This window comes from Streptomyces sp. NPDC028991 (assembly GCF_055564775.1).
Window position 1 is genome coordinate 1 of sequence record NZ_JBVHVP010000026.1, and the last position, 54,493, is coordinate 54,493.

55 protein-coding genes and 1 pseudogene (1 of these 56 cut by a window edge) are annotated in these 54,493 nt (G+C 73.1%); 21 read left to right on the top strand and 35 right to left on the bottom strand.

Going from position 1 to position 54,493, the window contains the following annotated elements; translation table 11 throughout:
• The first annotated feature begins 163 nt into the window (after positions 1-163).
• Entirely contained in the window at positions 164-568 is a 405-nt protein-coding gene (locus tag ACZ4V1_RS31220) for a VOC family protein (protein ID WP_468342897.1), read from the top strand.
• 48 nt (positions 569-616) lie between these two features.
• Complete coding sequence (locus ACZ4V1_RS31225; RefSeq protein WP_468342900.1) at positions 617-1,696, top strand: adenosine deaminase; 1,080 nt, start codon at positions 617-619, stop codon at positions 1,694-1,696.
• Here the strand turns inward: ACZ4V1_RS31225 and ACZ4V1_RS31230 are convergent.
• Together ACZ4V1_RS31230 and ACZ4V1_RS31235 are read right to left on the bottom strand one after the other, a co-directional pair.
• Positions 1,678-2,193: a mycothiol transferase gene (locus ACZ4V1_RS31230; RefSeq protein ID WP_468342903.1), complete on the bottom strand. Its 516-nt coding sequence runs from the start codon at positions 2,191-2,193 to the stop codon at positions 1,678-1,680. The genes ACZ4V1_RS31225 and ACZ4V1_RS31230 overlap by 19 nt on opposite strands.
• A gap of 49 nt (positions 2,194-2,242) precedes the next feature.
• The gene (locus tag ACZ4V1_RS31235; RefSeq protein WP_468342906.1) at positions 2,243-3,127 is read right to left on the bottom strand and encodes a LysR family transcriptional regulator; all 885 of its coding nucleotides are present in this window, start codon (positions 3,125-3,127) and stop codon (positions 2,243-2,245) included.
• Between the two features lie 129 nt (positions 3,128-3,256).
• Here ACZ4V1_RS31235 and mgrA point away from each other — a divergent pair, with 129 nt between their 5' ends.
• On the top strand, positions 3,257-4,249 hold the full coding sequence (gene mgrA / locus ACZ4V1_RS31240; protein ID WP_468342909.1) for an L-glyceraldehyde 3-phosphate reductase: 993 nt from the start codon (positions 3,257-3,259) through the stop codon (positions 4,247-4,249).
• 131 nt (positions 4,250-4,380) lie between these two features.
• Here the strand turns inward: mgrA and ACZ4V1_RS31245 are convergent, their stop codons facing one another.
• Positions 4,381-4,761 carry a nuclear transport factor 2 family protein gene (locus ACZ4V1_RS31245; protein WP_468342912.1) on the bottom strand — a complete coding sequence of 127 codons (381 nt, stop codon included), beginning with the start codon at positions 4,759-4,761 and terminating at the stop codon, positions 4,381-4,383.
• A 357-nt stretch (positions 4,762-5,118) separates the two neighbouring features.
• On the opposite strand from ACZ4V1_RS31245, the gene ACZ4V1_RS31250 reads away from it, so the two are divergent.
• Positions 5,119-5,529: a hypothetical protein gene (locus ACZ4V1_RS31250; RefSeq protein ID WP_468342915.1), complete on the top strand. Its 411-nt coding sequence runs from the start codon at positions 5,119-5,121 to the stop codon at positions 5,527-5,529.
• Between the two features lie 100 nt (positions 5,530-5,629).
• Here the strand turns inward: ACZ4V1_RS31250 and ACZ4V1_RS31255 are convergent, their stop codons facing one another.
• The 3 genes from ACZ4V1_RS31255 to ACZ4V1_RS31265 all read right to left on the bottom strand — a co-directional run bounded on the left by ACZ4V1_RS31255 (position 5,630) and on the right by ACZ4V1_RS31265 (position 8,151).
• Positions 5,630-6,916 carry a streptophobe family protein gene (locus tag ACZ4V1_RS31255; RefSeq protein ID WP_468342917.1) on the bottom strand — a complete coding sequence of 429 codons (1,287 nt, stop codon included), beginning with the start codon at positions 6,914-6,916 and terminating at the stop codon, positions 5,630-5,632.
• A gap of 207 nt (positions 6,917-7,123) precedes the next feature.
• Positions 7,124-7,570 (bottom strand): PRC-barrel domain-containing protein, encoded by a 447-nt coding sequence (locus ACZ4V1_RS31260; protein ID WP_468342920.1) that lies wholly within the window; start codon positions 7,568-7,570, stop codon positions 7,124-7,126.
• Entirely contained in the window at positions 7,567-8,151 is a 585-nt protein-coding gene (locus ACZ4V1_RS31265; RefSeq protein WP_468342923.1) for a PRC-barrel domain-containing protein, read from the bottom strand. The genes ACZ4V1_RS31260 and ACZ4V1_RS31265 overlap by 4 nt, the downstream gene beginning before the upstream one ends.
• Positions 8,152-8,308: 157 nt before the next feature.
• On the opposite strand from ACZ4V1_RS31265, the gene ACZ4V1_RS31270 reads away from it, so the two are divergent.
• A complete protein-coding gene (locus ACZ4V1_RS31270; RefSeq protein ID WP_468343062.1) occupies positions 8,309-8,764 on the top strand; it encodes an ATP-binding protein in 456 nt (151 codons plus the stop codon).
• 49 nt (positions 8,765-8,813) lie between these two features.
• Here ACZ4V1_RS31270 and ACZ4V1_RS31275 read toward each other — a convergent pair whose 3' ends face one another.
• Positions 8,814-9,701, bottom strand: a complete 888-nt coding sequence (locus ACZ4V1_RS31275; RefSeq protein ID WP_468343065.1) for an RNA polymerase sigma factor SigF — start codon at positions 9,699-9,701, stop codon at positions 8,814-8,816.
• A gap of 255 nt (positions 9,702-9,956) precedes the next feature.
• On the opposite strand from ACZ4V1_RS31275, the gene ACZ4V1_RS31280 reads away from it, so the two are divergent.
• On the top strand, positions 9,957-10,409 hold the full coding sequence (locus ACZ4V1_RS31280; protein WP_468342926.1) for a helix-turn-helix domain-containing protein: 453 nt from the start codon (positions 9,957-9,959) through the stop codon (positions 10,407-10,409).
• Between the two features lie 51 nt (positions 10,410-10,460).
• Here the strand turns inward: ACZ4V1_RS31280 and ACZ4V1_RS31285 are convergent, their stop codons facing one another.
• The gene (locus ACZ4V1_RS31285) at positions 10,461-11,063 is read right to left on the bottom strand and encodes a ClpP family protease (protein ID WP_468342928.1); all 603 of its coding nucleotides are present in this window, start codon (positions 11,061-11,063) and stop codon (positions 10,461-10,463) included.
• Position 11,064: 1 nt separating this feature from the next.
• Positions 11,065-11,718: an ATP-dependent Clp protease proteolytic subunit gene (locus tag ACZ4V1_RS31290; RefSeq protein WP_468342930.1), complete on the bottom strand. Its 654-nt coding sequence runs from the start codon at positions 11,716-11,718 to the stop codon at positions 11,065-11,067.
• A 288-nt stretch (positions 11,719-12,006) separates the two neighbouring features.
• Between ACZ4V1_RS31290 and ACZ4V1_RS31295 the strand changes: the two genes are divergently transcribed.
• From ACZ4V1_RS31295 to ACZ4V1_RS31315, 5 genes are all read left to right on the top strand, one after another.
• On the top strand, positions 12,007-12,489 hold the full coding sequence (locus ACZ4V1_RS31295) for a VOC family protein (RefSeq protein ID WP_468342932.1): 483 nt from the start codon (positions 12,007-12,009) through the stop codon (positions 12,487-12,489).
• Between the two features lie 141 nt (positions 12,490-12,630).
• Entirely contained in the window at positions 12,631-13,428 is a 798-nt protein-coding gene (locus ACZ4V1_RS31300; RefSeq protein ID WP_468342934.1) for a VOC family protein, read from the top strand.
• A 30-nt stretch (positions 13,429-13,458) separates the two neighbouring features.
• Complete coding sequence (locus tag ACZ4V1_RS31305; RefSeq protein ID WP_468342936.1) at positions 13,459-14,160, top strand: ribonuclease H family protein; 702 nt, start codon at positions 13,459-13,461, stop codon at positions 14,158-14,160.
• Positions 14,161-14,329: 169 nt separating this feature from the next.
• Positions 14,330-15,550: an FAD-dependent monooxygenase gene (locus ACZ4V1_RS31310; RefSeq protein ID WP_468343069.1), complete on the top strand. Its 1,221-nt coding sequence runs from the start codon at positions 14,330-14,332 to the stop codon at positions 15,548-15,550.
• A 56-nt stretch (positions 15,551-15,606) separates the two neighbouring features.
• Positions 15,607-16,590 (top strand): aldo/keto reductase, encoded by a 984-nt coding sequence (locus ACZ4V1_RS31315; protein WP_468342938.1) that lies wholly within the window; start codon positions 15,607-15,609, stop codon positions 16,588-16,590.
• A gap of 24 nt (positions 16,591-16,614) precedes the next feature.
• On the opposite strand, the gene ACZ4V1_RS31320 is transcribed toward ACZ4V1_RS31315, so the two are convergent.
• Positions 16,615-16,962, bottom strand: coding sequence for a hypothetical protein (locus ACZ4V1_RS31320; protein WP_468342940.1), 348 nt, complete (start codon positions 16,960-16,962; stop codon positions 16,615-16,617).
• Between the two features lie 152 nt (positions 16,963-17,114).
• Here ACZ4V1_RS31320 and ACZ4V1_RS31325 point away from each other — a divergent pair, with 152 nt between their 5' ends.
• Positions 17,115-17,618, top strand: a complete 504-nt coding sequence (locus ACZ4V1_RS31325; RefSeq protein ID WP_468342942.1) for a DUF6328 family protein — start codon at positions 17,115-17,117, stop codon at positions 17,616-17,618.
• Positions 17,619-17,626: 8 nt separating this feature from the next.
• Here ACZ4V1_RS31325 and ACZ4V1_RS31330 read toward each other — a convergent pair.
• From ACZ4V1_RS31330 to ACZ4V1_RS31375, 10 genes and pseudogenes are all read right to left on the bottom strand, one after another.
• Positions 17,627-18,051, bottom strand: a pseudogene (locus tag ACZ4V1_RS31330) (SsgA family sporulation/cell division regulator).
• Positions 18,052-18,193: 142 nt separating this feature from the next.
• A complete protein-coding gene (locus ACZ4V1_RS31335) occupies positions 18,194-19,171 on the bottom strand; it encodes an LLM class F420-dependent oxidoreductase (protein WP_468342944.1) in 978 nt (325 codons plus the stop codon).
• A gap of 47 nt (positions 19,172-19,218) precedes the next feature.
• A complete protein-coding gene (locus ACZ4V1_RS31340; protein WP_468342946.1) occupies positions 19,219-20,826 on the bottom strand; it encodes a serine/threonine protein kinase in 1,608 nt (535 codons plus the stop codon).
• Between the two features lie 303 nt (positions 20,827-21,129).
• Positions 21,130-22,089, bottom strand: coding sequence for a threonine/serine dehydratase (locus tag ACZ4V1_RS31345; RefSeq protein ID WP_468342949.1), 960 nt, complete (start codon positions 22,087-22,089; stop codon positions 21,130-21,132).
• A 212-nt stretch (positions 22,090-22,301) separates the two neighbouring features.
• The gene (locus tag ACZ4V1_RS31350) at positions 22,302-22,979 is read right to left on the bottom strand and encodes an AIM24 family protein (RefSeq protein WP_468342952.1); all 678 of its coding nucleotides are present in this window, start codon (positions 22,977-22,979) and stop codon (positions 22,302-22,304) included.
• A gap of 58 nt (positions 22,980-23,037) precedes the next feature.
• Positions 23,038-24,366: a CAP domain-containing protein gene (locus ACZ4V1_RS31355; protein WP_468342955.1), complete on the bottom strand. Its 1,329-nt coding sequence runs from the start codon at positions 24,364-24,366 to the stop codon at positions 23,038-23,040.
• Between the two features lie 216 nt (positions 24,367-24,582).
• Positions 24,583-27,564, bottom strand: a complete 2,982-nt coding sequence (locus ACZ4V1_RS31360) for a helix-turn-helix transcriptional regulator (RefSeq protein WP_468343072.1) — start codon at positions 27,562-27,564, stop codon at positions 24,583-24,585.
• A gap of 309 nt (positions 27,565-27,873) precedes the next feature.
• Positions 27,874-28,122, bottom strand: coding sequence for a UBP-type zinc finger domain-containing protein (locus ACZ4V1_RS31365; protein ID WP_468342958.1), 249 nt, complete (start codon positions 28,120-28,122; stop codon positions 27,874-27,876).
• On the bottom strand, positions 28,119-29,576 hold the full coding sequence (locus ACZ4V1_RS31370; protein ID WP_468342961.1) for an ATP-binding protein: 1,458 nt from the start codon (positions 29,574-29,576) through the stop codon (positions 28,119-28,121). The genes ACZ4V1_RS31365 and ACZ4V1_RS31370 overlap by 4 nt, the downstream gene beginning before the upstream one ends.
• Positions 29,573-31,249: an NAD(P)/FAD-dependent oxidoreductase gene (locus tag ACZ4V1_RS31375; RefSeq protein WP_468342964.1), complete on the bottom strand. Its 1,677-nt coding sequence runs from the start codon at positions 31,247-31,249 to the stop codon at positions 29,573-29,575. Before ACZ4V1_RS31375 ends, ACZ4V1_RS31370 begins: the two co-directional genes overlap by 4 nt.
• 378 nt (positions 31,250-31,627) lie before the next feature.
• Between ACZ4V1_RS31375 and ACZ4V1_RS31380 the strand changes: the two genes are divergently transcribed.
• Entirely contained in the window at positions 31,628-32,509 is an 882-nt protein-coding gene (locus tag ACZ4V1_RS31380; protein ID WP_468342967.1) for a universal stress protein, read from the top strand.
• Between the two features lie 16 nt (positions 32,510-32,525).
• Here ACZ4V1_RS31380 and ACZ4V1_RS31385 read toward each other — a convergent pair whose 3' ends face one another.
• Complete coding sequence (locus tag ACZ4V1_RS31385; RefSeq protein ID WP_468342970.1) at positions 32,526-33,758, bottom strand: DUF4032 domain-containing protein; 1,233 nt, start codon at positions 33,756-33,758, stop codon at positions 32,526-32,528.
• Between the two features lie 312 nt (positions 33,759-34,070).
• A complete protein-coding gene (locus ACZ4V1_RS31390) occupies positions 34,071-34,700 on the bottom strand; it encodes an alpha-ketoglutarate-dependent dioxygenase AlkB (RefSeq protein WP_468342973.1) in 630 nt (209 codons plus the stop codon).
• Positions 34,701-34,808: 108 nt separating this feature from the next.
• Here ACZ4V1_RS31390 and ACZ4V1_RS31395 point away from each other — a divergent pair, with 108 nt between their 5' ends.
• A complete protein-coding gene (locus ACZ4V1_RS31395) occupies positions 34,809-35,432 on the top strand; it encodes a TetR/AcrR family transcriptional regulator (RefSeq protein ID WP_468342976.1) in 624 nt (207 codons plus the stop codon).
• A gap of 85 nt (positions 35,433-35,517) precedes the next feature.
• Positions 35,518-37,191, top strand: coding sequence for an FAD-binding dehydrogenase (locus ACZ4V1_RS31400; RefSeq protein ID WP_468342979.1), 1,674 nt, complete (start codon positions 35,518-35,520; stop codon positions 37,189-37,191).
• 34 nt (positions 37,192-37,225) lie between these two features.
• On the opposite strand, the gene ACZ4V1_RS31405 is transcribed toward ACZ4V1_RS31400, so the two are convergent.
• The 3 genes from ACZ4V1_RS31405 to ACZ4V1_RS31415 form a co-directional block, all read right to left on the bottom strand.
• A complete protein-coding gene (locus tag ACZ4V1_RS31405; protein ID WP_468342982.1) occupies positions 37,226-37,579 on the bottom strand; it encodes a DUF488 domain-containing protein in 354 nt (117 codons plus the stop codon).
• 118 nt (positions 37,580-37,697) lie between these two features.
• On the bottom strand, positions 37,698-37,949 hold the full coding sequence (locus tag ACZ4V1_RS31410) for a WhiB family transcriptional regulator (RefSeq protein ID WP_468342985.1): 252 nt from the start codon (positions 37,947-37,949) through the stop codon (positions 37,698-37,700).
• 113 nt (positions 37,950-38,062) lie between these two features.
• Positions 38,063-39,031: a LysR family transcriptional regulator ArgP gene (locus tag ACZ4V1_RS31415; RefSeq protein ID WP_468342988.1), complete on the bottom strand. Its 969-nt coding sequence runs from the start codon at positions 39,029-39,031 to the stop codon at positions 38,063-38,065.
• A 69-nt stretch (positions 39,032-39,100) separates the two neighbouring features.
• Between ACZ4V1_RS31415 and ACZ4V1_RS31420 the strand changes: the two genes are divergently transcribed.
• Positions 39,101-39,715 (top strand): LysE/ArgO family amino acid transporter, encoded by a 615-nt coding sequence (locus ACZ4V1_RS31420; protein ID WP_468342991.1) that lies wholly within the window; start codon positions 39,101-39,103, stop codon positions 39,713-39,715.
• A gap of 150 nt (positions 39,716-39,865) precedes the next feature.
• On the opposite strand, the gene ACZ4V1_RS31425 is transcribed toward ACZ4V1_RS31420, so the two are convergent.
• The 3 genes from ACZ4V1_RS31425 to ACZ4V1_RS31435 all read right to left on the bottom strand — a co-directional run bounded on the left by ACZ4V1_RS31425 (position 39,866) and on the right by ACZ4V1_RS31435 (position 42,406).
• The gene (locus ACZ4V1_RS31425; protein WP_468342994.1) at positions 39,866-40,321 is read right to left on the bottom strand and encodes a cyclic nucleotide-binding domain-containing protein; all 456 of its coding nucleotides are present in this window, start codon (positions 40,319-40,321) and stop codon (positions 39,866-39,868) included.
• Between the two features lie 332 nt (positions 40,322-40,653).
• Entirely contained in the window at positions 40,654-42,132 is a 1,479-nt protein-coding gene (locus ACZ4V1_RS31430; protein WP_468342997.1) for an aminotransferase class I/II-fold pyridoxal phosphate-dependent enzyme, read from the bottom strand.
• A gap of 58 nt (positions 42,133-42,190) precedes the next feature.
• Positions 42,191-42,406, bottom strand: a complete 216-nt coding sequence (locus ACZ4V1_RS31435; RefSeq protein ID WP_468343000.1) for a hypothetical protein — start codon at positions 42,404-42,406, stop codon at positions 42,191-42,193.
• A 169-nt stretch (positions 42,407-42,575) separates the two neighbouring features.
• Between ACZ4V1_RS31435 and ACZ4V1_RS31440 the strand changes: the two genes are divergently transcribed.
• The 5 genes from ACZ4V1_RS31440 to ACZ4V1_RS31460 all read left to right on the top strand — a co-directional run bounded on the left by ACZ4V1_RS31440 (position 42,576) and on the right by ACZ4V1_RS31460 (position 45,846).
• The gene (locus ACZ4V1_RS31440; RefSeq protein ID WP_468343003.1) at positions 42,576-43,022 is read left to right on the top strand and encodes an ATP-binding protein; all 447 of its coding nucleotides are present in this window, start codon (positions 42,576-42,578) and stop codon (positions 43,020-43,022) included.
• A gap of 178 nt (positions 43,023-43,200) precedes the next feature.
• A complete protein-coding gene (locus ACZ4V1_RS31445) occupies positions 43,201-44,070 on the top strand; it encodes a SigB/SigF/SigG family RNA polymerase sigma factor (protein ID WP_468343006.1) in 870 nt (289 codons plus the stop codon).
• Between the two features lie 36 nt (positions 44,071-44,106).
• Complete coding sequence (locus ACZ4V1_RS31450; protein WP_468343009.1) at positions 44,107-44,346, top strand: DUF5133 domain-containing protein; 240 nt, start codon at positions 44,107-44,109, stop codon at positions 44,344-44,346.
• Positions 44,347-44,549: 203 nt separating this feature from the next.
• On the top strand, positions 44,550-45,383 hold the full coding sequence (locus ACZ4V1_RS31455) for a DUF1206 domain-containing protein (protein ID WP_468343012.1): 834 nt from the start codon (positions 44,550-44,552) through the stop codon (positions 45,381-45,383).
• A 28-nt stretch (positions 45,384-45,411) separates the two neighbouring features.
• Positions 45,412-45,846, top strand: coding sequence for a hypothetical protein (locus ACZ4V1_RS31460; protein ID WP_468343014.1), 435 nt, complete (start codon positions 45,412-45,414; stop codon positions 45,844-45,846).
• Between the two features lie 43 nt (positions 45,847-45,889).
• On the opposite strand, the gene ACZ4V1_RS31465 is transcribed toward ACZ4V1_RS31460, so the two are convergent.
• The 7 genes from ACZ4V1_RS31465 to ACZ4V1_RS31495 all read right to left on the bottom strand — a co-directional run.
• Positions 45,890-48,136 (bottom strand): FUSC family protein, encoded by a 2,247-nt coding sequence (locus tag ACZ4V1_RS31465; RefSeq protein ID WP_468343017.1) that lies wholly within the window; start codon positions 48,134-48,136, stop codon positions 45,890-45,892.
• A gap of 124 nt (positions 48,137-48,260) precedes the next feature.
• Entirely contained in the window at positions 48,261-49,637 is a 1,377-nt protein-coding gene (locus tag ACZ4V1_RS31470; RefSeq protein WP_468343020.1) for an NAD(P)/FAD-dependent oxidoreductase, read from the bottom strand.
• Between the two features lie 241 nt (positions 49,638-49,878).
• Positions 49,879-51,612, bottom strand: a complete 1,734-nt coding sequence (locus tag ACZ4V1_RS31475; RefSeq protein ID WP_468343024.1) for a PP2C family protein-serine/threonine phosphatase — start codon at positions 51,610-51,612, stop codon at positions 49,879-49,881.
• Between the two features lie 181 nt (positions 51,613-51,793).
• Positions 51,794-52,858, bottom strand: coding sequence for an anti-sigma regulatory factor (locus ACZ4V1_RS31480; RefSeq protein WP_468343027.1), 1,065 nt, complete (start codon positions 52,856-52,858; stop codon positions 51,794-51,796).
• Positions 52,858-53,298, bottom strand: a complete 441-nt coding sequence (locus ACZ4V1_RS31485) for an anti-sigma regulatory factor (RefSeq protein ID WP_468343075.1) — start codon at positions 53,296-53,298, stop codon at positions 52,858-52,860. The genes ACZ4V1_RS31480 and ACZ4V1_RS31485 overlap by 1 nt, the downstream gene beginning before the upstream one ends.
• Positions 53,298-53,729 (bottom strand): STAS domain-containing protein, encoded by a 432-nt coding sequence (locus tag ACZ4V1_RS31490; RefSeq protein WP_468343030.1) that lies wholly within the window; start codon positions 53,727-53,729, stop codon positions 53,298-53,300. Before ACZ4V1_RS31490 ends, ACZ4V1_RS31485 begins: the two co-directional genes overlap by 1 nt.
• Positions 53,726-54,493, bottom strand: partial view of an STAS domain-containing protein gene (locus ACZ4V1_RS31495; RefSeq protein ID WP_468343033.1) — the 3' portion only. The gene runs 129 nt beyond the window's last position; 768 of the gene's 897 nt are visible here — the last part of the coding sequence; its start codon lies beyond the right edge, outside the window; it ends in the stop codon at positions 53,726-53,728. The genes ACZ4V1_RS31490 and ACZ4V1_RS31495 overlap by 4 nt, the downstream gene beginning before the upstream one ends.

The window sequence follows — 54,493 nt, forward strand, 5'->3', positions numbered from 1 at the left end:
CACAGCCCACTCAGCATCCGAAAGCTCATGACGACGCACCACGACAAGCATGATCCCTCATCACTTGAGCACCTTTGAAGACGACTCCTAGGACCCGAGACTGGCGCCGCGATGGGTTTTACGTATAACCTCTCCCGTCAATCGCCCGTCCCGAAAGGTCACGATGACACGCATCGCCCTGGTCACCCTCGTCGTCGACGACTACGACGAGGCGATCCGCTTCTACACCGAGGCTCTCGGATTCCGCCTCGCCGAGGACGCGCCGCGGCCCGACGGCTCCCGCTGGGTCGTCGTCGAACCCGGCGGCGCGGCGGGCGCGGCTCAGGGCACCGCCCTGCTGCTGGCCCGCGCCAAGGGGGCGGACCAGCGCTCCCGGATCGGCGACCAGACGGGAGGGCGCGTCGGCTTCTTCCTGTACACCGACGACTTCGCCCGCGACCACGCCCGCATGGCGGCCGCGGGTGTGACCTTCCTGGAGGAGCCCCGGCACGAGCCCTACGGCTCCGTCGCCGTCTTCCGGGACCTGTACGGCAACCGCTGGGACCTGCTTCAGCCCGCCGCCTCCTGACCGCCTCGTCCCCCATCCCCGTACCGACCCGCCGAGGAACGACCGCACATGACATCTACGCGCATAGACGCCGACACCCTCCGCCGCCTCCCCAAGGCGGTCCTGCACGACCACCTCGACGGCGGCCTGCGCCCCGCGACGGTCGTGGAGCTGGCGGAGACCGTCGGCCACACGCTGCCCACCACCGACCCCGACGAGCTGGCCGCCTGGTACTACGAGGCCGCCAACTCCGGCGACCTGGTGCGCTACATCGCCACCTTCGAGCACACCCTCGCCGTGATGCAGAACCGCGAGGGCCTGCTGCGCACCGCCGAGGAGTACGTTCTCGACCTCGCCGCCGACGGAGTCGTCTACGGCGAGGTCCGCTACGCCCCCGAGCTGATGACGGGCGGCGGTCTGGCCCTCGCCGAGGTCGTCGAGACCGTCCAGGAGGGGCTGGCCGCCGGTATGGCCAAGGCGGCGGCAGCGGGCACCCCGGTGCGCGTCGGCACCCTGCTGTGCGGGATGCGGATGTTCGACCGCACCCGCGAGACCGCCGACCTCACGGTCGCCTTCCGGGACGCCGGTGTCGTCGGCTTCGACATCGCGGGCGCCGAGGACGGCTTCCCGCCCGCCGACCACCTCGACGCCTTCGAGTACCTGCGCCGCGAGAACGTGCCCTTCACCATCCACGCCGGCGAGGCGCACGGGCTGCCCAGCATCCACCAGGCCCTCCAGGTGTGCGGGGCCCAGCGCATCGGCCACGGCGTGCGCATCACCGACGACATCCCGGACCTCGCGGCGGGCAAGCTCGGCCGCCTCGCCGGCTGGGTCCGCGACCGCCGGATCGCCCTGGAGATGTGCCCGACCTCCAACCTCCAGACCGGCGCCGCCACCTCGATCGCCGAACACCCCATCACCGCGCTCAAGGACCTCGGCTTCCGCGTCACCCTCAACACCGACAACCGACTCGTCTCGGGTACGACGATGACCCGTGAGATGTCCCTGCTGGTCGAGCAGGCGGGCTGGTCGGCTGAGGACCTGCGCACGGTCACGGTGAACGCGGTGAAGAGCGCCTTCCTCCCCTTCGACGAGCGCAGGGCCCTGATCGAGGACGTGGTCCTGCCGGGCTACGCCTCGGCGCTCTGAACGAGCCCGCGCACATAGGCGGCCTGTCCGACGTGCTGGAGATCGTCGGACAGGACGCTGACCAGCCGGGCGCCGAGGGTGACCGGCGGATCCCAGTTCTCGTCCACGATCCGCTCCAGGTCCCCCGCGGTCAGGGAGCGCAGGGCACCGAGCGTCCGCTCGTGCACGGCGTCGTAGTACCCGGTCAGCAGGCCGGCCGAGTCGACCCGCACCTTCGCGACCTTCGCGGGGCTGTGGCCGTACCCGGTGTCGTGGCGGGGCAGGCCGAGGCCGAAGCGTTTCTCCCACTCGTCGGTCAGCCACACCTGGTCCAGCCCGAAGGCGTCCGCGACGTGGTCGTCCTGGACCCGGGTGAGGTGCCAGACCAGCCAGGCGACGGGGTTGGCGTCGTCGGCGGGGCGGGCGTTCAGGCCGTCGGGACGCAGGCCCTCGACGGCGGCGTGGACTTCTTCCTGGATGCGGCCGTAGCCCTCGATGAGGATGTCCTTCGCATGCATGCGTCCACCATCGCGCACTCCGCCGTCACCCGCTTCCCGTTTCCAGCCGTCACCCGCTTCCCGTTTCCAGCAGACCCATCAGTGCCCGCGCCGCCGGGCTGGTGGCCTGGGCCGGCGGCAGCAGCGCGATGGTCTCGTACGCCGTGTCGTCGGAGTCCTTCAGCGGCAGCGAGGCGAGGGAGGCCCGCTTGTGCCGGAAATGGCGCGGCACCACCGCGATGCCGAGGTTCTCGTCGAGCAGGTCCAGCAGGCCGTGCACGTCGTTCACCTCCAGCGCGACGGTCCGCCGTACGCCCGCCTCGGCGAAGGCGGTGTCGGTGACGCGGCGCGGGCCCCAGTCCGGGTGGAAGTCGACGAAGACCTCGTCGGCGAGATCGCGCGGGGTCAGCACCGCGCCCACCGTCGCCAGACGGTGGGCGGGATGGCACAGCACCGTCATCGGCTCACCGGCCAGCGAGACCGACCGCAGCTGGTCCGTGTCCGCCTGCGTCCGGTAGGCGAAGGCCAGGTCGAGCCGCCCGGCCGCGACCTCCTCCGCCAGCTCGCCCGAGCCCGCCTGCCGCAGCCGGATCTCCACGTCCGGATGCTCCCGGCGGAACGCGGCCAGCAGCCCCGCCACCGGCACCCCGGCGATGCACTGCTCGGTGCCCAGCGACAGCGTGCCGCGCAGCACGCCCTGCACCGCGGCGACCGCCTCGTGCGCCGACCGCACCTGCGCGAGGATCCGCTGCGCCTCGCCCAGCAGCGCCCGCCCGGCCTCCGTCAGCGTCACCCGGCGGGTCGTGCGCACGAACAGGGGCGCCCGCAGCTCCCGCTCCAGGGCCCGGATGGACGCCGACAGGCCGGACTGCGAGACCATCAGCCGTTCGGCCGCCCGGGTGAAGTGCTGGTCCTCGGCGACCGCCACGAAGTGCTGGAGATGACGCAGTTCCATGCCTGAGAAGCGTAGCCGCACAATTCCATCGGATTCTTCTGTTGGACCACTGCCCGCAGGTCACGACAGAGTGGGACGCGGTTCCGCACAAGCCCCGTACCCCCGGGTGCCAACCCCTCTGGAGTCGCGTTGTACACCGCACACCCCGACCGCTACGCGGACATGCCCTACCGGCGCACCGGACGCAGCGGCCTGAAACTCCCCGCGCTCTCGCTCGGCCTGTGGCACAACTTCGGCCCGGACCGTCCCGTCGAGACCCAGCGCGCCATCCTGCGCCGCGCCTTCGACCTCGGCGTCACCCACTTCGACCTCGCCAACAACTACGGCCCGCCGCCCGGCTCCGCCGAGTCCGCGCTCGGCGAGGCGCTCAAGGCCGACTTCGCGCCGTACCGCGACGAGCTGGTCGTCTCCACCAAGGCCGGCTACCTGATGTGGCCCGGCCCGTACGGCGAGTGGGGCTCGCGCAAGTACCTGCTGTCCTCCCTCGACCAGAGCCTGACCCGGATGGGCCTGGACTACGTCGACGTCTTCTACTCGCACCGCCCCGACCCGGAGACTCCGCTGGAGGAGACGATGGGTGCCCTGCACACGGCGGTGCGGCAGGGCAAGGCGCTCTACGTCGGTGTCTCCAACTACTCCCCGGAGCAGACCCGCGAGGCCGCCCGCATCCTCGCCGAGCTGGGCACCCCGCTGCTGATCCACCAGCCGCGCTACTCCATGCTCGACCGACGCCCCGAGACCAGCGGCCTCCTGGCCGCCCTCGACGAGCTCCAGGTCGGCTCCATCGCCTACTCCCCGCTGGAGCAGGGCCTGCTGACCGGCCGCTACCTCGACGGCATCCCGGAGGACTCGCGCGCCGCGAGCGACAGCCCCTTCCTGAACTCCGACGCGGTCACCGAGGAACTGGTCGGCAAGCTGCGCGCCCTGGACGAGATCGCGAAGTCCCGCGGTCAGTCGCTGGCCCAGATGGCCCTGGCGTGGGTGCTGCGCGAGGGCCGGGTGACCTCCGCCCTGGTCGGCGCGAGCAGCCCGCGGCAGCTGGAGGACAGCGTCTCGGCCATCGGGAACCTCGATTTCGCTGCCGACGAACTGGCCGGGATCGACAAGATCGTCACCCGGTAGGACGCACACCGACGATCCCGGAGGCGGGCCACCGCCCCCGGGATCGTCGGCGTACGCGGGCGTTAGGCGTACGCGGGCGCCGGGGACGACGCGGAGGGTGGGTGGAACGCGGGACGGAATCCCGGCTGGCGTCACGCCCCCTCGGGCACCCGGTCCAGGAAGCCGAACACGGCCCGGATCCGGTCCTCGCCGTCCAGCGTGACCACGTCGGACCCGGCCACGGGCGCCGACCCGTCGGCCTCGCTCACCAGTTCCCAGGAGAAGCGGGCCGTGTCGTGGTGGCCGTCCACGGCACCTGACAGCCGGAAGGCGAAACCGGGGAACTGCTCGTGCGCCGCCGCGATGACGGCCGCGATCTGCTCGTGGCCACGGACGTCGGCGAGGGGGTCGGTGTAGCCGCCGTCATTGGTCCAGGCCGCCGCAACCGCCTTGGCGCGGGCGTCCGGCCCCGCGTTCCAGGCCTCGAAGTAGCGGGCGACGGCGTCCTCGTAGCGGCGAGTGGGTGCGGACATGGCGATCGGGCCTCCATGGGAGTGGTATGTGCTGGTCAGGTACCGGATGCCGGTTGCGGCGACCCGGTACCGCAACCATGCCCGCGCCCGTCGGCCCCGTCGATTACCCCTGGGGTCATGTGTACGGCGCGCCTCGGGTCGCGAGGGCCGGGGCGAGCGTCGCAGCGTTTCAGCCATCAACTGCCGTGAATATGCCAGGAGACTGGCCGGAAATTCATGGTGACAGTGATTCAGCACTGAACATACTCACCACTAGGGCGCCTCACACCATGCGACAGCGCCCTCACGCACAGCACGCGAACCACACGGACGCCATGTCCGACCGGCAGGCGGGCCGGGCGATGGGGGAGGGGAGCAGTGCACGACGAGTTTCTGTGCCATGTCACCGCCTACGGTGTCTGTGACGGCCGACGCATCGGTGTACCCCTGGGAACCTACCGGGCTCCCACCCTCGCCCTGGCCCTGTGGTGGCTGCGTGACCGCGCGTCCTGGATCGCGGAGCGGCTGGATCCGCAGCCCGACCACCCTCACTTACCGCGCGGCGCCCTGACTCCGGTCGCCGACGACGCCCCCGACGTGCCGCGCGTCCTGCGCACCTGGTGCGCCGACGACGTACAACAGGAGCTGGTCGCCGACGAGTTGGCAGCGGGACGCCTGGTGCGCGTCGCCACCAGCGACGACACCACCGAGTACGAGCTGATGGCCGAGTCCGTGGACGCGCTGCGGATGCAGCGGGCCTCGCCGCCCCTCGTCGTCCCCGTCGCCTGAGCAGCGCCAGCGCCTCCGGCGGCCCCCTGGTGCCTGTCCGGCGGATCACGCCGCGGACGAGGTGCCGTCGCTTTCCCGCGCCCCGCTCCGCCGGGCAGCCCTAGGACCGGGCAGGGGCCCGGCCGGCGCCCCGTCGGCCCACCCACCGCGCGAGCAACGCGCCGAGGAACCCGGTGACCAGCCCCCACAGCAGCGCGAGACCGACCGCGCCCCACAGACGCGGCCGCAGGAAGAGCCGCCCGGACAGCCCGCCGTCGAGGTCGCCGATGCCCAGCACCGACAGGCCGTAGTGCGCGGAGATCCGGCCGACGAGACCGATCATGAGGACCGTGAGGGCCAGCGCCACGGCCATGTGCACGGCGTGCAGCCACACCGGCATCCCGGCCGGAGAGCGGTACGCGAGGAGGAAACCGGCCGCCAGGAGCAGGACCGCCGCGACGGCCAGGAGCCACCACCACCGTCCGTCGTGCTCGGTGAGGGTGCCCAGGTTGAGGGCCGAGACGTCCGGCGTGCGCAGTACCTCGTCGAGAACGTGCGGCATCGGCAGCCCGAACGGCCCCTCCACGCGCCCGTCCCAGGTGGCACCGAGGCCGATCGTGAGCGCGAGCCACGCCAGGTTCGGCAGACCGAGCAGCAGGACGGCGAAGGTGTCCGCCGGATGTCCTCGCGTCGCGGCGACCACCAGCCCGACCACGACGCCGAGGACGACGTACGCCAGCAGCAGGCAGACCATCGTGTACGCCGCCGGCCGCACCGACGCCCGCCGGCGCAGCAGCCGTCCGGGCAGCGGTGCCCCGCGCGAGACCAGCAGGGCCAGCACCAGCACACCCGCCAGCCACAGCAGCCCGAAGAGGACGGTCAGCGGCACGTCCGTGGTGAAACCGACCCTCGGGGTGACGCCGAACAGGTCGCCGAGGTCGTCCAGGACGCCTTCCCCGAGGGAAACCTCGAAGGTCTGCCGCGCGGCGAACGCCAGCCCCAGCAGGGCGAGCAGCCACAGGACGGCGATCCGCCCGGCCCAGCCGGCCAGCTCCGGTACACCGGTCACGGCCCGGCGACGCAGCGGCCGCAGGAAGCCCCGGGCGACCACCAGCGCGCCGGTCAGCGTGACGGACAGTGGGAGCACGGTCAGCCCCGCGTCGGTGTCGGCGAACCCGCCGGCGTTTCCGGACAGCTCCAGCGCGCCGCCGACGGCGGTGACGACGGTCGCCGTGACGACCCGGGGGAAGGCGTTGTCGGGCAGGTCGGTCGCACCGGCCGCCCACAGGCCGAGCGCGGCCACGACACCCATGGCGACCAGCCCGGCCAGCACCGTGCCCAGGGCCTGGACCCAGCCGTGCGAGGCGACTGCCCGGCCCGCCGGGCCGGAGGGGGTTCGCGAGCTCACGCTGCCACGCTAAGCAGCCCGCACCGGGCGCGCCCGCCGACAGGGCCGTCCGCGCCAACCGGCGCGCACGACCGGACTCGGGCGGTACGGCCCGCGGCGGTGTCCGGCCGGGCGGTGAGGCCTCCGGCTCCACCCGGCCCGGGCGGTTCGGTCTGTGGTCGTGGTAGGCCGGGGCGGGGGCCGCTCGTCGTTCGGTGGGCTCGTCGCTCAGGTCGGCCGGATGACGAGGGCGTGGTCGCCCAGCCCGAGCAGGTGGTCGGCCGGTACTTCGCCACGGGTGGTGAAGACCGCGAGGACGCGGCCGGTCACCGGATCGAACGCCGCGTCGAGCACCGTGCCGTGCTCGGTGCCCGCATCGGTCAGGACCCGGTGGCCCAGCAGGTCGTGATGGGGCGGAACCGTGTCCGTGTCCGAGGCGGAGGCGGAGGCGGAGGCGGAGGCCGAGGCGGAACGGACCCGGACGGCGTCCGGGCCGAGCGCGTGCACCGTGTCCCAGGGCAGGGCCGTCTCCCTGCGGAAGCGGCCGCCACGGAGCCGGACATGGCTCACCGCGCCGGACGCGATGTCGACGGTCAGGGACGTCACGGTGCCGATTGGCCCGGCCCCGCCCGGCGGCATCACCGGGAGCCCCCGTACCTCGGTGAACAGCATCACGGCAGCGAGCCCTTCCAGTGCCCGGGTACACCACCGACCAGGGCGGTGAAGCCCGGCAGGTCGTCCGCGACGTGCCGGACCGCGTCCGCGGGCAGGACGAGCGCCCGGCCGGCGACCGTGAGGGTCTCACCACGCGGCACGTACACCCGGCGCCGGTGCCGGGTCGGGCCGGGTGCGAACCCTCGGCTCGCCGCCACCCGGAAGCCGACGACCCGCCCGCCGGTGCCGCCCTCCACCACGACGTCGAGCACCGTGCCGACCTCGGTGCCCGACTCGGTCAGCACCCTGGCCCCCAGCATCCGGGACCGCAGGTTGTGCTGGTGCACCATCATGGCCGTGGCGCTCACCAGTCCCCGCCGGTCGCGGATCATCACCGCGTCGTGGCCCAGCGCGTGCACGGCCGACCAGGGCAGACCCTCCTTCAACGGGCCGGACAGCAGCCCCCGCCCGGTCAGGGTGAAACCGGTGATCCGGCTCGCGGCGGCGTCGCATACGGTGTCCTTGACGTGGGCGACGGCGTCGCCGCCGAGGGTGACCACCGGCCGGGTGGTGAGGCTTCGTGCGGTCATCAGTTCGTTCATCGCACACCCTTCCCGAACCCTCGAGTGCCCCGCGCCACTGTGACGATGCCCGCAGTACGAAGACACGGGGACTGCGAGGCCGGGCTCGGGGTACGAGGACAGGTACAGCAGTGTCCGGCCAGTCCGGCTTCCGAGAGAGAAACGCATGACCGAGGACCTGACCGAGTACCTGGACGGGGCAGTGATACCGACCGGTTTCGACGTACCCGTTGAACCGCTGAGGCGGGCGGCACACTACTCCGGTGAGCCGGGATGTATAGCGGAGGCCCGTTCCTTCGCCTCGCTCTTCCTCGACCAGCTGAGGACCGAGTGGTGCGCCGCCGTCGGCCCGCGCGCCGACGGCGCCGTGCTGCTGGTGGTGAGCGAGCTGATCACCAACGCCGACCGCCACAGCAAGGGGCCCTACATCCTGGAACTGGAGGGCACGGGCACCTCGGTGGCGGTGACCGTCTACGACAGCAGCGCCGCGGCGCCGCAGCGCTACCCCCGTGACCCCGAGCGCGTCGGCCGGCACGGCCTGGAGATCGTCCACGCCCTGGCGAACGTGGTCGTCGTCGAACGCGTGCCGGTCGGCAAGCGGGTGCGAGCCGTGGTGCCCCTCACCGAAGCGTGAACGTGCCGCCCCACTCCTGAGCATGGGGCGACACCCGCGTCCTCGTCCCTCAGGCGCAGCCCAGCTCGCCCAGCATGCCCTCGCGCAGCCGGGTGATGATCCGCTTGATCAGCCGGGACACGTGCATCTGCGAGCAGCCGAGCTGTTCGCCGATCTCCGCCTGGGTGGCCTCCTCCACGAACCGCATGTGGATGATCTGCCGGTCGCGTTCACTGAGCTCGGCCATCAGCGGGGCGAGCGAATGGAAGTCCTCGACGAGCCGCAGCCCGTCCTCCTCCACCCCGATGAAGTCGGCCAGTACCGACTCGCCGTTCTCGGGCCCGTCCCCGGTCAGTGCCGCGTCCAGCGAGGAGGAGTTGTAGCCGTTGGACGCGATCTGCCCCTCGACCACCTCGTTCTCGCTGATGTTCATCAGCGTGGCGAGTTCGGCGACGGTGGGCTCGCGGTCCAGGCGGGAGGAGAGTTCCTCGCGGGCCTTGGCCAGCTCCACGCGCAGCTCCTGGAGGCGCCGCGGCACGTGCACCGCCCAGGTGGTGTCACGGAAGAAGCGCTTGATCTCGCCGACGATGTACGGCAGCGCGAAGGAGGTGAACTCGACCTCGCGCGACAGCTCGAACCGGTCGATGGCCTTGATCAGGCCGATCATGCCGGTCTGGACCACGTCCTCCATGTCGTCCCCGCGACCGCGGAAGCGGCCGGCCGCGAACCGTACGAGCGACATGTTCATCTCGATCAGCGTGTTGCGCGCGTACTGGTACTCGTATGTGCCCTCTTCGAGTTCCGTCAGGCGCTGGAAGAACTGGCGGGACAGCTGCCGCGCGTCACGCGGCGCCACGGTGCGGGGGTCCACGACACCCGGCAGTGATCCGTCGCCCGTCCTGCTTCCGGCGGCCTTTTCGACGACCTGCGCTTCCGGCCGGATCACGGCGGTCTCCATTACCTCTCCCACGAAAGTCACGGTTCGACGTCTCCCTAGGTTCTTCCCGCTTGCGGGTACCCGGGCCGCGACGGCACATGCCCCCCGTGTTCACGGGTGGCGAGAAATCGGTGCCGCTGCGTCATCGCGGGGTGTTTTGTCCCTCCTCAGGGTAGCCCCGTGCGCGGCGACCGGCACCCGGTGGTTCCCTCCGGTTTCCCTCTGGGCGGAATGCCGGGCCCTTCCGTCGCGCGGCGGGACTCCTAGGCTGAGGAGGTGACCAGCCACGTGCCGAACGAAGCCCGCGTCATTCCCCTGCGCCCGCAGCCGCGCCCGCGGAGCCGCCCGCAGACCGCGCGCCCGGGAGAGCGTCCCGTCGTCTCGCCGGTTCCGCCGGAGCACAGGCCGCCCGCCGTCAGAGAACCGCTGTGGCGCGATCTGGTCGGCGACGTCCTGCGGCGTGAACGCCTCGCCCAGGAGCGCACGCTGAAGGAGGTGGCGGAGGCCGCCCGGATCTCCATGCCGTACCTGTCGGAGGTGGAGCGCGGCCGCAAGGAGGCGTCATCGGAGGTGCTGGCCGCCGCCGCGGGCGCCCTCGGACTGGGACTGGGCGACCTTCTGGCGCGGGCCCAAGGGGAACTGGTCCGCCTCACCTCCCGGCACACCGGCGCCGGCCGGGGCCACGGTGCGTCCGGTGCGCGGTACGACGGGATGTGCCTGGCCGCCTGACCGCCGGCCCGGGCCGGCGCCTCGCGGACGGCGAGCCGCCGGCCCGGCTCCTCACACCCGCACCAGGCGCCGGCTGAGTACCTCGTCGGCCAGCCCGTAGGCCACGGCCTCCTCGGCGGTGAACACCTTGTCGCGGTCCATGTCCGCGCGCAGCGTCGCGACGTCGTGCCGCGTGTGGCGGGCCAGCACCTCCTCGACCTGGGAGCGGATCCGCACCATCTCCTTGGCCTGCAGCGCCAGATCGGAGACCGTGCCCTGCCGTCCGCCGCTGGCCGGCTGTCCGAGCAGCACCCGCGCGTGCTCCAGCACGAACCGACGCCCCGCGTCGCCGCCCGCCAGCAGCACGGCCGCCGTGGAGGCGGCCTGCCCGACGCAGAAGGTCGAGATCGGTGCCTGTACGAACGTCATGGTGTCGTAGATCGCCATGAGCGACGTGAACGAGCCGCCGGGGGAGTTGATGTAGACCGCGATCTCGCTCTCCGGGGCCGACGACTCCAGATGGAGGAGTTGCGCGATGACGACGTTGGCCACGCCGTCGTCGATCTCGGTTCCCAGGAAGATGATCCGCTCCGACAGCAGCCGGCTGAACACGTCGTAGGACCGCTCGCCCTGCGGGGTCCGCTCGACGACGTTCGGAATCGTGTAGCTCCCCATGTCACAGCCCCATCCGTCGCCTGGTGGCGGCCGGGCGCACGTCCGCGAGGGACTGGACGACCTGGTCCACCATTCCGTACTCCCTGGCCTCCTCGGCCGTGAACCAGCGGTCCCGGTCGCCGTCCCGGGAGATGGTCTCCGGGCTCTGACCGGTGTGCTCGGCGGTGATCCGCTCGATGGTCCGCTTGGTGAACTCCAGGTTGTCGGCCTGGATCTCGATGTCGGCGGTGGTCCCGCCGATGCCCGCCGACGGCTGGTGCATCATGACCCGCGCGTTCGGCAGGGCGTAGCGCTTGCCCGTGGCGCCGACGCTCAGCAGGAACTGCCCCATGCTGGCGGCGAACCCCATGGCGAGCGTCGAGACGTCGTTGGGGACCAGCCGCATCGTGTCGTAGATGGCGAGTCCCGCGTGCACGGAGCCGCCGGGGCTGTTGATGTACAGGCTGATGTCGGTGCGGGGGTCCTCCGCGGACAGGATCAGCAACTGGGCGCAGACCCGGTTCGCGGAGACCTCGTCGACCTGGGTGCCCAGCAGCACGATCCGCTGCGCGAGCAACTGCGCGGCCAGATGGTCGTCGAACCGGGTCGCAGGGGTGTCGCCCTCCTGGGCCCGGGGCGGCGCGGCCGGGGCCGGGCCGGCGATGAGTGGAGACATCGGCGCTCCTTGTCGAGTCGTCGGGGGAGTCGTACGCGGCCGGTGGCGCCGCGGTTCCTCCACTCTCGGCCCGCTCCGGTGCCCGGCGGGGCTTTCTCTGCCCGTGGCAGATTCGCCACGGGCAGAGCGCTCGGCGGCCGCGGTCTCGGCGGCCGTCGGCGTCTTCGCGGCTGGACGGGAGAGCCCCGCGGAGCAGAACCGCCCGGACCGGATTCCCGCACGACCGATGAGTTCTCCGGCTCGCTCCGGTCGACAGTGGTGACCGTGTTCCACGCCCAGGAGGTACTCATGAGCACCGACGGATTCACCACGTGTCTCTGGTTCGACGGCCAGGCGGAGGAGGCCGCGCACTTCTACGTCTCCCTCTTCAAGGACTCCGGCATCGGCGCCGTCACCCGCTACCCGGAGGGAGCGCACAAGCCCGCCGGCACCGTGCTCACCGTCGACTTCACGGCCAACGGCCAGAAGTTCGTCGCCCTCAACGGCGGCCCGGAGTTCACGTTCAACGAGGCGATCTCCTTCCAGATCACCTGTGACGACCAGGAAGAGGTCGACCACTACTGGGACAGGCTCACCGAGGGCGGCGGCCAGGAGGGCCCCTGCGGCTGGCTCAAGGACAGGTTCGGCGTGTCCTGGCAGGTCGTCCCGAGCAGGCTCGAGGAGATGTTCCGCGACCCTGACCCCGTGAAGGCGGGACGCGCCAACCAGGCCATGATGTCGATGCACAAGCTCGACATCGCCGCGCTGGAGAAGGCGTACGCCGGCGAGTGAAGGCCGGTCGGCGCGCGCGGTGCGGAGGGCGTGACTAGCGTGAGGACCGGGCCGTCATCGTCGTCGTCACATCACCATCCCCATCACCATCACCATCCGGACCACTCACCGGACCATTGATCCGTACGGGAGGCGGCAGCCATGGCCGTGCAACCTGAAGGAACCCCCTGCTGGGCCGATGCCATGTTCGGCGACATCGAGGGAGCCAAGCGCTTCTACGGCGACGTCCTCGGCTGGACCTTCGGCGAGTCGTCGTCGGAGTACGGCAACTACACCCAGTGCTACGCGAACGGCAAGGCGGTCGCCGCCGTGGTCCCGCCCATGTCCGGCCAGGAGGGCCACTCGCAGTGGTGCCTCTACTTCGCGTCCGCCGACGCCGCGGCGACCGCCGCGCGGATCCGCGCGGCGGGCGGTGAGGTGCTGATGGAGCCGATGCGGGTCGGCGACTTCGGCACCATGTGCCTGGCCCGGGATCCGGGCGGCGTGGTCTTCGGCCTCTGGCAGGCCGGCACCCACGAGGGGTTCGAGGCCGTGGCCGAGCCCGGCGCGTACTGCTGGGCCGAGGTCTTCGCCCGCGAACCCGTGAAGTCGGACGCCTTCTTCCCCGCGGTCTTCTCCTACACGGCGAAGCAGATGGAGGACGACGGGGCGGACTTCCGCCTCTTCGACCTGGGCGATGACACCGTCCTCGGCCGCATGGCCATGACGGACGACTTCCCGCCCGAGGTGCCGCCCTACATCAACGTCTACTTCACCGTCGCCGACTGCGACGAGGCCGTGGCCCGCGCCACCGGGCTCGGCGGCGTCCTGCGGTTCGGGCCGATGGACACCCCCTTCGGCCGGTTCGCGGCGCTGAGCGACCCGCAGGGCGCGAACTTCTCGGTGATCGACATCACGAAGACCGAAGGGGCGATGCCCAAGGTCACGGACGTCTCCTGACCCTGTCCCGGCCCTCCGCCGCGCCATGGCATGATCGGGCGCATGCGTGAACGTGTTGTGGCCGCGTGCGACGGGGCTTCGAAGGGAAACCCGGGTCCGGCCGGCTGGGCCTGGGTGGTGGCCGACGCGTCGGAGAGCCCGGTCCGCTGGGAAGCGGGGCCGCTCGGCAGGGCCACCAACAACCTCGCCGAACTCACGGCGCTGGAGCGCCTGCTGGCGTCGACCGACCCGGACGTGCCGCTCGAGGTCCGCATGGACTCGCAGTACGCCATGAAGGCCGTCACCACCTGGCTGCCCGGCTGGAAGCGCAACGGCTGGAAGACGGCCGCCGGCAAACCGGTCGCCAACCGGGAACTGGTCGTGCGCATCGACGAACTGCTCGACGGCCGCTCGGTCGAGTTCCGCTACGTGCCGGCCCACCAGGTCGACGGCGACCGGCTCAACGACTTCGCCGACCGCGCCGCCAGCCAGGCCGCCGTCGTCCAGGAGCCCGCGGGCAGCGGCCTCGGCTCACCGGAGCCGCCGCCCGCACCGGACGTCCCGGCGGCGAAGAAGGCACCGCGTCGAGGTCCCGGCACGGCCCGTAAGGGCGGCAACGCCTCGGCACGCACCATCAAGGCCAAGTTCCCCGGGCGCTGCCTGTGCGGCCGTTCGTACGCGGCAGGGGAGTCCATCGCCAAGAACGACCAAGGATGGGGCCACCCGGAGTGCCGCACGGCGGCGGCCGGCTAGAGACCGTCCGACGATTCCCGTAGTCGCCTAGTCGCCCGAGGCAGGCGGGAATCGTCGGACCGGCCCTGGCACGCGGCGGCCCGCGAAGGGCGGGTCGCACGCCGCCGCACCCCTCTCTTGCTACTCTGCGCAGTCATATGACCGCTTTGAGTGTATTTCAGGGGTGAATGTGAAGGTCGCCTGTGTCGGTGGCGGGCCCGCCGGCCTGTATCTGTCGATCCTGCTGAAGCGGCAGGACCCCTCCCACGACGTCACCGTGTACGAACGCGACCCCGAGGGTTCCACCTACGGCTGGGGCGTGACCTACTGGCGCGGACTGCTCGACCGGCTTCACGAGCACGACCCCGAGTCCGCGCGCGCCGTCGAGGAGCACTCCGTGCGCTGGCGGGACGGCGTCGCCCACGTGGCCGGCCGGGGCGCCGCCCGGCACCGCGGCGACGAGGGCTTCGGCATCGGCCGGCACCGGCTCCTGGAGATCCTCGCCGCCCGCGCCCGCTCCCTCGGCGTGCGTCTGGAGTTCGAATGCGAGATCATCGCCGCCGACCCGCCCGCCGCCGACCTCGTGGTCGCGGCCGACGGCGTGGGCAGCGCCCTGCGCACCCGCCACGCCGATCACTTCGGCACCGAGGTCCGAGCGGGGCGCAACCACTACGTCTGGCTCGGCACCACCAAGGTCTTCGACGCCTTCACCTTCGCCTTCACCGAGACCGACCACGGCTGGATCTGGGCGTACGGCTACGGCTTCGGCCCCGAGGGCAGCACCTGCGTCGTCGAGTGCGCGCCCGGGACCTGGACCGGTCTGGGGCTGGACCGGGCCGACGAGGCCGAAGGGCTGGTCCTGCTGGAGAAACTCTTCGCCGACGTCCTGGACGGCCACCCGCTCTCCGGCCGGTCCGGAGCCGGCCCCGGCGCCCCGTGGCTGACCTTCCGCACCCTGACCAACCGCACCTGGTCCCGGGACAACCTGGTCCTGCTCGGCGACGCCGCCCACACCACGCACTACTCCGTCGGTGCCGGCACCACGCTGGCCCTGGAGGACGCCATGGCACTGTCCGCCGCACTGCGTGAGCGGTCAGCCCTCCCGGACGCCCTCGCCCACTACGAGCGGGAACGCAGGACGGCCCTGCTGCCGTTGCAGAGCGCGGCCCGCTACAGCGCCCAGTGGTACGAGAACCTGCCCCGCTACATCCAGCTGCCGCCAAAACGGATGTTCGCCCTGCTCGGCCAGCGCCACTCGCCCCTGCTGCCGTACGTCCCGCCCCAGCTGTACTACCGCCTCGACCGGGCGGCCGGGCGACTGGAGGGGCTGCGCCGGCTCAAGCGCTGGCTGGGACCCAGGGTCGCGCGGACGGTGCAGGCGCGGAACCTGGCCGCGCGCGACCGGAGGTGACCGGGCGGGGCCGTCCCGGCGCGGTACGGGATCACTCCGGATGACAGACTGGCGGCATGGACGAGCGCACTTTCGACAGGTCGCAACAGCACGCCTCGGTGGTCGGCCTCGGCACCTGGCAACTCGGTGCCGACTGGGGAGACGTGGACGACAAGGAAGCCCTCAGGGTGCTGGAGGCCGCGGCCGAGTCGGGGGTGACCTTCTTCGACACGGCCGACGTCTACGGCGACGGCCGCAGCGAGGAGACCATCGCCACGTTCCTGCGCGGCAGGCCCGACCTGCACGTGCTGGTCGCCACCAAGATGGGCCGCCGGGTCGAGCAGATCCCGCAGAACTACGTGCTCGACAACTTCCGGGAGTGGAACGACCGCTCCCGCCGCAATCTCGGCGTCGACGTCGTCGACCTGGTGCAGCTGCACTGCCCGCCGACCCCCGTCTACTCCAGTGACGAGGTGTTCGACGCCCTGGACACCATGGTCGAGGAGGAGCGCATCGCCGCGTACGGCGTCAGCGTGGAGACCTGTGAGGAGGCACTGACCGCGATCGCCCGGCCGAACGTCGCCAGCGTGCAGATCATCCTCAACCCGTTCCGGATGAAGCCCCTGCGCGAGGTCCTCCCCGCCGCCCGGGAGGCGGGCGTCGGCATCATCGCCCGGGTGCCCCTGGCCTCCGGTCTGCTGTCCGGCAAGTACACCCGGGACACGGTCTTCGCCGCGAACGACCACCGCAGCTTCAACCGGCACGGCGAGGCCTTCGACCAGGGTGAGACCTTCTCCGGCGTCGACTTCGCCACGGGCGTCGAAGCCGCCGCCGAGTTCGCCGCGCTCGCCCCCGAGGGATACACCTCCGCCCAGCTGGCACTGCGCTGGATCATCCAGCAGCCCGGTGTGACCACCGTGATCCCCGGTGCCCGTTCGCCCGAGCAGGCCCGCGCCAACACGGACGCCGCCCGGCTGTCGGAGCCGGCCGAGGACACGCTCGCGGCGATCCGCGACCTCTACGACCGGCGCATCAAGGAGCAGGTCGAGGGCCGCTGGTAGGCGGTACCCCGGTACCCCCGGTCGTCACGGCACCAGGAGCAGCTGCCGTTCCCGCTCCTGGTCGCCGGCGGCCGCGCCTTCGTCCCGCGTGGTGAACGCGCGGGACAGCGTCTCGCTCGCCGCCTCGACGGCCTGGGGTGTGCCCTGAACGGTGACCGCCACCGGCGCGGACAGCGGGGTGCCCGCCGCTCGCGGCGCCGAGGAAGCCTCCACAGTGGCCGGGGAGTCGAAGGTCGCGGTGCGCACGGTCGCCCGCTCGTCGGCCGGGATGCCGTCGGGCGCGCCGAAGACACCCTCCAGCGCGCGGACGATCGCCCGCGCGTCGTCGATGCCGCCACCGCTGAGCGTCACGGTGAGCTGAGTGTCGGACATCCTTCGCCTTCCTCCTGGGCCAGTGCCGGTCCCGGCCCGTGTAACCGTCCGCTGATCGCTCAAACCGGATGCCGCCGCCCCGTCACGGCGCCTGAGCGCGGGGAACCCGGGAAGAGGGAAGGGAACGCAGGCCGCGGTAACCGGGAGGAACAGTGACGGAAAAGGACGGGACGGCGAACTCGGACCGGCGCAGGGGGCGCGACGAGACCGAGGAGGAGCGGGCGGACCGGATGTGGACGGACCTGATCCAGGAGGTCCGCGTCGCGCAGATGGGCGTGCAGATCCTGTTCGCCTTCCTGCTGACCGTCGTTTTCACCCCGAAGTACGACGACCTCTCGGACACGAACCAGACGATCTACCTGGTGACGGTGGTCCTGGGGGCCGTGACGACCGGCGCCCTCATCGGACCGGTGTCCCTGCACCGCATAGTCTCCGGACGGCGCGTGAAACCCCAGGCCGTGCGGTGGGCCTCCCGGCTGACCCTGCTCGGCCTGGTGCTGCTGCTCGCCACGATGGCGGCCTCGCTCCTGCTGATCCTGCGGGTGGCCACCGACGACGGCTTCGTGCCGTACCTCGTCACCGGCGTGGTGCTGTGGTACCTCGTGTGCTGGTTCGGGATTCCCCTGTGGACCCGGCACCGCCACACCTCACGCTGACGCCCGGCTCAGCCCTCCGCCATGAGCTCCGCGAGGAAGTCGTCGACACGGACCCGCTCCCTCCCCGGCCGGACCACGGCATGGGTCTCGCGCAGGAAGGCCTCCACGGCCGCGGCCCACACGAAGACCACGGCGCGGTGGCGTTCCCCGTCGGGCCGGGCGTCGCCCAGCAGCTCGATGCGCAGCTCGTCCCACAGGCCCCGCGACTCGGGGCGCAGCCGGACGTCGCCCACGCCGACGGACGGGTGAGCCCCTCGCCCACCATCTCCCGGTCCAGCGTCCAGCGGGCGAGGACGCGGCCGTCATGGCTGAACACCACGGTGAGCGCGAAGGGGTCCGCCGCCTCGTAAGCGAAGTGGGCCAGCACGGGGAAGCGGTCGGCGTCGCCCGCCTGGAGCTGCACCACCAGGGTCTTGTGCACGACGGTGTTCACGGGGCCCTCCAGGGGAGACGGACGTAGAGCCCTCTAGTACCCCGCCCGACCGCAAGATGCTCACGCGGACGGGTGATTCGCCCGGGCCGGGTTTCGAACGCGGCGTGCAGGACGCGCCCGGGACGTGCTCAGGACGACGTGCTCAGGACCGTCCCAGCGCCTCGCGCAGTGCGGGCAGCAGGGTCTTCTCCGACCAGTCCAGGAAGGCGGGTTGCGACTCGCCGCCGATCTGCACCAGGGCGATCTCGGTGAACCCGGCCTCGGCGTACGGGCGTACGGCCGCCACGAAGGAGTCCGGGTCGTCGCCGCAGGGGATGGACTCGGCGACGTCGTCGGGGGTCACGAACTGGGTGGCCGCCTCGAACGAATCCGGGTGCGGCAGTTCGGAGTTGACCTTCCAGCCGCTGCCGAACCAGCGGAACTGCGCGTGGGCGCGCTTGATCGCCGTGTCCCGGTCCGGATCGTAGGACACCGGCAGCTGGCCCACGCGCGGCTTGCCCGCGCCGCCGTGCCGGTCGAAGGCCTCCAGCAGCCCCGGCTTGGGCTCGGTGGCGATCAACAGGTCGGCGTGCTCGCCCGCGAGCGCGCAGGAGCGCTCCCCCGAGACGGCGATCCCGATGGGCGGCGGGCTGTCCGGCAGGTCCCACAACCGGGCCGACTCCACGTCGAAGTGCGTGCCGCGACGGTTCACATGGCCGCCCTCGAACAGTGCCCGGATGATCTCCACGGCCTCCTCGAGCATCTCGTGCCGCACGTCCACGGACGGCCAGCCGCCGCCCACCACGTGTTCGTTGAGGTTCTCGCCCGAGCCGAGCCCCAGCCGGAACCGGCCCTCGGACAGCAACTGCAGCGTCGCCGCCTTCTGCGCGACCACCGCCGGGTGGTAGCGGAACGTCGGACACGTCACGTAGGTCATCAGCGGGATGCGGGAGGTCGCCTGCGCCGCGGCCCCCAGCACGCTCCACGCGTACGGCGAGTGGCCCTGCGAGCGCAGCCACGGGAAGTAGTGGTCCGAGGTGACCGAGAAGTCGAACCCCGCCTCTTCGGCCCGCACCACATGGCCGACGAGCTCACGCGGGCCGGCCTGCTCGGTCATCATCGTGTAGCCGATTTGCACCATAACGGGCGAGTCCCCGTCCGAGCGGAGTGAAAACGGGACGATGACGGTCAGGTCGAATCCTCCCGGAACGTCTTGAGGAAGGCGGCGAGCGCCCGCTCGTTCGCGGGGTCGTCCCAGTCGTCGGCCGGCGTCGTCCAGCGCAGCGAGAAGCTCCGCCCGCCGCCGAGGAGATAGCCGCGGCCGAAGGTGCGCACCCGGGTGCCGTCGTCCCGGGCCACCCACTCCATGTCGGCGGCCGGGCGTCCCCGGTACGTCGTCGCGCGGATCTCGCCGACCCTGCTGTAGTCGCCGGATCCCTCCAGACCGGGCTCGACGTCGTCGCGCCAGACCGCCACGGGATCCGCGCCGGCGCGCTCGCTGTAGGTGACCGCGAGGGTGCGCGGGTCGCCGGACGAGCCGAAGACCACCCGGTACGCCCCGTCCGGCACCCGCGAGGTGTCCAGCCGTCGCCAGCCCTCGGGCAGCGCGACGGAGAAGCCCTCCGGGGCGTCGTAGCGGCGGAACCCGGCCGGCGCGGCGTCGCCCGGCTCGCCCGGCCTGTCCGGCTTCGACGGTGTGGGTGTCGCGCTCGGCGAGGGGGCGGGGGAGGAGGGGGTGGTGCCGTCGGCGGGCGGCGGGGCGGGGGCCGTGGGGCGCTGCCGGGCGCCGGTGGCGGAGCCGCCGTCCGTGCCGGGCGGCCCGTGGGTGACGGCGAGGACGGCGGCGATGACCGTGACGACGGCCAGGGCGGTGCCCGCGAGCGTCGTCCGCCGGCTCCAGTCCCGGCCCACCTGCCCGACCGCGCCACGCGCGCCGCGCAGGCGGGGACGGGACGCCTGGTGCACGGCCGCGCCGGGATCCTCGGTCAGCACCCGGACGAGGGCCTCGCGGACCACCGGCCGGGTCAGTCGCTCCCGCGAGTCCTTGCGCAGCAGGCCTTGCACGACCCGGGTGAGCGGGCCGGCGCGCACCGGAGTGCGCAGCGGCAGCCGGTCCACGCCCTTCAGCGTGGTCTCGGGCCGGCCCCGGTCACGGAACGGCGGACGGCCCTCGACCATCGTGTAGAGGATGGCCCCCAGCGTCCAGAGGTCGGCCGCGGGCCCGATCCGCTCGTCGCGGGCCTGCTCGGGCGAGGCGTACGAAGGCGCGGTGAGCCGCGGTGCGAGGGTGGCGCCGGCCAGCCCGAAGCCGGTGACGACGACGGAGCCCTCCTCGCCCACGAACACCTGCCCCGGGCTCAGCTCGCCGTGCGTGACACCCAGGTCGTGCGCCGCCTCCAGCACGTCCAGCACTTCCAGGCCGATGCGCGCCGCCCGCACGTAGTTGAAGGTGCCCTGCCGTTCCAGGAGCTCGTCGAGCGGTACGCCGCCGACCCACTCGGTCACCGTCCACAGGACGCCGTCCGCCACGACCGCGTCGACCACCGCGGGGGTCCGCCCGGGGCACGACGACTGCATGGTCTCGCCGGCGCGGATCACCCGTCCGGGAGTCCGGCGGGCGGTCTCGCCGGCCTGCTCCCGCTCCTGAGGGAGCCCGACCCGCGTGACCAGACACGGGCGGCCCGTACCGGTGTCCTCCCCCGACCAGCGGACGCGGTTCGTTTCACGGTGGACGACTTCGAGAAGGCGGTACCGTCCGGCGACCAACTCGTGTGTGGAGACGTGCGCCCTGCCCATGGCCATCCCTCGTTCGCACCGCCGGCTCTCAGCTTGTCCAGAGGTACGGCCGGGGCGCCGTGCCGCGTTCAACGAATGCGGGATCCGGGGTCTTTTCTGACCTTTCGTCAAAAACGGCGAACACCTGCACGACGGCGCATGCCGAAAAAGCCACCGCGCGAGCCCCGCACCGCTCCTGACCTGGGCAAGACTCCGCAACCGTGCCACCGCGCAATTCCGCCGGAGGAGGGTGCGGTACCGGGAATGCGGGACCGGCCTGGTGGTAACCGCCGGTAATTGCGGATTTCGCGGGGGAAACCCGCCTCAGCGCAGCCCGAAACGGTCCGCCCAGGCCGTCACGTCGGTGGTCGTGGCGTTGCCTCCGCACACCACCAGTCCGATCCGGGCGCCGTCACCCACCCGCTCCACGACGCGCCGGGCCGCCGGCAGCAGGCAGCCGGCGGCCGGCTCGGTCCACACCTTCCCGTGCTCGGCGAGCGCGAGCGAACCCTCCACGGCCTCCCGGTCCGGCACCACCAGCACCTCGCCGACCAGCGCCGACACATGGTCGTACGTGAGCTGTGAGACGGACGGGGCGCTGAGCGTGGTGACGATCGAGGACAGGGCCACCGGGAGCGGCCCGCCCGCCGCCAGCGCCCGCGACATCGCCTCGGCGCCCTCGGTCTCCACGCCCCAGACCCGCACGCCCGGCCGCAGCGCCCGCAACGCCGCCGCCACGCCCGCGATCAGCCCGCCGCCCCCGATACTCACGAGGACGTCGGTGAGCTCCCCGGCGTCCTCGGCGAACTCCAGCCCGACGGTGCCCTGTCCCGCGATCACGACGGGGTCGTCGAAGGGGTGGACCAGGGTCAGGCCCTCCTCCCGCAGCCGGGTCACGAGCGCGAAGGCACTGTCCATGCCGTCGGTGAGCCGCACCAGCGCGCCCGCCTCCTCGGCGGTCTCCACCGAACGCGCCGGTGCCGTACGCGGCATGACCACCGTGGCCTTCACGTCGAGGGCGGCGGCCATGACCGCCACGGCGATCCCGTGGTTTCCGCCGCTGACCGCGACGACACCGGCGGCCCGCTCGGCCTCGGTCAGGGACAGCAGCTTCGCCGTCGCGCCACGCGCCTTGAACGATCCGGTGCGCTGAAGCAGTTCCAGTTTCGTGCTGACCGGGACCCCGAGCAGCGCGGACAGCCCGGGGCTGGGCACGGTCGGGGTGCGTACGACATGTCCGGCGATCCGCTCGGCCGCGGCTTCGATCTCCGTGATCCCGATCAAGGCAGTCATCCTTCCGGCGCGGAACGGTGATCTCCGCCCCTTCGCACCCTTTCGCGCGACGCCCCCAAGGTCAACACGGTTCCGGAGGCCGCGGGCGAGCGCATCGCCGGTCGAGGGCGCTCAGCGCCTCGAGGACCCGCCCCGACCACCTGGGCGGCCAGGGCGCGTCATCCGTCGCCGGACGGGACGCCGACGGAGCGGACCGGCTCGCCTCAGTGCTGCTGCGTCTTCTGCGGCGTCACCTCACTCGGCCGTACGACCACGTAGCCCTGGCCCTGGAGCAGCAGCTGCACGGCCTCGCCGGAACCGCCGCGCAGCATCGAGCCGATGGACTGCGAACGGTGCAGGGAGGTCGACAGCCCGGCGGACCAGCCGACGATCGCGTCGGTGTCGACGTAGACCGGGTACTGGGGCGAGACCGGGATGACCAGCGGACTGCCGTCGCACACCAGCCCCAGCCTGCCGTGCCCCGTGAAGACGCTGTTGAACAGCCCGCCGCCGGTGATGCCGGCGCCCTTGACCGTGGCGATGCGGTACGACAACGAGGAGTCGAAGCACAGGACGTTGCGGCCGTTGACGGTGAACTCGTCACCGGGCTCCACCTCGACGATGAAGCAGCTCTGCGCCTCGTGCGCGAACCAGGCCTCGCCCTGTCCGCGCACCGCCATCAGGGGCAGCCCCTCCCCGGTGACCGCGCGCTTGAGCATGCCGCCCACGCCCTGGCCCTTGCGCTCGAACTGGAGATCGCCGCGGTAGGCGACCATCGCGCCCTGCCGGGCCAGCATCTCGCCGTTCACCGTGTAACGGATGCACTTGGAGTTCTCGACGGTCATGCCCGGCGCTGTGGCGGGCTGCACCATGTGCTCGCTGGAAAAGAGGTCACCCTTCATACGGGCATCCTGTCCCGGAGCAACCCGTTCCGCCAAGATCGTGTGCCGGGAGCCGTGTTCAGCCGCCGAAGAGCTGGGTCCAGTACGTGCCCGCCCGGCCACCGCCGGCGAGGCCGATGCCGATGTGGGTGAAGTCGGCGTTGAGGATGTTGGCGCGGTGCCCGGGGCTGTTCATCCAGCCCTCCACCACGTCGGCGGGGGAACGCTGGCCGCAGGCTATGTTCTCGCCGACCGTGCGCCGGGTGGCGCCCGCGGCGGCGGCGCGGTCCCAGGGCTTGCCGCCGTCCGGGTCGGTGTGCGCGTAGAAGTCGCGCGCCACCATGTCCGCGCTGTGCGCCTGCGCGGCGTGGGTCAGCCGGGCATCGACGGCCAGGGCGGGCAGACCGGCCCGGGTCCGCTCCCGGTTGGTGAGGCCGACGACCTCGGCCGTGGTGCGGGCCAGGCCGTCCGGGGTCAGCGGTGCGGCCCACAGCGCCGTCCAGTACGTGTCTCCCGACGGTCCGCCGGTGACGTGCGCCCAGCCGGCGTGCGTGAAGGCGGCGCCGTGCAGCGTGCGCCGGGTCCGCTCGGTGCGCAGGCAGTACGCGACGAACTCGGCGGGTGTGCGCGGGCCCGACACCAGGTGCTCGCCGACGGTGAGATACGCGTACCCGGCGCGGACGACGCGCTGGTGGACGGAGAGGCCGTCCCGGGTCTCGACGCTCAGCGTGCCCGCGGAGGCCATGGCGGCGGCGTGGGCACGGGCCGCGGCGGCCAGCCGCGCGTCGGCGGAGACGGGGCGGGAACCGGCCTCCGCGCGGGCGGAGTTGACCAGAGCGAGGAAGCCGTCGGAGCCGACCGGAGGTGGTGCGGAGCCGGCCTGGGGCGCGGTCGGCGTGGCCGGGGCCCGGTCGTCGGGTGCCGGAGACTCGTCGACGACCTCCACCCCGAAGTCCCGGGCGAGACCGGCGAGTCCGTCGGCGTACCCCTGCCCCAGAGCCCGCAGCTTCCAGCCCTCGCCGCGCCGGTAGAACTCCGCGAGCAGCAGCACGGTCTCCTGCCGGGGGCGCGGCGGCGTGAACCGGGTCAGTGCCCGGCCGCGCGCGTCGGTGACGTGGAGTGTGGGGGAGGGGAGCGCGCCCGGGGCGGTCCCGGGGGCCGAGGGGCTCACCGCCACCGTCACCCGGGTCGCACCGGGGCGCAGCCGGGAGGGATCGACGATCAGCGTGTCGTCGCGCAACCGGGCGCCGGGTGCCTCCGGCTGGTTGTAGAAGACGAAGTCGCCGTCACCGCCCACCTTGCCGCCGTCATCGGTGACGAGCGCCGAGACGTCGAAGCCGCCGGGTACCCGCACGCTCACGGGTCCGCCCGGCAGGGGGACGTTGCCCCCGGGAACCAGCTCACTCATCGTGCCGCCCTTGGGTGTGGTCCTGCTCCGGCAGGGGTCTCGGTGCCGGGTCAACGTCCGCCGGACACCGGGGGTTCCCGCGGCCGGCAGCCCTGCGCCGGGGGGCCCAGCGCCGGGGGACACCCTGCGCCGGAGGAGCCGCCAGGCCGTGTCGGCCCCGAGCCGTGGCCGTCCTGCGGCCGGGGGCTCCTGCCGGTGCCGGTCGCGAGCCGGAGGTCAGGTCGAAGCCGTCGGTTCCGGAGTGATCAGGCCCTGCCGGTAGGCGATCGCCACGGCCTCCGTGCGGCTCGCCGCCTCCAGCTTGGCCAGGATGTTGGAGACGTGGACGCTCGCCGTCTTGGCGCTGATGAACAGCTCCTCGCCGATCTGGCGGTTGCTGCGGCCGAGGGCGAGGAGCCGCAGCACGTCCTGCTCACGGGCGGTGAGCACCGCCGCGCGGCCGTCGGCGGGCGCCGTGTCCGTCGACAGCCGGGCGCGGCGGACCAGGTCGTCCAGTCGCTCGCGCAGCAGCGTGGCGCCGAGCCGGTCGGCCTCCCCGCGTACGGTGTCCGCCTGGGCTGCCGCCTCCTCGCGGCGGTCGGCCGCCAGCAGGGCCTCCGCCAGCCGCAGCCGGCAGCGCGCGCGTTCGTAGGCGTCGCCGTACGCGAACCCGGCCACCGTCTTCTCCCAGGACGCCGGGTCCGGTCCGGACCCCGCGATCCGGGTCCACTCCGCCTCCGCGCGCGCCAGCCACGCCTGACCCTCCGGGCCCTGGGGCGTGCCGTCCGCCCCGTGCCCGGCGGACGACCGGGCCCGCTCCAGCAGTTCCGCCGCGGTGTCCCTCCAGCGGCCGACCCGCGCCTCGTCACCGGCGGCGCGCAGCTCGACGACCGTGTCCGCCACCGCGGACAGGGCCAGGGTGGTGAGCCTGACGGTCACGGCCGGCGGTATGCCCGCGTCGTCGGTGAGCGCTTCCACGGTGGACCGCGCCCACCGCACCGCCTCCTCCGCGTCCCCGCGCAGCGCGGCGGCGTCGGTCAGCACGATGCCCGCGACCATCGTGCCCATCCAGTCGAACGGCCCCTCCAGCATCGCGCGTGCACGCTCCGCCGCCCCGAAGTCGCCGCGCGCCAGCGCCACGTACAGGCCGGGGCCGACGGCGTGACCGCCCGCGGCGGGCAGCACGCCGGTGGTGTCCGCGGCGCCCCGCACGCACTCGTCCCAGTGGCCCAGCGTGTACTGCACCAGCAGCCGCAGATACCGCATCTCCCGCGGATACGGCGAGGACAGCAGCCCGGAGCGGCGGGCCCGGTCCAGGCCCTCCTCCGCCCAGGGCAGGCACTCCTCCAGGTCACCGGACTCGAAGCAGCCGATGGCGAGGTTGAACAACGCGCGCATCTCCACCGGAGCGTTGCCCGACCGCCGTGCCAGCTCCCTCGCCTCCAGGAGCCGCTTGCGGCCCTGCGGAGTGCTCCGATTGCCGCCTTCGAGCCCGGCCAGGGAGATCAGGAGATCGGCGCGGGCGTCCGTGACCTTCAGGTCCTCCGCCACCCGCAGCGCCCGCCGCGCCACTCGCAGCGCGGTCTCGTTCTCCCCGACCTGGCGGGCCGCCGTGACGTGCGTCGCCGCGGCCCACACCCACGTGGACGACGGAGGCTCGGCGGGGATCAGGCCGAGCGCCTCGCTGCTGTGGGCGAACGCGGCCGACAGATTGTCGACGCTCAGCAGATTCCCCGCGAGCGTGTAGCGGACGCGGGCGGCGAGTTCCAGGTCGGCGTCCTGACCGAGGCCGGCCAGCGCGGACCGGGTGAGGGAGACCGCGCGGTGCAGCTCCCCGGCGTGCGCGGCGGCCGCCGAGGCGCGCAGCGTGAGCGTCACGGCGTCGGGCCCGGCGGGCCGTGCCGCGGAGTCGACCGCCGACCACAGATCGAGGGCCGTCTCGACGTGCCGCAACTCCTCGGCGGGCGCGCCGACGCGCTGCGCGTGGTCCGCGGCTTCGAGGGAAGCGGCGAGCGCCTCGGGCAGGTCGTGGCTCTCACGGTAGTGGTGGGCTCGCTCGGCCGCGCTGTCGGACCGGCGGTCCCGTGCGGCGAGCAGCCGGGCGAACGCGCCGTGCAGCCGGGCCCGTTCCCCCGGGAGCAGGTCGGCGTAGACCGCCTCCCGCGCGAGGGCGTGCCGGAAGGAGTAGGTGCCTCCGTCGCCGGAGACGAGCAACTGCCGCTCCACGGCCTCGCGCAGCGCCGACTCCAGCTCGTCCTCGGGCAGCCCGACGGCGTCCCGCAGCAGGTCGTGCCCCACGCGGCGCCCGGCGACCGCGGCGGTGCGCAGCACCTGCTGGGCCGTCTCGGACAACTGCTCGAACCGGATGAGCAGGACGTCGGCCAGTCCGCTGGGTACACCCCCGGCCGGCGCGTCCGTGGCCGCGACCAGCTCCTCGGCGTAGAAGGCGTTGCCCTCGGCGCGCTCGACGATCCGGTGCACGGTGGTGTCCGGCAGCGGCCGGTCGCCGAGGGAGCGCACCAGTCGCGCCACGTCGGCGTCGGGCAGGGGCCGCAGTTCCAGCCGCTCCACGGCGGGCAGCCGGACCAGCTCGGCGAGCAGGGGCCGCAGCGGGTGGCGGCGGTGCAGGTCGTCCGCCCGGTACGAGGCGAACACCGCGAGCCGCGCGCCCGGCGCTCCGCCGGCCGACCGCTGCAGGACTCCCCGGCTGAGCAGGAACCGCAGCAGGTCCCGGGAGGACTGGTCGGCCCAGTGCAGGTCCTCCAGGACCAGCAGCAGCGGGGCGATGCCCGCCAGCTCGGCCAGCAGGGCGGCCACGCCCTCGAACAGCCGCAGCCGCGACCGCGTGGTGGCCCCCCTGTCGCCCCCTTCGTCCGGCCCGCCGCCGAGCAGCCGGTCGGCCACCGGATGCGCGGCCACCACGGCGGCGAACCGCTCGTCGGCGGCCAGCACACCGAGGATCTCGGTGAACGGCAGGTACGGCAGACCCACGTCACCCAGGTCGACGCAGTGCCCGGTGAGGACGGTCGTCCCGGCCGCGACGGCCCGCCCGGCGGCCTCGTCCAGGGTCCGGGTCTTGCCGACCCCGGCGTCCCCGGCGATCAGCACCGCGCGGGCCTCCCCGGAGCGGGCGCGCTCCAGTACGCCGGTGAGACGCGCGACTTCGTCCTCGCGGCCGACGAGCGGGCTGGTGAAAAAGGTCTGCTGCACGACGCCCATCCTGGCACGCGGGTCCGACAGCTCCTCCGCGGACGAGCACCCCGGCCGTCGCCGCCGGACGCCGTCGCCGGGGCGTGCCATCGGGGGCCCCCAGTGCCCGCCACCCGCCGCCCGCCGCCCGACCGGATCGCCGGTCGAGGCCCCCGGCCGGGCGGCCCGCACGTCCGGGACGCTGATCGAGGGCCACGGGCTGCACTGCCGAGTGGCAAGTGGCCCTGGGGCCGAGTCACGCTGAGCCTTGCGGCCTTGCGGCCTTGCGGCCTTGCGGCCTTGCGGCCTTGCGGCCTTGCGGCCTTGCGGCCCCCTGACTCAGCGCCGCAGCGTCCGAGCCCAGTCCGGCGGTACCCGCCCCGCCGGCCCGGGGGACGGCTGGTCCTGGGGGTGGCTGCCCGGCGGGGCGAGCTCCGGACCGGACTCCCGCACCTCGTTGGCCGCGTAGTCCCAGTACCAGTCCTCGCCCGGCTCGAAGCTCTGCACCACCGGGCACCCGGTGGTGCATTCGGCGCAGCCGGTGCCGCTGGGCGGGGCGGCGGGGTCGATTCCGGTGTCACTGGTCATGCCGGCTCCTCGGTCGGTTCGGATTCGGCGGCGGTGAGCGGCAGGAGCACCTGGAAGCGGGTGTCACCCGGCACGGACTCCACCTGGAGCGTGCCGTGGTGCTTGTCGACCACGATCCGCCAGGAGATGTCCAGACCGAGCCCGGTGCCCTCGCCCACCGGCTTGGTGGTGAAGAACGGGTCGAAGATGCGCTCGCGGATCTCCGGAGCGATCCCGGTGCCGGTGTCGCGGAACTCCACCAGCAGCCGGTCGTGGTGAAGTGCCGTCCGCACGGTCAGTGTGCCGTCATCGCCCGTGCCGTGCATGGCGGAGACCGCGTTGTCGATCAGGTTGGTCCACACCTGGTTGAGTTCGGCCGGGTACGCCGGGATCCGAGGCACCGTGCGGTCGTACTCCTTGACGACCTCGATCCGCGGGCCGAGCTTGCCCGACAGCATCAGCAGGGTGCTGTCGAGGAGCTCGTGGACGTCGACGGTCCGATAGGGCGCCCGGTCGAGCTGCGCGTACTGCTTGGCCGCGTCCACCAGGTGCGAGATCCGGGCGGTGGAGTCCGCGATCTCGTCCATCAGCAGCTCGGTCTCGACCGTGTAGTTGAGCCAGCCGACCGCCCCCGGCAGCATCTCCTCGTCCACGGCCGCCGCCACCTGGTCCAGCCACTCGGCGTCCAGGCCCGCCTGCACGAAGGTCGGCGCGAGCTGCCAGGCCTGCTCGATGCCGTGGGCCTCCAGCCAGTCGGTGAGGGCGTCCTCCCGGTCGGCGGCCTCCAGCGGGGTGAGCGAGGGCGCCTTCGCGACCCGCTCGGCCGTGCGCTCCTGTATCTCGATGAGACCCGCGAGCGCGTCCCGGGAGAACGGCCCCTCGGCGATGACGGCGAGTTTGTGCCGCATCTTCGCCACCCGCTCCCGCAGCGTCGAGGTGGCCCGGACCGCGGCCGCCGCCGGATTGTTCAGCTCGTGCGTGAGGCCGGCCGACAGCGAGCCGAGCGCCAGCAGCCGCTCGCGCTGCCCGATGGTCCGCTGGGTGTTCTTGGACCCGAAGAACAGCCCCTCCAGCAGGTGCACCGCCATCGGGAACCACTCCCGCATGACGGCCGCGAACGTCGCCGCCGGCAGGACGAAGAACCGCGTCGGCTCCGTGACGCGCATCGAGTTGGTGTAGACCTGCGGCAGCCGGTCGCCGACATACGCCTGCATCGCGCCCGCGTACACCCCGCGCTGCGAGGTGCGGTTGGTCTCCACGTCGTCCCCGCCGACCCGGCGGGAGAGCACGACCGACCCCTCCAGCATCACGTAGAGGCACGTCGCGTCCTCGCCCTCGGCGTACACCGGCCCGGGCTGGAACAGCTCCACCCCGCCCTCGGCGCACAGCCGCCCCAGCTGTTCGGACGACAGCTTCTCGAACAGGAACAGTTCCCCGATCTCCTCGGGGCTGCACGGCATCGGCCGCCCGCTCACGACTGCTCCAGATACCGGTGGACGAGCATGACGGCCATGGCTCCCTCTCCGACGGCGGACGCGACCCGCTTGGCGGACTCCGCGCGGGCGTCGCCCGCCACGAACACGCCCGGGACACTGGTCTCCAAGTGGTAGGGCGGGCGGTCCAGCTCCCAGTCGGCCGGTGGCCGCCCGTCGGGGGTGAGGTCGGGACCGGCGAGGATGAACCCGCGTTCGTCCCGCAGCACCGTGCCGTCCAGCCAACCGGTCAGCGGAGCCGCGCCGATGAACACGAACAGCCACTGGGCGTCGACGAGCTCGGTGCCGCCGACCTGTGCGTCGCGCAGCGTCAGCCGCTCCAGGTGACCGTCGCCGTGCGCGCTCTCGACGACCGTGCCGCAGCGCACCTGGATGTTGGGCGTCTCCTCGATCTGCTGGATCAGGTAGTGCGACATGGACGCCGCGAGGGAGTCGCCGCGGACCAGCAGGGTCACCGACTTGGCGCCCCGGGACAGGTACATCGCCGCCTGCCCGGCCGAGTTGGCGCCGCCCACGATGTACACGTCGTGCCCCTGGCAGGCGGCGGCCTCGGTCAGCGCCGAGCCGTAGAAGACGCCGCAGCCCGTCAGGTCGTCGGTGCCGGGAGCGGTGAGCTGCCGGTAGGAGACACCGGTCGCCAGGATCACGCTGTGCGCGGCGATCTCCGAGCCGTCCGAGAACCGTACGATCCGCGCCGCCCCGTTTGCCTCCAGTCCCGTCACCTCGCGGGCGGTGAGGATCTCGGCGCCGAACTTCGCCGCCTGCCGCCGGGCCCGGTCGGTGAGCTGCCCGCCCGACACACCGTCGGGGAAGCCGAGGTAGTTCTCGATCCGTGAGCTCTGCCCGGCCTGCCCGCCGGTCGCCGACCGCTCCACCAGCACCGTCCGCAGCCCCTCCGAAGCCCCGTAGACGGCCGCGCCGAGCCCCGCCGGCCCGCCGCCGATCACCACGAGGTCGTAGAACTCGGCCGCCGGCGTCGTCGCCAGGCCCACGCGTGCCGCGAGGTCGGGCGCCTCCGGCTCCACCAGCGGGGTGCCGTCCGGCGTGATCACCACCGGCAGCCGCCGCCCGTCCTGCCCGGCCGCCGACAGCAGCCGCCGCCCCTCCGGCTCGTCGGAGGAGTACCAGCGGTACGGCACCTGGTTGCGGGCCAGGAACTCCCGGACCTCCGAGGAGCGCGCCGACCAGCGGTGCCCGACGACCTTGGTGCTGGGCACGGGCCGGTGGTCGCCGCTGCGCCAGGTCCGGAGCAGGTCGTCCAGGACCGGGTAGAGCTTCTCCTCGGGCGGGTCCCAGGGCTTGAGCAGATAGTGGTCCAGGTCGACGACGTTGATCGCGTCGATCGCCGCGTTGGTGTCCGCGTAGGCGGTCAGCAGTACCCGGCGGGCGCCCGGATACACGTCCAGGGCCTGCTCCAGGAACTCGATGCCGTTCATCTGCGGCATCCGGTAGTCGGCGAGGATCACGGCCACCGGGTCGCCGCGCAGCTTCAGTTCGCGCAGTGCCTCCAGCGCCGACTCGCCGGACTCCGCGCGCACGATCCGGTACGTGGCGCCGTAGCGCCGCCGCAGGTCGCGGGCGACGGCTCGGGAGACCCCCGGATCGTCGTCCACGGTCATGATGACGGTCCGCGTCGCCCCGTCGGCCTGTGCCATACGTCCCCCACGTCGAACGGCCGGATTCACGGCACGGCGTCCCCGTCACCGCACCGGCCTGCGGTCCATCGTATGTTCGGTCGCGGGGTCCCGCTCAGGCGGACGGAGGGCCGCCGCGGGTGCCCCGCACGCGAGACTCGCCGCCCCCCGGCGCCGGCACGCGGAGGAGCCCCGGCGGCCGGTCCGGCGCCGGACGGGGCCGGTATGCCTCGGGGAGGTGGTTCACCCCGACCCGGCCGGGCCCCGGCGGCCCGCCGGCGTCGGGGCGTGACCGGATCGGGCGCGTCGGCGTTCATCCGCGCCCACCGCGCAGTCACGAGGACGGCGTAGGGAAGACTGGGTCTCATGGACGTGCCCGCGACACAGGGAGGGACCCGCATGACGCGCCCGATCACGGCAGGGGTCGACGGTTCGGAGGAGAGCCTGGCCGCACTGGCCTGGGCCGCCAGGGAGGCGGTCCGCCGGGAAGCACCGCTGCACGTCGTGCACGCCTGGCAGGCGCAGGCGCAGGCGCAGGACACGGCCGGCGCGGGCGGCCGGGACGCGCAGGAGCGGTATGTGCGTGACTCGGTCGCCGAATCGGTCCGGACCGTCACCGAGCGGCACCCGGACCTCACGGTGTCCTCGGAGGTGCGCGAGGCCGACGACGCCGTCGCCGTGCTGCTCGCCGCCGCGGTCGAGGCAGAGACGCTGGTGCTCGGCTCGCGCGGCCACGGGGCGGTCGTCGGCTTCCTGCTCGGCTCCGTCGGCCAGCAGGTGATCGCCGAGGCGACCCGGCCGGTCGTCCTCGTGCGGGCCGGGGACGAGGCCGCGGGCGAGGCCGCCGGCCGCGAGGTCGTGGTGGGGCAGCAGGGGGAGCCGGAGGACAGCGCCGACGTCATCGGGTTCGCCTTCGAGGCGGCGGCCGCGCGCGGCGCCACCGTGCGGGCCGTGCGGGCCTGGACCCTGCCGACGGTGTTCACCTACAGCCCGGGCTCGATGGCGCTCGCCGACGAGGCCGGGGGCCTCGAGTCGTACGAGAGGAAGGCGCTCGGCGAGGCGCTCGGGCCGTGGCGCGAGCGCTTCCCCGACGTTCCGGTGATCGAGCACGTGGAGATGGGCAGCGCCGGGCAGGTGCTGCTGTCGGTGGCCGGTGCGGCCCGGTTGATGGTCGTCGGCCGCCGTGCCCGCCGTACGGCCGTCGGCGCCCGGATCGGCTCGGTGGCGCACGGCGTGCTGCACCACGCGGACTGCCCGGTGGCGGTGGTCCCGCACACGTGAGGGAGCGGTACGCCGCTCAGTCCGCCGTGGGCTGGAGGGTCTCCCGCGCCTTGGGCAGGATGTTCTCGGTGTAGTCGGTGACGGCCGTGTCGAGACCGATGTCGTGCTGGGCCCGCTCGGACAGGTACCAGCGGTGCTCCAGCAGCTCGTGGTAGATCTCGGCCGGGTCCATCGCACCCCGCAGTTCCACCGGCACCGCGCGCACGGTGGGCCGGAAGACCTCGCGCACCCAGCGGTGGGCCAGGACCTCCGGGCGGGCGCCCAGGGGGTCGCCCGGGGCGTAGTCGTCCTGGGTGGCCATCCAGCTCTCCAGGTCGTTCAGCAGCCGCCTGGCCTGGTTCTCCTCGGCGTCCAGGCCCGTCAGGCGCAGCAGCTGGCGCTGGTGGTGGCCGGCGTCGACGACCTTGGGCACGAAGGTGACCGTGTCGCCGTTGGAGGCGTGCTCGATCTGCATCTCGGCCACGTCGAAGCCCAGGTCGTTCAGCCGCCGGATGCGGCGCTCGATGTAGTGGTACTTGCCCGCCGGATAGACGGAGGTACGGGTCAGCTCCTCCCACAGGCCGCGGTAGCGGGCGCAGATCTCCGTGCCGAAGTCGATCGGGTCGACGGACGGGTGCAGCGCCCCCGACGCCTCCAGGTCGAGCAGCTCACCGCTGATGTTCACCCGGGCGAGGTCCAGGTCGTAGTCGCGCTGCCCCTCGCTCAGCCGCGGGTGCAGCTCCCCGGTCTCGGCGTCCACGAGGTACGCGGCGTAGGCGCCCGCGTCGCGCCGGAAGAGCGTGTTGGACAGCGAGCAGTCGCCCCAGGCGAACCCGGCCAGGTGCAGCCGGACCAGCAGCACGGCCAGGGCGTCCATCAGACGGTGCATGGTCGCCGGGCGCAGCGTCGTCTCGAACATCGACCGGTACGGCAGTGAGCCGCCGAGGTGCCGGGTGACCAGCACCGGTTCCAGGGCCTCGCCGGCCGCGCCGGTGCGGCCGGTGACCACGGCCAGCGCGTCCACCGCGGGGATGGCGAGCCGGTCCAGGTCGCGCAGCAGCTGGTACTCGCGCAGCGCGGGCCGTTCGGCCAGCTCCTTGACGGCGATCACCTCGTCCCCGGCCCGGGCGTAGCGGACGACGTGGCGGGAGATGCCGCGCGGCAGCGGCACCAGGTACTCCTCGGGCCACTCCTCCAGCGGCGTCTGCCACGGCAGTTCGAGCAGGAGCGCGGGGTGCTCCGGGTTGGTGGCGCTGATCTGCAAGGCCATGCCCCGACTCTAGAACGTCCGTTCCTGGGCCCGTCGGGCGGCTTCCTTCGCCGGGCTGCGGTGGGCGGGAACGTGTCCGAGAAGCGAGACCGTGTCCGGGAAGCGGGACCGTGTCCGGGAAGCAGGACGTCGCCGTCAAGCCCCGCCGGCACGTCGAGGGAGGCCACGGCGCGCGCCCGATCGTGGTGGCACATGAAGGCCGTCCGCCCCGCGAACGCACGCCCGCCCGTCCGCCCGTCCGGCGTCGACGGACGCGCGCCCGTCCGGCGTCAGCGCCCGCGTGTCCACCCCGCAGTGCACGCCAACTCGGCGTCAGCGCACGCCGTGCGGGCGGAACTGGACGCTGATGCGGGGGCCCGCGGCGCGGGTGCTCTTGGGCACGCAGTGCTCCCAGGTGCGCTGGCAGGAGCCGCCCATCACGATCAGGTCGCCGTGTCCCAGCGGGCGGCGCACCGTGTCGCCGCCCCCGCCCGCCGGACGCAGCAGCAGATCCCGGGGCGCGCCGACCGAGAGGATGGCGACCATCGTGTCCTGGCGCGCGCCCCGTCCGATCCGGTCGCCGTGCCACGCGACGCTGTCCCGGCCGTCGCGGTAATGGCACAGCCCGGCCGTGGTGAAGGGCTCGCCCAGCTCCTCGGCGTAATGCGCGGACAGCGCGTCGCGCGCCTCGGTCAGCAGCGGGTGCGGCAGCGGGTCGCCCGCGCCGTAGAACGCGAGCAGGCGGGGCACGTCGACCACCTGGTCGTACATGGCGCGCCGTTCCGCGCGCCAGGGGACCTCGGCGGCCAACCGCTCGAACAGCACGTCGGCGCCGCTCAGCCACCCGGGGAGCAGGTCGATCCAGGCTCCGGAACCCAGGTGGGTGCGGTGCAGCCCGCCGAGCGGGCCGAGCCGGACCTCGTCCGTCTGGTCGAAGAGCGAGCCCTGGAGGTGCGTGGTCATGCCACCAGCGTACTCCCGAATCGAAAATGTGTTCTATGTGTGTCACGACTCTTCGGATACGCCGCCGTATCGGATACATTCGCGTATCGAACGGCGGGAGGTCCGTGGATGGCGATGAAGGCGAAGGCCGGGCGCGTGACCAGGCGGCGGGTGCGGACCCGCGCGAACCTCCTGGACGCGGCGTTCGCGGTGTTCGCCGCCAAGGGGTTCGGCCGGGTGTCGATCGAGGAGGTCTGCGAGGCCGCCGGGTACAGCCGGGGCGCGTTCTACTCGAACTTCGACAGCCTCGACGAGCTGTTCTTCGCCCTCTACCGCGAACGGGCCGACCTCATCGCGGAGCAGGTCTCCGGCGCCCTCGCGCTCGACGGGCCCGATCTGGACGTGCCGGCCGCCGTGGACCGCGTCACCGAGGTGCTGCTCCTGGACCGGGACTGGCTCCTGGTGAAGACGGACTTCCTGGTGCACGCCGCCCGCGACCCGGCCGTGGCGCGGACCCTGCTGGAGCACCGGGCGCGCCTCAGGGGCGCGATCGCCGACCGGCTGGCCCGGGCGCGTGGGCACGCCACCTCGCCCACCGTGCCGGCCGATGCCGACGGTGCCGCGCGCGCCGTGGTCGCCGCGTACGACGGCGTCACCACCCAACTGCTCCTGGACCGGGACGTCGAGCACGCCCGCGCCTGGCTGGGACAACTGCTCACCGCGCTGCTCACCGGGAGCGGCAACACCCGCTGAGTTGCCTCGACCCCCCTGCACCCCCTCGAATCGCCCATCGCCCATCGCCCATCGCCCATCGCACGGAAGAGGAAGGACGGTCGCCATGGATGCTGACGTCATCGTGGTCGGAGCGGGTCTGGCGGGCCTGGTCGCCGCCCACGAGCTGACCAGCCGGGGCAAACGAGTCGCACTCGTCGACCAGGAGAACGCGGCCAACCTCGGGGGACAGGCCTTCTGGTCCTTCGGCGGCCTCTTCCTCGTCGACTCCCCGGAGCAGCGCCGCCTGGGCGTCAAGGACTCCTTCGACCTGGCCTGGAGCGACTGGCAGGGCAGCGCGGGCTTCGACCGGACCGAGGACGAGGACTCCTGGGCGGTGCGCTGGGCCCGGGCATACGTCGAGTGGGCGGCGGGGGAGAAGCGGTCCTGGCTCGCCGGACACGGCATCACCTTCCTGCCCACCGTCGGCTGGGCCGAGCGCGGCGACCTCAGGGCCGGCGGGCACGGCAACTCCGTGCCCCGCTTCCACATCGCCTGGGGCACCGGGACGGGCGTCGTCGAACCGTTCGTGCGGTACGCCAGGCAGGCCGTGCGGGACGGACTGCTCACCTTCCACCACCGCCATCGCGTCGACCACCTGGTCGTCGAGGACGGCACCGCGCGCGGCGTGCGGGGCGCGGTACTGGCCGAGGACGCCTCGCCCCGCGGTGTCGCCTCCAACCGCGACGCCGTCGGCGAGTTCGAACTCACCGCCCAGGCCGTGATCGTCACCTCCGGGGGCATCGGCGCCGACCACGACATCGTCCGCCGCCACTGGCCCGAGCGACTCGGCACACCGCCCGCCGAGATGGTCACCGGAGTTCCCGCGTACGTCGACGGACGGATGCTCGGCATCAGCGCCGAGGCGGGCGCGCGCCTGGTCAACCGCGACCGGATGTGGCACTACACCGAGGGCGTGCGCAACTGGGACCCGATCTGGCCCGGCCACGGCATCCGCATCCTGCCCGGGCCGTCCTCGATGTGGTTCGACGCCCTCGGCCGCCGCCTGCCCGAGCCCTGCCTGCCCGGCTACGACACCCTCGGCACCCTCCGGCACCTGCGCACGGCCGAGGACCTCGCGGGCCACGACCACTCCTGGTTCATCCTCACCCGGAAGATCGTCGAGAAGGAGTTCGCGCTCTCCGGCTCCGAGCAGAACCCCGACATCACCGCCAAGGACCGCGCCGGGTTCCTGCGCGAACGCGTCCTCGGCAAGGGCGCGCCCGGCCCGGTGGACGCCTTCCTGCGCAAGGGCGCCGACTTCGTGACCGCGCCGGACCTGGAACGACTCGTCGACAGGATGAACCGGCTGACCGACAAGCCGCTCCTGGACGCCGCCGTGATCCGGCACCAGATAGAGGCCCGCGACCTCCAGATGGCCAACCCCTACGCCAAGGACGCCCAGGTGCAGGGCATCCGCAACGCCCGCCGGTACATAGGCGACCGGCTCGGCCGGGTGGCAGCCCCGCACCGCATCCTCGACCCGGCGGCGGGCCCGTTGATCGGGGTCAAGCTGCACGTCCTCACCCGCAAGACCCTCGGCGGTATCCAGACCGACCTGGACTCCCGCGCCCTGGGCGCCGACGGGACGCCCGTCGAGGGCCTGTACGCGGCCGGTGAGGTGGCCGGCTTCGGCGGCGGCGGGGTGCACGGCTACAACGCGCTCGAGGGCACCTTCCTGGGCGGCTGCCTGTTCTCCGGGCGGGCGGCGGGGCGTGCCGCGGCGCGGCAGACCGGCTGAGTGACGGGGCCGCCTTGGCGGCTGCTCCGCCTCCTCACGCCTCGTCGAGGAGGCGGCGGAGCACGGTGGCGTGGCTCTCCTCGGGCGACTTGGACGCGGTCAGCAGCGTCACGTTCCCCTCGCGTGCCAGCTCCCGTACGTGGTCGAGGAGCTCCGCGGCCCCGGGAGCGGCCAGCTCGGCCTCGTACCGCTCGGCGAACTCCTCGTAGGAGCCCTCGCCCGCGTGGTACCAGCGGCGCAGTTCGGCCGACGGAGTGAGCCCCTTGGGCCACTCGTCCACGCGCGCCGCGTCCTTCGCCACACCCCGCGGCCACAGCCGGTCCACCAGGACGCGCACGCCGTCGTCCGGTGCGGGCGGGTCGTAGACGCGGTGCACACGGACGCTCATGGCCGGTCCTTTCCGGGGCGGTGCTGTCGTGAGCCCACGTCCGGCGCCCGCGGGGTGCCGGTGACGTGTGAGCCGTTCGGAAACGCGGCCGATCGCCCCCGTGCCGTGCCGCCCGGGGTCAGCCGGTCCGCCTGCGCACGGCCTCGCGCCGCTTGAGCGCACGGCGTTCCAGCTCGCTGGTCCCGCCCCAGACGCCGATGGACTGTCCCGTGTCGAGCGCCCAACGCAGACACTGCTCCTGGACCGGACAGCTCCGGCAGACCGCCTTCGCCTGCTCGGTCTGCAGCGCGGCCGGACCGGTGGTGCCGATCGGGAAGAACAGGTCGGGGTCCTCCGTGCGGCACGCGGCGTGCTCTCGCCAGTTGTCCATCAAAGTCACCTGCGATCGGTATCGTTCGCGCCCTCGTGAAGCCTTACTCCGTTGCGGGTGACCTGTCGACTGCGGAGTGAAACCGGTGCCTTCCTTCGGAAGTGCCCTCGCGCCTATCGCCGCAGCGCCTCCCGGGCCGCCGCCACCACCGCCCCGGCCACCGTCGCCAAGGCGGGGGAGTCCAGCCGCCACTGCTGCCAGTACAGCGGTACGTCCACCGCCAGCTCCGGGGCGAACTCGACGAGCCGCCCGGCGCGCAGCAGCGGAACCGCCTGCGGCTCGGGCACCATGCCCCAGCCCAGACCCGCGGCGACCGCCTCGGCGAAGCCCTCCGAGGTCGGCACGTAGTGCCGCGCGGTACTCGCGCCGTCGTGGCCCAGGCGCCGCGCGAAGCCGTCCTGGAAGTCGTCCCGCCGGTCGAAGACCACCACCGGCGCCTCGGCGAGCGACTCCCGCAGCGGCCCGTTCAGGTACCGCTCGGCGAAGCCGCGACCGGCACAGGGGAGGTACCGCATCCGCCCCAGGTACTGGACGGTGCAGCCGGGTACGGGGTCGGGCGACGAGGTCACCGCGGCCATCACCACGCCCTCCCGCAGCAGGGCCGCCGTGTGGTCCTCGTCCTCGCGGCGCAGTTCGAAGCAGAGCCGCGGCTCCCGGGGGACTCGCGTGAGCGCGCCCAGGAACCAGGTCGCGAGCGAGTCGGCGTTGACGGCGACCGAGACCCGCGTGGGCTCCCCGGCGCCGCTCAGCCCCAGCTCGGCGTACGCGTCCCGCTGCAGCCGGCCCACCTGCCGGGCGAGGCGCACCAGCACCGCGCCGGATTCCGTCGGCCGCACCGGCTTGGTGCGCAGCAGCAGCACCCGTCCCGTGCGCTGCTCCAGCGCCTTCACCCGCTGGCTGACCGCGGAGGGCGTCACGTGCAGCGCGGCGGCCGCCGCGTCGAACGTGCCCTCGTCCACCACGGCCAGCAGGGTGCGCACCTGGTCCAGCGGCAGTTCGGCGAACGCGGCCGCGGTCGTGCCCGTCGTGCCCGTCGTGCGCGTGGTGTCCGTCGTGTTCGTCGTGTTCGTCGAGTCCGGCATCACGATTGCTAAGGATACGTAAGAATCTTTAGCTGTACCCCTGATGATCGTCCGCTTAGCGTCAAGGGCATGACCAACGCCTTCACCGCCGCGGCCGCGGGCTTCGGCACCGGCCTCTCGCTCATCGTCGCCATCGGTGCCCAGAACGCCTTCGTCCTGCGCCAGGGGATACGGCGCGACGCGGTTCTCGCCGTGGTCGGTATCTGCGCCCTGTCCGACGCCCTGCTCATCGCCCTGGGCGTCGGCGGGGTGGGCGCCGTGGTCGTCGCCTGGCCGGGTGCGCTGACCGCGGTCGGCTGGATCGGTGGCGGCTTCCTGCTCTGCTACGGCGCCCTCGCCGCCCGGCGCGTGTTCCGGCCGGCCGGTGCGCTGCGGGCGGAAGGCGACGCCGCGGGCTCGCGTCGGCGGGCGATCCTCACCTGCCTGGCACTGACCTGGCTCAACCCGCACGTCTACCTGGACACGGTGTTCCTGCTGGGCTCGGTCGCCGCCGACCAGGGCGCGCTGCGCTGGACGTTCGGCCTGGGTGCCGTGGTCGCCAGCCTGTGCTGGTTCGCCGCGCTCGGTTTCGGCGCCCGCTACCTCGGCCGCTTCCTGGCCCGGCCCGCGGCCTGGCGGGTCATCGACGGTCTGGTGGCCGCCACGATGATCGTCCTCGGCGTCACACTCGTCGCCGGGGCCTGAGCGGACCACCGGGCGGGGCCCGGCACGTGCCCCGGCGTCCGAAGGATGCTGCGACGGTGATGCCCGCAGTCGAAGGATGTGCGGGCCACGTGGTGCCGGTCCTGGCGGCCGGGGTGCCGGCGCCGCGCCGCTACCGCGTCCGACGGCACCTCACAGGGAGCCGCGTCCGTGCAGCGCGTAGTGCTCCATGAGCCGGCCCCTGGTGGTCTCCAGCCGGTGCGCGAGGATCTCGGCGACCGACCGCACCAGCACGATGCCCAGCCGCGGGTCCTCCTCGCACAGGGAGAGTACCGAGGCCGCGTCGAACTCGTAGGCCCGCACCGGGCTGAAGGCCTCGGCGCCGAAGTCCCACTCGTAGGGCGGGAAGAGCCAGGACCAGCCGAGCAGGTCGCCCGCGCCGAGGCTGGCGACCGTGACCCGCTGCAAAGACGTCACCTGCTGGGTCAGGGAGACCGCGCCGGAGCGGATGACCCAGAAGCGGTCGGCCCGGTCTCCCGCCTCGAAGATCCGGACGTCCTCCGGGAAGGAGACCTCCCGGGCGAGTGTCATCAGACGCTCGCGCTGGGGCTGGGGGAGGGCGGTCAGGAGTTTGATCGCTTTGGTCATGGCACGGGGCTCCTCGCCGGCGATTCGGTTCCGGGGCTTTCCCTATGCCCATTTCAGTCGCTCTCGGCGCCCTGAGCACCTCGGCGGCGGGCGGATCCCGTACCGATTCCGTGCCGGAGACGGGGACGCCGCCGTGCGGACGTGAAAAAGCCCTGGCTGGACGGGGGAAGCCAGCCAGGGCCGTAAGCGGTGACGTACGAAGGACACTCCGGTCGACTTCGTCGCCACGTATGGGTGAACGCTAAACCATCTCTGGGCGTTCCGTGAAACCGGTACCGGGGCACGTGACCCGTCTCACTCCTCCGGGCCGCCGCCGCCCCGGGGCCCGGGCCTCACTCGCCGTTCTCCGCGACGACCCTGACCGTCTCCAGTTCCGGATCGCTCGGGTCGGGGAGGTACATCCCGGCCTCGAGACCGGTGCGCAGATACCGCAGGACGGGCTCGCTCAGCCGCTCGCCGGGCAGGACCGCCGGAATGCCGGGCGGGTACGGAGTGATCATCTCTGCCGCGACGCGACCGGCGGCCCGGTCGAGCGGCACGTCCCGCGTGGGCCCGAAGAACGCGTCCCTGGGCAGATCCACCTGCGGCATCCGCAGCTCGGCCGGCGACGGCACCTCGACGCGCGGGGCGGGATCCAGGCCGGGGGCGGCGTGCGCGAGGTCCTTGAGCGCGGCGAGCAACTCGCCGGCGGTCTCCCGGTCGTCGCCGTGGGTGATCTGTGTGCCGATGCGGCGGTGGTCGGTGATGTGTGCGATCACGCTCCGCTGCTCGCGCAGCCAGTCCGCCGCCTGGAACCCCGAGACGCCGAGACCGTCGAGGTCGATGATGACGGGCAGCGGATCGAAGCCGTGGGCCAGTCCCGGGCCGCAGAAGTCGTCCCGGTCGTTGACGTGCATCCCGTCGATCTCCTCGACGGACGCCCGGACGTCGGCCGCCAGCTCCAGCGCGCCGCCCATCAGCTCGCGGCCGCGCAACACCATCTGCCGGCGCCAGCCGTCCAGTCCGGCGAAGATCAGTGCCGAGGGGCTGGTGGTGCCCAGCAGATCGGCCCGCATGCCCAGCAGTTTCGGCGGGACCAGGTCACCGCGCAGATGGAACACCGAGCCCTGCTCCAGCCCGCTGCCCATCTTGTGGATGCTGGTCACGCAGATGTCGGCGCCCGCGTCCATCGCCCAGGACGGCAGGTCGGGGTGGAAGGGCAGGTGGGCACCCCACGCCTCGTCGACGATCAGCGGCGCGGACCGCCGGTGGCAGACCTCGGCGACGGTCCGCAGGTCGGCGCTCGTGCCGTACGGCGTCGGGCTGGTGACCAGGGCACCCTTGGCGTCCGGGTGGGCGGCGAACGCCTTCTCGAACTCCCCGGCGGACGGCGGATGGGCCACATGCCGCTCGGCGTCCCAGCTCGGCTCGACCCAGACCGGCTCGATGCCGGACAGGAGCAGCCCCGAGACGACGGACTTGTGGGCGTCCCGGCCGATCAGCAGCTTCTCGTGCGGCCCCGCGACCGCCAGCATCGCGGCCTTCACCGACAGGGAACTCCCGCACGTCGAGAAGAACGTGTGGTCGGCGTGGACGGCCTCGGCCATGAGTTCCTGGGCGCGCTGCAGCACCCGCCCCCGGGTGAGCCGGTCGTCCAGTCCGCCCGTCGCCAGCACGTCACCGTGGAAGACGGCGTCGCCCAGTACCTCGCGCACCGCGGGGTCGGCGCCACGCGCCTGTTTGTGCCCCGGCGGTGTGAACGCCAGCCGCCCCTCGCGGCGGTAGTCGACGAGGGCTTCCAGGACCGGTGCGCGGGTGTGGTCGGCTGTCATGCCGACCCGGTTTCCCGGCCGGGACCCCGTCAATCCGACCTGTCCGACCAGCGGCTCCTCACCGTGCGTCGCGCCCCGGCGTCAGCACCTCGTCCAGCACCCGCAGGACGGTCTCGTACGCGATCGTCCGCACGGCGGCCTCCCGGGAGCCCTCCGGGTCGGTCGACCGCAGCTCTTCCCTCCGCGCCCGCCAGGTCCGCTCCTGTTCCACCGCGCAGGCCCTCGCTCGATGCATGCGACGCAGCAGTTCGTCCGAGTCCACAACATCCGTCATGTACTCCGCGTACCCCCGCAGGGCGCCTGGATGGCCGCTGGGCCGTAAGGAGGGCCGGAGGTTTGGGGGCAGCGGCAGAGGTCAGCCGGAAGGAGCGAGGCCTTGCGGCGCACACGCGGCGCGAGGGCCGACCGGATCCGGCCCGTCCCACCGACCAGGGAGCTGACGGATGCGTGACAGGCGCACGACCGAACCCGCCGTCGAGCAGTACGGCGCTGACCGGCACCGGCGGCACCGGCCGTGCAAACCGGCCGACGCCCGCCGGACCGTCGAACGGGTCGTCACCGAGTGCTGCGGCACCGACGGCCACACCTCGTGCGACGCGGGCGCCCTCTCGGACGCCGTGCTCGTCGCCTCCGAACTGACCACCAACGCGATCCTGCACGGCGGCGGCATCACCGACTTCCAGGTCGACGTCGTCGGACCCGGCGTCCGGCTCTCGGTGTGCGACCGCAGCCACGACCTTCCGGTGGCCGTGCCGCGGACCGACCCCCAGGGGCGCCGCCGCCTCGGCGGCCGGGGCTGGCCGATCGTCTGCAGGCTCGCACGTGACGTGCGAGTGGCAGACCTTCCCTCGGGAGGCAAGTGCATCACCGTGGTCGTTCCGCTGTCCTGAGTACTTTTCGAAAAGCGGAGTTTGTTCCACCGGTGCGGGGGCAGTCGCAAGTTCGTGCTTCGGACCGGAGGCGCAGCAGCGGGAGCGGTATGGCTGCTTCGGCCCTCCGGGTGAGTGACCCGGACAGCGCCGTTCCCGCGGAAAGTCCCCTGAGACCACCGTTCAGGAGCGGATCCGCATGCTCATCGAAACGCCCACCACCCGTCCCGCGCCCGGCGAGCCGACCCACACCTCCGCCGCCCCCGTCCGCCGTCGGCACGACGACGCCCCCGACACCATGGCCCTCTTCGGCCGGCTCGCGGGTCTGGAGGACGGACCCGAACGCGACGCCGTCCGCGACGAACTCGTCACGGCCTGGCTGCCCATGGCCCACCGGATCGCCGGGCGGTTCCGGGACCGCGGCGAGTCCATCGAGGACCTGCGCCAGGTCGCGGCGCTCGGCCTGGTGAAGGCCATCGACCGCTTCGACCCGGAGCGGGGAGCCTTCGAGAGCTACGCCGTGCCCACCATCACCGGCGAGGTCAAGCGGCACTTCCGGGACCGGATGTGGGCCCTGCGGGTGCCCCGGCGGGTCCAGGAACTGCGCAACAAGGTGCGGGTGGCCCGGCGTGAACTCACCCAGAGCCCGGGCAGTCCCGAACCGTCCGTGGCCGCCGTCGCCGCCCACACCGGACTGACCGAAGACGAGGTCAGCGCCGGGATGGAGGCGCTGGAGAGCTTCAGCACCCTGTCACTGGACGCCGAACTGTCGGCGGGCGACGACGGCTACAGCCTCGCGGACACCCTCGGCGAGGCGGACACCTCGTACGACACCGTGATCGACCGGGAGTCCGCCAAGGAGGGCCTGCGCAGGCTGCCCGAACGCGAGCGCGCCATCCTCTACATGCGCTTCTTCGAGGACATGACGCAGAGCCGTATAGCGGACCACCTGGGCATCTCCCAGATGCACGTCTCGCGGCTCATCAGCCGCAGCTGCGCCCGCGTGCGAGACGAGGCGCTGGGCCAGCGGGCGGGCCGCCGGCCGGCGGGCCGGCCGGTGCGCGCCTGACCCACCGGGTCCGAGGGAGGAACGAGACGGATACCGATGCCTCACCCCGTGGTGCCGCGCGGACTCGTCGACGAGTACGAGGCGGTCGCGCGCTGCGAGCCCGCCGACGACACGGGCGCACCGGGCCCCCGTGCCCGGGACCTGGCGTACACGCCGTGTGTGTCGACCGGCACGCGTGACGTGGCACTGGCCCTGGAGGCCGCCCGCCGCCGGCTCGCGGCCGGCCCGGCGCCCGTGCCCGCGCCCGTGGCCGGGCCCGCAGGCGTGGCGGACTGAGCCAGGGAGGGGAACGTGTGGTGGCGTGACTGCCCGTATGCCGCGAGGCGGCGTACGGGCAGTCGGGCGTCACGCTGACCGGAGCGGCGAAGAGCGGGAGCCGGTCCTTCGCCGGGCGGCGCGCGTTGCGCCGGGTCAGGGCCCCGCCGCCTGGTGTGTGCGGAGGATGCCGGGGCATGCGGAGTCCCGGAGGGGAGGTCCGCATGAACGCACGTGTCATGGCACGCACCGGACGCAGCAGGGCCAGGCGGGCGGCGAACGGTTCGGCCGCCGAGGGGGCCGCCCGGGCGGGGCTCACCGCTCGCGGCGTGATCTACGTGCTGGTCGGCGTCCTGGCCCTGCAGATCGGTTTCGGCACCGGAAACCGGCAGGCGGACCGGGGAGGTGCCCTGGCCGAGCTGGCGGACAAGCCGTTCGGAGCCGTACTGCTGTGGGCCCTCGGCATCGGGCTCGTCGGCATGGCGCTGTGGCGGCTGTCCGAGGCGCTGTTCGGCGCGACGGGCAAGGACGGGCGCACGGCGAAGAAGCGGTTGCCGGCCGCCGCCCGCTGTGTGTTCTACGCGTTCGTCGCCTATTCCGTACTGGCGTTCGCGGCCGGTGCCGGTGGCAGCGGCTCCAGCGACCAGCAGTCCAGGGACGTCACGGCCAGGGCGATGGAGCTGCCCGCCGGGCGGTGGCTCGTGGGCGTGGCAGGCGTGACCGTCGTGGTCGCCGGAGTGGTGATCGGAGTGCAGGCGCTGCGCCGCAGCTACCACAAGAAGCTGAAGCTCGGCGCGCTGAGCCCCCGGGCCCGGCGGCTGGTCGACGTCACCGGCGTCGGGGGCGGCGCGGCACGCGGGCTCGTCTTCGCGGCGGCGGGCGCCTTCGCCGTGCGGGCCGCCGTCGACTACGAGGCCGACAAGGCGAAGGGTCTGGACGACACCCTCCGCTCGTTCGCCGAAACCCCGCTCGGGCCCTGGCTCCTGGTGTGCGTCGCCGCAGGTCTGATGCTGTTCGGCGGGTTCTCCTTCGCCCTCGCGCGATGGCGCCGCGTCTGAGGCGCTCCGCACGGGGAACACGGGGCGAATGAACGAACACGAGATTCCTCCGCCGGACGGACGTCCCGTGGACGTCTACCTCGACCTCCTGCGCATACGTATGGAGACCCACGACTACCAGTTGCTGCTCAGCGTGGTGGAACCCGTCCTCCAGGCGATCGACGAGCACCAGATGCCCACCATCGACTTCTCCCTGGACGGGGAGAACGCAGAGGCGCTGCCGCAGGAGATCAGGGACGAGGCCGCCCTGGTCATCGCCACCGCGGTCACGGGCCGACTGGACAACGAGGTCGTCGAGATCAGCACCGACGAGACCGGCCCGGTGCGGGTCGTCACCGACGCGGCCACCGCCTCCGACCCCGAACGCCTCGGGGAGATCGCGGACTACCTCAAGGAACGCCACGTGCAGAACGAGGAGCTGCGCGGCATAGCCGAGGCGAGCGGCCTGCCCAGCGACTTCTGAGCGCCGGCGCCGCGGACCGTCACCGCGCCGGCGCCGCGGACCGTCACCGCGTCGGCGTCCTGACCGGCACGCCCAGCGGCCGGGCGAGGCCCACGACCGCCTCGTCCAGGCGCTCCAGGTGCCGCAGTACCCGGCCGGTGATGCGGCCGTACCGCGGCACCCCCGCGGCGTCCGGTGCCAGCAGCGAGGCGATGCTCGGCCCGGTCTCCACCTCAGGCGTCGCGTCCCCGTCGGCGACCCGGGCGGCGATCGCCTCGATGTTGCGCACCGTGCGCCGCACCGCACCGCGCAGCCGCGGGTCGGCCGCGATCGAGGGGTGGGCGGGCAGCAGCTCGGCCGTCGCGGCCAGGGACCGCGCGTGGTAGGCGCAGGTCTCCAGCAGCGCGACCACGTACTGGGCGGTGTCGCGCCGGGCCCGCAGCGGCGTGATCGGATGGGTGAGCGGCTGCGTGGCGGCCCGCAGATCGCCCAGCGCCTGGTCCAGTTCCCGCGCCGTGTCCAGCAGATCGGCCGCGGGCCCGCCACTGAGCTGGTCAACGGCACCCTCGGTGACGTCGGTGAGCCGCTCCAGAACCGTGCCCAGCAGCTCGTTCGTACGGCGGTCGGTGTGTATCGGCAGCACCAACGCCGCCGCCGCGATCCCGCAGGCCGCGCCGAGCGCGGTCTCCTCCACGCGCAGCAGCAGCACCGACAGGCTGTAGGTGTGCAGCAGGGTGTACAGCAGCCCCAGCATCGCCGTGACGAAGAACGACATCAACGTGTAGGACAGCGGTGCCGTGTAGAACATCGCGAAGATGAGCAGCAGCACCAGCCCGAACGCGATCCAGGTGTGGCCGCCCACCAGGCCCGCCAGCACGATGCCGGCCACCACCCCGAGCATCGTGCCCAGCACGCGGCGGTAGCCCTTGACGAGGATCTCGCCGGTGGAGGCCGTGTTCAGGAAGACGATCCAGCACGCGAGCACCGCCCAGTACCAGCGCTCCGAGGACAGCAGCTCGCCGCCCAGGATGGCCAGCGACGACCCCACCGACACCTGCACCGCGGCGCGCGTGGTGGGCCGCCGCAGCCCGGTCGGCTCCTCCTTCGGCGTGGCCTCCTCACCGGCGTCGATGGCGGCGTCCTCGGCGTCCAGTTCCTCCCGGGAACGCGTCGTCGCGGGCGTGTCGTCCGACTCGTCCTGCGGCCCGTCCAGGGCGATCCTCAGCCCCATCACGGCACGCGCGGTCTCACCGATGCCGCGGAAGACGTCCTGCACCGCCGCCGTCGCCTCGGGCAGGTTCTCCTCGTCGCGGTAGCCGAGAAGCCGGTTGCGCAGATGCGACAGCGCGGTGCCGCGTGCCTCGGCGGGTGGCCGCAGCACCAGGGTGCGCAGCGCCCCGAGGTCGCGGCGCAGGACCTCCGCGGCCTCGCCGGGCGCCGGTGAGCGGCCCACCGAGGGCGCCGGCGCGCCCGGCAGATGCAGGGTCAGGGTGTCCGCCCGCTCGGCGCTGCGCGCCGTCAGCAGCAGCAGGCCGAGGCGCTCGGCGGCGATCTCGGCGTCCGCGATGCGCCGCTGGACCAGACGTGCCGTGGACTCGTCCGGAGTGCCCTCCTCCAGCCGGGACTGGATCATCAGGGCGGTCTCGTGCAGGCGCGCGGTGCCGTCGCGCAGATGCTCGAGCGTCTTGTCGATCTCGTCCGGGCCGGCGTCCAGCAGTTCGGTCTGCGTGGCGATCAGCTGGGCCAGCCGGGCACGGAACGCCTGCCGCAGCCGCTGCAGAACGCCCGCCGGTGTCTCCGGGACCACCGCGAAGCGCACCACCGCGCTGGACGCGAACGCCACCGCGATGGCACCCCACAGCCCCGGCAGCGCCGACACCTCGGCGCCGACGAACAGGGACACGAAGTAGACCTGGAAGCCGATCAGCCCGAGCGCGGTGCCGCGGTCGCCGAACCGGCGTACGAAGACGGCACAGAAGATCAGAACGACGAAGAAGGCGTCACCGATGACGACCCGCGAGGCGAGCAGCGCGCTGACCGACACCGACGCCAGGGCGACGGGCAGGCCCAGGGCCACGGTCACGGCCTGCGCCCCGGGCTCCTTCTCCCGGATGGCGAACGTGGCGACCATCGCCGTCATGGCGCTCGCCACCAGATGGGTGACGTCCGCACCGAACACGGCGAGCACCGCGAGCGCCAGGGCGATGGCGCCCACCGTCCGCAGCCCCGCCGTCAACCGCAGCAGCCCGGGGTCGGACGCGGCGACGCGGTCCCGAAGCCGTGTCCGCACCGAGCGCCCCGCTGCCTTCACGCCGCCGTACACTCTCCCGATTCACGCCCGATCCCCGGCCGTCGATCCGGGCCGGCTCCCGGCCGTTTCACGCCGAGATCCACTTCTCAGCATGCCATGCCGCGAGCCGGCCCCGCCCGCCGGGTCACAGCTCGGCCCGCCCCGCCTCTCCGACCTGCTTGCGGACCTGCTCCGGCGTCAGATAGGCGTCGGTGTACTCGAAGTCCTTCAGCTTGGCCGGCTTGCGGGCCTGGAAGCCGGTGCGTACGAAATCGTCGCCGGCGACCGCGTTGAGCGCCCAGTTGGTCGCCACGCGGGCCTTGGCCACGCCGGTGCGCAGCGCCGACCAGTGGTAGCCGCGGGCCACGGCCTGGGCCGGCAGGCCCTTCAGCTCGACGCCGAGCGGCTTGGAGACGGCGTCGGTGCCGCCGAGGTCGACGACGAGACCCAGGTCCTTGTGGACATACGGCCGCATCGGCTGGTTGCGCAGGGTGGCGATGAGGTTCTCGGCGACGTGCCGTCCCTGCCGCATGGCGTGCTGGGCGGTCGGCGGGCAGACGGCGCCCTCCCGGCCCTCGGCGAGGTCGGGCACGGCGGCGGAGTCGCCGAGCGCGAACACCCCGTCGTGGTCGGGCAGGCACATCTCGGCGGTGACCGCGAGCCGCCCCTTGACCGTCTCCGCGCCGAGCGTGCCGATCAGCGGACTCGCCACCACCCCGGCGGTCCAGATCAGCGTGCGGGTGGGCACCACCCGGCCGTTCGTGAAGGTGACCTCCTCGGGCCCGGCCTTCTCGATGGACACACCCAGGGAGATCTCGATCCCGCGCCGCGTCAGGACCTCCTGCGCGTCCCGCCCGAGCTTCTCGCCCAGTTCGGGCATCAGCTTCGGCGCGATGTCGATCAGATGCCACTTGATCAGACTCGGGTCGAGCCGGCTGTAGCGCTTGACGGCGGCGTGCGTCAGCCGCTGCAGACAGGCCGCGGTCTCGGTGCCGGCGTAACCGCCGCCGACCACCACGAACTGCAGCCGGGAGGCGCGCTCCACGGGGTCCTGGCTGGCATCGGCGAGGTCCAGCTGGGAGATGACGTGGTCGCGGATGTACGCGGCCTCCGCCAGCGTCTTCATGCCGAACGCGTTGTCGGTGAGCCCCGGGATGTCGAAGGTGCGTGTGACGCTGCCGGGGGCCAGCACGATGTAGTCGTACGGCTCGTTGACGATTCGGTCGGTGATGGTGCGCACCACGCAGACCTTCGCCTCGAGGTCCACCCCGATGGCGCCGCCCGGGATGATCCGGGTCCGGTACTTGCTGCTGCGGCGCAGGGAGAGCGCGATCGACTGGGGTGTCAGCACCCCGGAGGCGACCTGGGGCAGCAGCGGCAGATAGAGCTGGTAGGAGAACGGAGTCACCAGGGTGACGTCGGCCTCGTTGGGGGAGAGCCTCCGCTCCAGACGACGGACGCACTCCACGCCGGCGAAACCTGCGCCGACCACCAGGATCCTGGGTCGTGTCACGGTGTTCATCCCTTTCTGCGGCTCCAGGCGGTCTGCCGCGAACGCCATTCGCCTGCCCCTGGATCGCTGCTTCGCACCTCGTCGATCCCACCGCGCCCAAGCGGGTTCGGCCAGCCGGGCGCGGCAGGCAGGCGACACATCCTGATCACCACCATGCCCCGCCCGGGCCCGGAACGCACCGGACGGGAGTGAACGGGCCGGGACTCTTCCGTGGGCGAGTCGTGCCCGGCCCGGTGCCGGGCCGGGCTGGTCAGCCGGATCCGCGCAGGTGGCAGAGCAGCAGGCACACGTCGTCGTCCCGTTCGGAGTCGCTGAGCAGGGGACGCAGGATGCCGTCGGCCGACCCCTCCAGGTCCGACTCCAGCTCCGCCGAGCCGAACGACCCGAGCGCCTCCGCCAGCCGCGCGATGCCCGGATCGATGCCCAGGGCACGCCGCTCGATCAGGCCGTCCGTGTACAGCGCGAGCGTCGAACCCGGCGCCAGCGGCACGGTGTGGTCGGCGATCTCCTGCTTCAGCGGGATGCCGAGCATGGCACCCGGTTTGGCGTCCAGGGTCTGGACCCGTCCGTCCGGGGTACGCAGCACCGGCGGCGGATGGCCGGCGGCGGCCCAGGTCAGGGTGGGGTCGTCGGGATGGAAACGCGCGATGACGGCGGTGGCGAACAGGTCGGGCTGGAGGTGGTGCAGGAACGTGTGCAGCCGGGTCAGGAGCCGGCCCGGGCTGCCGCCGTCCACGGCGTACGCCCGCAGCGCGGTGCGCAGCTGGCTCATCATCACGGCCGCGCGCAGCCCGTGCCCGGTCACGTCGCCGACCACGGCGATGACGCCGCCGTCGGGCTGACGGAACGCGTCGTACCAGTCGCCGCCGACGTTCAGCCCGTGCGTGGCGGGCAGGTAGCGCGCGGCCAGGGCGAGACCCGGCGGCGCGGGCAGTTCCGTCAGCAGCGCCCGCTGGAGGGTCTCCGCGATGTCCCGGTTGTGCTGGTAGCGCTGGGCGTGGTCGATCGCGGTACTGGCCCGGCGGGTCAGCTCGATCAGCATCACGGCGTCGTCCGGGTCCCAGCGTTCCCCGGGCGGGGACAGGGTCACCACGCCCAGTGGCGCCTGTCGTGTCGGCAACGGGATGCACAGCAGGGGCCGTTCCGGGGCCAGCGCCGAGGGCGGCTGGTCGTCGACGCCCGGCAGGCCGCCGGGGTGTGCGGCGGCGTACTGGGGCCGCCCCGTGCGGGCGGCGATCACGGCGGCGGCCGCGTGCGCGGGGCCCGGACGGTCGCCGTCCTGGTCGAACAGCCAGACGTCGACGGTCGTGGCGTACTCGGGCACCAGCAGTTCCGGCAGGCGGCGCACGATCTCGTGGTGGTCGAGGGACGCCGTCAGCACCGCGCTCGCGTCCGCCAGGAACGTCAGCCTGCGACGGGCGTTCTCCGCCTCCGTACGCGCTTTGCGCTCGGCGGCGAACGCCTCCCGCTGAGCCCGCCCCGCGGCGTCCAGTTCGGCGTGCAGGGCCACGACGCCCTGATTCGTCTGGTGCAGCTCCTCCCGGTGGAAGTCGACCAGGTCCTCCTGCTCGGTGAGCCGGTCCAGCACCACTACGGTGTCCTCGTCGGTCCCCAGCAGGGCCTCGGCGAGCGCGGCCGGATCGTCCGCCGAGACGTCGGCGTCGGCGGTCGGCACGGCCTCCGGGCAGGGCACCGTGACCCGCCACGGCGGTTCCCCGGCGGCAGCGGCGTCCCGCGACGGCGTCAGCACGGCGTGCAGCACACCCTGCCCGGCCTCCGGCGTGGCGCGGGAAGCCGTGCCCGCCTCCACGGTGAGCCGCCAGGTACCGCCCTTGGCCAGGCACAACCGCAACTGCGCCCCGAGCGAGGCCACCAGCCGCGCGCGCTCCAGGGGCGGCACGCCGTAGGCGGCGGCCAGGCGGGCGGTGGTGATGCGTGCCTGGGCGGCGTCGGTGATGCCGGTGATGTGCCAGGTTCGGGTCATGGACGGTCCAGCGGGGTCGGGGCCGGACCAGTCGCGGCGGTGTCGTGCTGCACCGGGCGGGCGGGGTTGTCGGTGGGTGGGGTCACTGGTCGTCGGTGTCGCAGGGGCGGTACGCCGTGGGCGGCGGCCGGACGGGCGGTGACGGTGGTCCCGGCCGCGTCGGTGATGTGCCCGGTACCGGTCATCGGGCATCCGGCGGGGTCGGGGCCAGTACGGCCACCGCGGTGTCGTCCCGCACCGGGCGGGCCGGACTGCTGGCGTCGCGGACCGTCACGGCCGCCGTCACGGCCGGATCGGCCGCCGTACGGCAGGTCTCGGGTGTCGGCTTCCAGCGGCTCGGCAGACCGTCGCTGTGCAGGACCAGCACCCGGTCGTCCGCCCAGGCCGCCTCCTCCTCGCGCAGGGTCGTGGGCCGGTGGGTGCCGACGATGCCGGGCCGGGACACCAGATGCCGCCAGGTGCCGCCCGCGCACAGCCGCGCCCCGATGTTGCCGATGCCGGCGAACCTGAGCACGGCGGCGCGCGTGTCGACCTGGGCCACCGCGACGGCCGCGCCGCGGGTGCCGCCCAGCGCCGTGTCGAGCCGCCGCAGCGCCTCGGCGGGCGTCAGGTGCGCCGAACCCCGCAGCGCCTCGACGGCGGCGGTCGAGGCGTGGGCCGCCTCCGGGCCGTGGCCGAGCCCGTCGGCCAGCATCAGCGTGACCCGGTCCCCGGACCGGACCCAGGCCCAGGCGTCGCCCGAGTAGTCGCCCCCGCCGAAGGGGACGTTCACCGCGCCGGCCCGTACCCCGGCCGCCGGGCCGGGCCCCACGGCACCGCCGCCGGGCAGGGCGCCGACCCGGGCGACCACCACCGTGCCCCGCCCGGGAGCACTGTGCAGGTCGAAGTCGTCGGCGAGGCGGGCACAGGTGCCGAGACCGGCGCCGAGGGAGCTCGTCGTGCTGAAACCGTCGCGCAGGGCGGCGGACACGTCGGCGATCCCCGGCCCGTGGTCCACCGTGCAGATCTGCACGAGCCGGCTCTCGTCGCGGCCCGCCGTGAGGACGGGCGGAGCGACGACGTCGATGAGGACCTGTCCACCTCCGGCGTGCTTGAGCAGGTTGGTGGCCAGCTCGGTCGCCACCAGCGCCGCGGTGGCGGTGCGCTGCTCGTCCAGCCCGGCCAGGGCCGCCGCGTGCTCCGCGGCCACCCGGGCGTCACGCACCCGGGTCGAGTCGTGCACCGGGACGTCCCACACGCGCGGCATCAGGACTCCTCACGCGGACGGGGCGCCCGGCCCGCCCAGGAGGTCACCCGGACGGTGGTGCCCGCCCCCGGGCTGCTCTCGATCGCGAACTCGTGCACCAGGCGCCGTGCGCCGCCCAGCCCCATCCCCAGCCCGCCACCGGAGGTGAAACCGTCGCTGAGCGCCTGCTCCAGGTCCGCGATGCCCGGTCCCTCGTCGCTGAAGGTCAGCCGCAGCCCCTGCGCGCCCCGCTCCGCGAGGGGCTCCGTCTCCATCGTTCCGCCGCCGCCGTACACGAGTGTGTTGCGGGCCAGTTCGCTGGCCGCCGTGACCAGCTTCGTCTGGTCCACCAGACCGAAGCCGAGCTGGGCGGCCGCCTGCCGTACGTGCTGACGTACCCACACCAGATCCATGTCCGAACGGATCGGCAGGCGGGCCTGGGCGCCCGCGGCGGTGTGCATCACGGACTCTCCTGGCGCAGGCCGCCGAAGCGGGACGACGGAGCATGCCGCGTCAGCAGGTCCATGGCCACCTCGGTACTGAGCGCGGTGTGCACCCCCGGCAGCGTCAGGCCGAGCTCCACCAGGGTGATCGCGACCGCCGGCCGCATGCCGACCACCACGGTGCGTGCGGCCAGCAGCTCGGTCTGCCCGGCGATCTCCGCCAGGACCCGGCCGAGGAAGGAGTCGACGATGTCCACACCGGAGATGTCGATGATCACACCGCTGGCGCCGCTGTGGGAGATGGTCTCCGCGAGGTCCTGCTGGAGCTGCTGCGCCGTGCTGTCGTGCAGGTCGCCCTGCAGGGTGACCAGCAGCACGTCGCCGAGCCGGAGGACCGGAACATGACCCGTCGCGGGACCCGCGTGGGGCCCCGGGAATGCCTCGTTCACCGCGTGACCGGCCCGTTCGCGACGGGGTTCACGATGCCGACCCCCAGCTGGTGCAGTACGTACCCCAGCGCGTCGGCGAGGCTCGCCCGGGTGACCACGGTGCCCAGGTCCAGACCGAGGTGGACCATGGTCTGCGCGATCGCGGGCCGGATGCCGGAGACGATGCACTCGGCGCCCATCAGCCGGGCCGCCGCGACCGTCTTCATCAGGTGCTGGGCCACCAGCGAGTCGACGGTCGGCACCCCGGTGATGTCCAGGATCGCGTAGCGCGCCTGCTGCTCCACGATGGACTCCAGCAGGGTTTCCATGACGACCTGGCTGCGGGCACTGTCGAGTGTCCCGATCAGCGGAACGGCCACGATGCCGTCCCACAGCTTGATGACGGGCGTGGCCACCTCCAGCAACTGCAACCGCTGGCGGTCGATGAGGGCCTGTCCCTCACTGAGCGCCGTCTGCATGACCACGACGCGCAACGTGCCTATCAGCACACTCAGCGTGGTGACGCAGGCCCGCGCCTCGTCGGGCGAGGCGTCCGGCAGATCGGCCAGGAGCAGGTTCTCGACCGGCGGGCGCAGGGTGGCCAGTTCACTCGACACCTGGGCGGTGCTCAGGCCCGCCCGCGAGCGGGCCGAACCCATCCGCGCCAACTGCTCGCGCACCGTCGTGAATCCGGCGGCGTCCGGGTCCTCCACCCGCGCCGCGTCGGCCACTTGGGCCAGCGCGTCCACCACGGCCTTGCCCGCCTCGACCGCCTCGTCGCGCGA

Coding starts and splice junctions, on each gene's coding strand:
- ACZ4V1_RS31365 (WP_468342958.1), bottom strand. CDS start 28,122: ATGACCAGTGACACCGGAATCGACCCCGCCGCCCCGCCCAGCGGCACC.
- ACZ4V1_RS31275 (WP_468343065.1), bottom strand. CDS start 9,701: ATGGAGACCGCCGTGATCCGGCCGGAAGCGCAGGTCGTCGAAAAGGCC.
- ACZ4V1_RS31355 (WP_468342955.1), bottom strand. CDS start 24,366: ATGAGTGAGCTGGTTCCCGGGGGCAACGTCCCCCTGCCGGGCGGACCC.
- ACZ4V1_RS31475 (WP_468343024.1), bottom strand. CDS start 51,612: ATGACCCGAACCTGGCACATCACCGGCATCACCGACGCCGCCCAGGCA.
- ACZ4V1_RS31385 (WP_468342970.1), bottom strand. CDS start 33,758: ATGGCCTTGCAGATCAGCGCCACCAACCCGGAGCACCCCGCGCTCCTG.
- ACZ4V1_RS31375 (WP_468342964.1), bottom strand. CDS start 31,249: ATGGCACAGGCCGACGGGGCGACGCGGACCGTCATCATGACCGTGGAC.
- ACZ4V1_RS31485 (WP_468343075.1), bottom strand. CDS start 53,298: ATGCACACCGCCGCGGGCGCCCAGGCCCGCCTGCCGATCCGTTCGGAC.
- ACZ4V1_RS31320 (WP_468342940.1), bottom strand. CDS start 16,962: ATGTCCGACACTCAGCTCACCGTGACGCTCAGCGGTGGCGGCATCGAC.
- ACZ4V1_RS31225 (WP_468342900.1), top strand. CDS start 617: ATGACATCTACGCGCATAGACGCCGACACCCTCCGCCGCCTCCCCAAG.
- ACZ4V1_RS31460 (WP_468343014.1), top strand. CDS start 45,412: ATGAACGAACACGAGATTCCTCCGCCGGACGGACGTCCCGTGGACGTC.
- ACZ4V1_RS31415 (WP_468342988.1), bottom strand. CDS start 39,031: ATGCCGGACTCGACGAACACGACGAACACGACGGACACCACGCGCACG.
- ACZ4V1_RS31350 (WP_468342952.1), bottom strand. CDS start 22,979: ATGAAGGGTGACCTCTTTTCCAGCGAGCACATGGTGCAGCCCGCCACA.
- ACZ4V1_RS31380 (WP_468342967.1), top strand. CDS start 31,628: ATGACGCGCCCGATCACGGCAGGGGTCGACGGTTCGGAGGAGAGCCTG.
- ACZ4V1_RS31420 (WP_468342991.1), top strand. CDS start 39,101: ATGACCAACGCCTTCACCGCCGCGGCCGCGGGCTTCGGCACCGGCCTC.
- ACZ4V1_RS31430 (WP_468342997.1), bottom strand. CDS start 42,132: ATGACAGCCGACCACACCCGCGCACCGGTCCTGGAAGCCCTCGTCGAC.
- ACZ4V1_RS31425 (WP_468342994.1), bottom strand. CDS start 40,321: ATGACCAAAGCGATCAAACTCCTGACCGCCCTCCCCCAGCCCCAGCGC.
- ACZ4V1_RS31340 (WP_468342946.1), bottom strand. CDS start 20,826: ATGGGCAGGGCGCACGTCTCCACACACGAGTTGGTCGCCGGACGGTAC.
- ACZ4V1_RS31335 (WP_468342944.1), bottom strand. CDS start 19,171: ATGGTGCAAATCGGCTACACGATGATGACCGAGCAGGCCGGCCCGCGT.
- ACZ4V1_RS31440 (WP_468343003.1), top strand. CDS start 42,576: ATGCGTGACAGGCGCACGACCGAACCCGCCGTCGAGCAGTACGGCGCT.
- ACZ4V1_RS31410 (WP_468342985.1), bottom strand. CDS start 37,949: ATGGACAACTGGCGAGAGCACGCCGCGTGCCGCACGGAGGACCCCGAC.
- ACZ4V1_RS31295 (WP_468342932.1), top strand. CDS start 12,007: ATGAGCACCGACGGATTCACCACGTGTCTCTGGTTCGACGGCCAGGCG.
- ACZ4V1_RS31395 (WP_468342976.1), top strand. CDS start 34,809: ATGGCGATGAAGGCGAAGGCCGGGCGCGTGACCAGGCGGCGGGTGCGG.
- ACZ4V1_RS31405 (WP_468342982.1), bottom strand. CDS start 37,579: ATGAGCGTCCGTGTGCACCGCGTCTACGACCCGCCCGCACCGGACGAC.
- ACZ4V1_RS31235 (WP_468342906.1), bottom strand. CDS start 3,127: ATGGAACTGCGTCATCTCCAGCACTTCGTGGCGGTCGCCGAGGACCAG.
- ACZ4V1_RS31435 (WP_468343000.1), bottom strand. CDS start 42,406: ATGACGGATGTTGTGGACTCGGACGAACTGCTGCGTCGCATGCATCGA.
- ACZ4V1_RS31285 (WP_468342928.1), bottom strand. CDS start 11,063: ATGGGGAGCTACACGATTCCGAACGTCGTCGAGCGGACCCCGCAGGGC.
- ACZ4V1_RS31315 (WP_468342938.1), top strand. CDS start 15,607: ATGGACGAGCGCACTTTCGACAGGTCGCAACAGCACGCCTCGGTGGTC.
- ACZ4V1_RS31305 (WP_468342936.1), top strand. CDS start 13,459: ATGATCGGGCGCATGCGTGAACGTGTTGTGGCCGCGTGCGACGGGGCT.
- ACZ4V1_RS31390 (WP_468342973.1), bottom strand. CDS start 34,700: ATGACCACGCACCTCCAGGGCTCGCTCTTCGACCAGACGGACGAGGTC.
- ACZ4V1_RS31360 (WP_468343072.1), bottom strand. CDS start 27,564: ATGGGCGTCGTGCAGCAGACCTTTTTCACCAGCCCGCTCGTCGGCCGC.
- ACZ4V1_RS31470 (WP_468343020.1), bottom strand. CDS start 49,637: ATGAACACCGTGACACGACCCAGGATCCTGGTGGTCGGCGCAGGTTTC.
- ACZ4V1_RS31300 (WP_468342934.1), top strand. CDS start 12,631: ATGGCCGTGCAACCTGAAGGAACCCCCTGCTGGGCCGATGCCATGTTC.
- ACZ4V1_RS31230 (WP_468342903.1), bottom strand. CDS start 2,193: ATGCATGCGAAGGACATCCTCATCGAGGGCTACGGCCGCATCCAGGAA.
- ACZ4V1_RS31455 (WP_468343012.1), top strand. CDS start 44,550: ATGAACGCACGTGTCATGGCACGCACCGGACGCAGCAGGGCCAGGCGG.
- ACZ4V1_RS31290 (WP_468342930.1), bottom strand. CDS start 11,718: ATGTCTCCACTCATCGCCGGCCCGGCCCCGGCCGCGCCGCCCCGGGCC.
- ACZ4V1_RS31480 (WP_468343027.1), bottom strand. CDS start 52,858: ATGCCGCGCGTGTGGGACGTCCCGGTGCACGACTCGACCCGGGTGCGT.
- ACZ4V1_RS31445 (WP_468343006.1), top strand. CDS start 43,201: ATGCTCATCGAAACGCCCACCACCCGTCCCGCGCCCGGCGAGCCGACC.
- ACZ4V1_RS31265 (WP_468342923.1), bottom strand. CDS start 8,151: ATGAACGAACTGATGACCGCACGAAGCCTCACCACCCGGCCGGTGGTC.
- ACZ4V1_RS31450 (WP_468343009.1), top strand. CDS start 44,107: ATGCCTCACCCCGTGGTGCCGCGCGGACTCGTCGACGAGTACGAGGCG.
- ACZ4V1_RS31220 (WP_468342897.1), top strand. CDS start 164: ATGACACGCATCGCCCTGGTCACCCTCGTCGTCGACGACTACGACGAG.
- ACZ4V1_RS31400 (WP_468342979.1), top strand. CDS start 35,518: ATGGATGCTGACGTCATCGTGGTCGGAGCGGGTCTGGCGGGCCTGGTC.
- ACZ4V1_RS31245 (WP_468342912.1), bottom strand. CDS start 4,761: ATGTCCGCACCCACTCGCCGCTACGAGGACGCCGTCGCCCGCTACTTC.